The sequence below is a fragment of the Clostridium sp. genome (assembly GCF_051650885.1).
In the GTDB taxonomy this organism is placed as follows: Bacteria; Bacillota; Clostridia; order Clostridiales; family Clostridiaceae; genus Clostridium.
This window is the reverse complement of sequence record NZ_JBOFRG010000215.1, coordinates 1-46537: the sequence shown is the minus strand read 5'-3', so window position 1 is coordinate 46537 and position 46537 is coordinate 1. Positions and strand designations below refer to the sequence as shown.

The 46537-nt window shown below is 29.6% G+C and carries 42 protein-coding genes and 4 tRNA genes; 7 read left to right on the top strand and 39 right to left on the bottom strand.

Annotated features, from left to right (window positions below; translation table 11 throughout):
- The 4 genes from argJ to argF all read left to right on the top strand — a co-directional run.
- Positions 1–793: bifunctional ornithine acetyltransferase/N-acetylglutamate synthase (argJ, locus tag ACRC28_RS10495; protein ID WP_438543399.1), on the top strand; the 793-nt coding region annotated here is incomplete at its 5' end.
- A 15-nt stretch (positions 794–808) separates the two neighbouring features.
- A complete protein-coding gene (argB, locus tag ACRC28_RS10490; RefSeq protein ID WP_438543398.1) occupies positions 809–1666 on the top strand; it encodes an acetylglutamate kinase in 858 nt (285 codons plus the stop codon).
- A 14-nt stretch (positions 1667–1680) separates the two neighbouring features.
- Positions 1681–2835, top strand: a complete 1155-nt coding sequence (locus tag ACRC28_RS10485; protein WP_438543397.1) for an aspartate aminotransferase family protein — start codon at positions 1681–1683, stop codon at positions 2833–2835.
- A 19-nt stretch (positions 2836–2854) separates the two neighbouring features.
- Complete coding sequence (argF, locus tag ACRC28_RS10480; protein ID WP_438543396.1) at positions 2855–3778, top strand: ornithine carbamoyltransferase; 924 nt, start codon at positions 2855–2857, stop codon at positions 3776–3778.
- 48 nt (positions 3779–3826) lie between these two features.
- On the opposite strand, the gene ACRC28_RS10475 is transcribed toward argF, so the two are convergent.
- Positions 3827–5233 (bottom strand): MDR family MFS transporter, encoded by a 1407-nt coding sequence (locus ACRC28_RS10475; protein ID WP_438543395.1) that lies wholly within the window; start codon positions 5231–5233, stop codon positions 3827–3829.
- A gap of 263 nt (positions 5234–5496) precedes the next feature.
- On the opposite strand from ACRC28_RS10475, the gene ACRC28_RS10470 reads away from it, so the two are divergent.
- Positions 5497–6390 carry a TetR/AcrR family transcriptional regulator gene (locus tag ACRC28_RS10470; protein WP_438543394.1) on the top strand — a complete coding sequence of 298 codons (894 nt, stop codon included), beginning with the start codon at positions 5497–5499 and terminating at the stop codon, positions 6388–6390.
- A 32-nt stretch (positions 6391–6422) separates the two neighbouring features.
- On the opposite strand, the gene ACRC28_RS10465 is transcribed toward ACRC28_RS10470, so the two are convergent.
- Entirely contained in the window at positions 6423–7460 is a 1038-nt protein-coding gene (locus ACRC28_RS10465; protein ID WP_438543393.1) for a nucleoid-associated protein, read from the bottom strand.
- A 130-nt stretch (positions 7461–7590) separates the two neighbouring features.
- Here ACRC28_RS10465 and ACRC28_RS10460 point away from each other — a divergent pair, with 130 nt between their 5' ends.
- Entirely contained in the window at positions 7591–8139 is a 549-nt protein-coding gene (locus tag ACRC28_RS10460; protein WP_438543392.1) for a class IV adenylate cyclase, read from the top strand.
- A 62-nt stretch (positions 8140–8201) separates the two neighbouring features.
- Here ACRC28_RS10460 and ACRC28_RS10455 read toward each other — a convergent pair whose 3' ends face one another.
- The 15 genes from ACRC28_RS10455 to ACRC28_RS10385 all read right to left on the bottom strand — a co-directional run bounded on the left by ACRC28_RS10455 (position 8202) and on the right by ACRC28_RS10385 (position 25470).
- Positions 8202–8507 (bottom strand): PTS lactose/cellobiose transporter subunit IIA, encoded by a 306-nt coding sequence (locus ACRC28_RS10455; protein ID WP_438543391.1) that lies wholly within the window; start codon positions 8505–8507, stop codon positions 8202–8204.
- Positions 8508–8584: 77 nt separating this feature from the next.
- On the bottom strand, positions 8585–8887 hold the full coding sequence (locus ACRC28_RS10450; RefSeq protein WP_438543390.1) for a PTS sugar transporter subunit IIB: 303 nt from the start codon (positions 8885–8887) through the stop codon (positions 8585–8587).
- A 216-nt stretch (positions 8888–9103) separates the two neighbouring features.
- Positions 9104–11812: a sigma 54-interacting transcriptional regulator gene (locus ACRC28_RS10445; RefSeq protein WP_438543389.1), complete on the bottom strand. Its 2709-nt coding sequence runs from the start codon at positions 11810–11812 to the stop codon at positions 9104–9106.
- 205 nt (positions 11813–12017) lie between these two features.
- Entirely contained in the window at positions 12018–12851 is an 834-nt protein-coding gene (locus tag ACRC28_RS10440; RefSeq protein WP_438543388.1) for a prephenate dehydrogenase, read from the bottom strand.
- 26 nt (positions 12852–12877) lie between these two features.
- Complete coding sequence (gene aroF, locus ACRC28_RS10435) at positions 12878–13897, bottom strand: 3-deoxy-7-phosphoheptulonate synthase (RefSeq protein WP_438543387.1); 1020 nt, start codon at positions 13895–13897, stop codon at positions 12878–12880.
- A gap of 21 nt (positions 13898–13918) precedes the next feature.
- Positions 13919–14338 carry a type II 3-dehydroquinate dehydratase gene (aroQ, locus tag ACRC28_RS10430; RefSeq protein WP_438543386.1) on the bottom strand — a complete coding sequence of 140 codons (420 nt, stop codon included), beginning with the start codon at positions 14336–14338 and terminating at the stop codon, positions 13919–13921.
- Between the two features lie 6 nt (positions 14339–14344).
- Positions 14345–14857 carry a shikimate kinase gene (locus ACRC28_RS10425; protein WP_438543385.1) on the bottom strand — a complete coding sequence of 171 codons (513 nt, stop codon included), beginning with the start codon at positions 14855–14857 and terminating at the stop codon, positions 14345–14347.
- A gap of 9 nt (positions 14858–14866) precedes the next feature.
- Entirely contained in the window at positions 14867–15676 is an 810-nt protein-coding gene (gene aroE / locus ACRC28_RS10420) for a shikimate dehydrogenase (protein WP_438543384.1), read from the bottom strand.
- A 13-nt stretch (positions 15677–15689) separates the two neighbouring features.
- On the bottom strand, positions 15690–16820 hold the full coding sequence (pheA, locus tag ACRC28_RS10415; RefSeq protein ID WP_438543383.1) for a prephenate dehydratase: 1131 nt from the start codon (positions 16818–16820) through the stop codon (positions 15690–15692).
- Between the two features lie 2 nt (positions 16821–16822).
- A complete protein-coding gene (gene aroC / locus ACRC28_RS10410; protein WP_438543382.1) occupies positions 16823–17902 on the bottom strand; it encodes a chorismate synthase in 1080 nt (359 codons plus the stop codon).
- Complete coding sequence (gene aroA, locus ACRC28_RS10405) at positions 17880–19178, bottom strand: 3-phosphoshikimate 1-carboxyvinyltransferase (RefSeq protein ID WP_438543381.1); 1299 nt, start codon at positions 19176–19178, stop codon at positions 17880–17882. The genes aroC and aroA overlap by 23 nt, the downstream gene beginning before the upstream one ends.
- A 15-nt stretch (positions 19179–19193) precedes the next feature.
- On the bottom strand, positions 19194–20246 hold the full coding sequence (aroB, locus tag ACRC28_RS10400) for a 3-dehydroquinate synthase (protein WP_438543380.1): 1053 nt from the start codon (positions 20244–20246) through the stop codon (positions 19194–19196).
- Positions 20247–20340: 94 nt separating this feature from the next.
- Positions 20341–21354: a 3-deoxy-7-phosphoheptulonate synthase gene (aroF, locus tag ACRC28_RS10395; RefSeq protein ID WP_438543379.1), complete on the bottom strand. Its 1014-nt coding sequence runs from the start codon at positions 21352–21354 to the stop codon at positions 20341–20343.
- A gap of 399 nt (positions 21355–21753) precedes the next feature.
- Complete coding sequence (cls, locus tag ACRC28_RS10390) at positions 21754–23184, bottom strand: cardiolipin synthase (protein ID WP_438543378.1); 1431 nt, start codon at positions 23182–23184, stop codon at positions 21754–21756.
- Between the two features lie 165 nt (positions 23185–23349).
- Positions 23350–25470 carry a DNRLRE domain-containing protein gene (locus ACRC28_RS10385; protein ID WP_438543377.1) on the bottom strand — a complete coding sequence of 707 codons (2121 nt, stop codon included), beginning with the start codon at positions 25468–25470 and terminating at the stop codon, positions 23350–23352.
- A gap of 311 nt (positions 25471–25781) precedes the next feature.
- On the opposite strand from ACRC28_RS10385, the gene ACRC28_RS10380 reads away from it, so the two are divergent.
- Positions 25782–27368: an outer membrane protein assembly factor BamB family protein gene (locus ACRC28_RS10380; RefSeq protein WP_438543376.1), complete on the top strand. Its 1587-nt coding sequence runs from the start codon at positions 25782–25784 to the stop codon at positions 27366–27368.
- 37 nt (positions 27369–27405) lie between these two features.
- Here the strand turns inward: ACRC28_RS10380 and ACRC28_RS10375 are convergent, their stop codons facing one another.
- From ACRC28_RS10375 to ACRC28_RS10270, 22 genes are all read right to left on the bottom strand, one after another.
- On the bottom strand, positions 27406–27555 hold the full coding sequence (locus ACRC28_RS10375) for a zinc-ribbon domain-containing protein (RefSeq protein WP_438543375.1): 150 nt from the start codon (positions 27553–27555) through the stop codon (positions 27406–27408).
- A gap of 178 nt (positions 27556–27733) precedes the next feature.
- The gene (trpA, locus tag ACRC28_RS10370; protein ID WP_438543374.1) at positions 27734–28513 is read right to left on the bottom strand and encodes a tryptophan synthase subunit alpha; all 780 of its coding nucleotides are present in this window, start codon (positions 28511–28513) and stop codon (positions 27734–27736) included.
- Positions 28506–29678, bottom strand: coding sequence for a tryptophan synthase subunit beta (gene trpB / locus ACRC28_RS10365; RefSeq protein WP_438543373.1), 1173 nt, complete (start codon positions 29676–29678; stop codon positions 28506–28508). Before trpB ends, trpA begins: the two co-directional genes overlap by 8 nt.
- A 3-nt stretch (positions 29679–29681) precedes the next feature.
- Positions 29682–30281: a phosphoribosylanthranilate isomerase gene (locus ACRC28_RS10360; protein ID WP_438543372.1), complete on the bottom strand. Its 600-nt coding sequence runs from the start codon at positions 30279–30281 to the stop codon at positions 29682–29684.
- A gap of 1 nt (position 30282) precedes the next feature.
- Positions 30283–31023: an indole-3-glycerol phosphate synthase TrpC gene (gene trpC, locus ACRC28_RS10355; protein WP_438543371.1), complete on the bottom strand. Its 741-nt coding sequence runs from the start codon at positions 31021–31023 to the stop codon at positions 30283–30285.
- Between the two features lie 2 nt (positions 31024–31025).
- Positions 31026–32045: an anthranilate phosphoribosyltransferase gene (gene trpD / locus ACRC28_RS10350; RefSeq protein WP_438543370.1), complete on the bottom strand. Its 1020-nt coding sequence runs from the start codon at positions 32043–32045 to the stop codon at positions 31026–31028.
- The gene (locus ACRC28_RS10345; protein ID WP_438543369.1) at positions 32032–32613 is read right to left on the bottom strand and encodes an anthranilate synthase component II; all 582 of its coding nucleotides are present in this window, start codon (positions 32611–32613) and stop codon (positions 32032–32034) included. The genes trpD and ACRC28_RS10345 overlap by 14 nt, the downstream gene beginning before the upstream one ends.
- Complete coding sequence (locus ACRC28_RS10340) at positions 32610–34013, bottom strand: anthranilate synthase component I family protein (RefSeq protein WP_438543368.1); 1404 nt, start codon at positions 34011–34013, stop codon at positions 32610–32612. The genes ACRC28_RS10345 and ACRC28_RS10340 overlap by 4 nt, the downstream gene beginning before the upstream one ends.
- Before the next feature lie 468 nt (positions 34014–34481).
- On the bottom strand, positions 34482–35387 hold the full coding sequence (locus ACRC28_RS10335) for a DMT family transporter (RefSeq protein WP_438543367.1): 906 nt from the start codon (positions 35385–35387) through the stop codon (positions 34482–34484).
- Between the two features lie 136 nt (positions 35388–35523).
- Positions 35524–37791, bottom strand: coding sequence for an ABC transporter permease (locus ACRC28_RS10330; RefSeq protein WP_438543366.1), 2268 nt, complete (start codon positions 37789–37791; stop codon positions 35524–35526).
- A gap of 12 nt (positions 37792–37803) precedes the next feature.
- A complete protein-coding gene (locus ACRC28_RS10325; RefSeq protein WP_438543365.1) occupies positions 37804–38469 on the bottom strand; it encodes an ABC transporter ATP-binding protein in 666 nt (221 codons plus the stop codon).
- A gap of 108 nt (positions 38470–38577) precedes the next feature.
- Positions 38578–39822, bottom strand: coding sequence for a sensor histidine kinase (locus tag ACRC28_RS10320; RefSeq protein WP_438543364.1), 1245 nt, complete (start codon positions 39820–39822; stop codon positions 38578–38580).
- Complete coding sequence (locus tag ACRC28_RS10315; protein ID WP_438543363.1) at positions 39819–40508, bottom strand: response regulator transcription factor; 690 nt, start codon at positions 40506–40508, stop codon at positions 39819–39821. The genes ACRC28_RS10320 and ACRC28_RS10315 overlap by 4 nt, the downstream gene beginning before the upstream one ends.
- 11 nt (positions 40509–40519) lie before the next feature.
- Positions 40520–42190, bottom strand: coding sequence for a MutS-related protein (locus ACRC28_RS10310; protein ID WP_438543362.1), 1671 nt, complete (start codon positions 42188–42190; stop codon positions 40520–40522).
- Between the two features lie 281 nt (positions 42191–42471).
- Positions 42472–43014: an NADH peroxidase gene (locus ACRC28_RS10305; protein WP_438543361.1), complete on the bottom strand. Its 543-nt coding sequence runs from the start codon at positions 43012–43014 to the stop codon at positions 42472–42474.
- 407 nt (positions 43015–43421) lie between these two features.
- On the bottom strand, positions 43422–43964 hold the full coding sequence (locus ACRC28_RS10300) for an NADH peroxidase (RefSeq protein WP_438543360.1): 543 nt from the start codon (positions 43962–43964) through the stop codon (positions 43422–43424).
- 182 nt (positions 43965–44146) lie between these two features.
- Positions 44147–44557 (bottom strand): PH domain-containing protein, encoded by a 411-nt coding sequence (locus ACRC28_RS10295; protein WP_438543359.1) that lies wholly within the window; start codon positions 44555–44557, stop codon positions 44147–44149.
- Between the two features lie 22 nt (positions 44558–44579).
- Positions 44580–45986 (bottom strand): basic amino acid/polyamine antiporter, encoded by a 1407-nt coding sequence (locus ACRC28_RS10290; protein ID WP_438543358.1) that lies wholly within the window; start codon positions 45984–45986, stop codon positions 44580–44582.
- A gap of 165 nt (positions 45987–46151) precedes the next feature.
- Positions 46152–46227 (bottom strand) — tRNA-Lys (locus ACRC28_RS10285).
- Between the two features lie 7 nt (positions 46228–46234).
- Positions 46235–46309 (bottom strand) — tRNA-Gln (locus tag ACRC28_RS10280).
- A 7-nt stretch (positions 46310–46316) separates the two neighbouring features.
- Positions 46317–46392, bottom strand: a tRNA-His gene (locus ACRC28_RS10275).
- A 7-nt stretch (positions 46393–46399) separates the two neighbouring features.
- A tRNA-Arg gene (locus ACRC28_RS10270) sits at positions 46400–46476 on the bottom strand.
- Between the last annotated feature and the right edge of the window lie 61 nt (positions 46477–46537).

The following is a 46537-nucleotide window of genomic DNA, read 5'->3' as shown; positions in this document are numbered from 1 at the left end:
AGATGCAGCTACTGCTATTATGACTACTGATACAAAATTAAAAGAATGTGCTATTTCCTTTACTCTTTCTGATAACACTACTTGTTCTATTGGATGTATCTCAAAGGGTTCTGGAATGATTGAACCTAATATGGGAACTATGCTTTCTTTTATAACTACTGATATAAATATTTCTCATAAACTTCTAAAAAAAGCTTTAAAAGAAAGTACTGATGTTTCTTATAATCGTGTTTCTGTAGATGGTGATACTAGCACTAATGATATGGTTATAATTTTAGCTAATGGTTTAAGTAAAAATAAAGAAATCATTGAAGAAGATAAAGATTATAAAATATTTTTATCTGCCTTAAATAAGCTAAACTTGCTTCAAGCTAAAAGAATTGCTAGTGATGGCGAAGGTGCTACAAAGCTTATAGAATGTACTGTAAATTCTGCCCCTTCTACTACTGATGCTGTAACCTTTTCTAAAAGTGTTATAAATTCAAGCCTTGTAAAAACTGCTATGTTTGGTAGCGATGCTAACTTTGGTAGGGTTCTTTGTGCTCTTGGATATGCTGGAATTTACTTTAATCCTGATAAATTAAATTTATCTTTTAAAAGTTCTGTTGGAGAAATTTCAGTTTTTGAAAAAGGTGTTTCTCTAGCTTTCGATGAAGTGAAAGCTAAAGAAATTTTAAGTAGTGATGTTATAGAAATTATTATTGATATGCATAATGGTGATTATTCTACCACATGTTTTGGCTGTGATTTAAGCTATGATTATGTAAAAATCAATGGTGATTATAGGTCTTAAGGAGGTGTATTAACTTTGTTTGATTCTGATTATAAAGCAGAAATTTTAGTTAGAGCACTTCCTTATATTCAAGAATATAGCGGAAAAACTATTGTTGTAAAGTATGGTGGAAATGCAATGATAAGTGAAGAACTTCGTGAAACTGTCATCAATGATATTATTTTAATGAAATGTGTAGGCTTTAATATTGTTGTGGTTCATGGAGGTGGCCCTTATATTTCATCATTCTTAGAAAAATTAAATATAAAATCGAAATTTATAGATGGTCTTAGGTTCACTGACTCTGAAACTATAAACATAGTTCAAATGGTTTTAGGTGGAAGCGTTAATAAAGATTTGGTTTCTCTTTTATTAAAATTTGGTGGAAAAGCCATTGGTCTTTGTGGTATGGATGGTGGATTAATTAAGGCAAAAAAATTACAATCTTCCACGGATTTAGGCTTTGTTGGTGAAATCACTTCTATTGATACAGAAATCTTATCTATGAGTTTAAAATCTGGATATATTCCTGTTGTAGGTAGTGTTGGAATTGATGAATCTGCAAACCATATATATAACATTAATGCTGATACTTGTGCATCAAAAATCGCTTCTGCACTTAAAGCTGAAAAGCTAATTTTACTTACTGATGTTCCTGGTGTTTTAGTGAACCCAAAGGATTCTAGCACTCTTATTTCAAAACTTAGACTTCATGAAATTCCAAAGCTTTATAGTGATAAAATCATTAAAGGTGGAATGATTCCTAAGATTGAATGTTGTGTTGAAGCTATTCGTATGGGTGTAAAAAAAGCCCATATATTAGATGGAAGAATAAAACACTCTTTGTTGCTTGAAATTTTTTCTGATGATGGAATTGGAACTATGATTTATTAATAGGAGGTTTTTTTATGGATAATTTTTTAATGAATACCTATGCACCCTTAGATAAAATCTTCGTAAAAGGAAAGGATTCTTTTCTTTATGATGAAGATGGAAATGAGTATATTGATTTTACAAGTGGTATTGGAGTAAATTCTATTGGTTATGGTGATGAAGCTTATGTTAATGCTATATCTACTCAAGCTTCTCTTCTTCCTCATATCTCTAATATCTTTTTAAATAAACCTGCATTAGCTTTAGCAGAAGATTTAGTAATAAAAGCTAATATGAGTAAAGTATTTTTTTCAAACTCTGGTGCTGAAGCTAATGAATGTGCAATTAAACTAGCTCGTAAATATAGCTTTGAAAAATATAAAACAAAAACTCGTGGGACTATAATTACTCTTTATTCTTCTTTCCACGGAAGAACCCTAACAACTTTAAAAGCGACAGGACAAGAAAAGTTTCATAATTACTTCTATCCTTTTCCTAATGGTTTTAAATATGTTAAGGCAAATTCTATAAAAGACTTGTTAGAAAACTTAACTTCTGATGTATGTGCTATTATGATGGAAACAATCCAAGGCGAAGGTGGTGTTCATCCTTTAGATGAAGATTACTTAAAGGAAGTTTTTAAAATTTGTGCTGAAAAGGATATTTTAACTATATTTGATGAGGTTCAATGCGGAATCTATAGAACAGGAACTCTATTCTCATATGAGCATTTCAATCTTAATCCAAATATAGTTACTACTGCTAAAGGATTAGGAGGTGGACTTCCTATTGGTGCAACTTTATGTGATGAAAAGCTAAAGGATGTATTTAAACCATCTGACCATGGATCAACCTTTGGTGGAAACCCTGTTTCTTGTGCTGGAAGTTTAATTGTTTTAGATAAACTTTATAACTCCACTACATCTATAAAAGAAAATAGTGAATTAATATTTTCTAAACTTAACTCTATAAATAATGGTATAATTCATGAAGTACGTGGAAGAGGCCTAATAATTGGAATCGAAATTAAGGATTCTAGTTCTAAACTTCAAAAGCTTCTTTTAGATAAAGGCTTAGTAGTTTTAACAGCAGGACCAAACGTTATAAGACTTTTACCTCCACTTACTATAAAAAAGGTTGTTTTAGAAAAAGGACTTGATATCCTTATTAACACCTTAAAAAATAATTAAATATAAGGGGGCTTTATATATGAAAAAAGATTTACTTAAAATGAATGATTTATCTAAAGAAGAAATTTTAGATATTTTAAATTTAGCAGACCAATTAAAATATGAGCAAAAACATGGAATACCTCATGAACATCTAAAAGGAAAATCTCTTGGAATGATTTTTGAAAAAGCATCAACTAGAACTCGTGTATCCTTTGAGGTTGGTATGTATCAACTTGGAGGACATCCACTATTTTTAAGCAGCTCTGACTTACAAATTGGTCGTGGTGAACCTATTTGTGATACTTCTAGAGTTTTATCTAGATATCTTGATGGGATTATGATTAGAACTTTTGAACAAAAAGAAGTCGAGACTTTAGCTAAATATTCTTCTATTCCTATTATAAATGGTCTTACTGATGATGAGCATCCATGTCAGGTTTTAGCTGATTTAATGACTATTCGTGAATATAAAAATTCTTTTGAAGGCTTAAAGGTTTGCTACATTGGTGATGGAAATAATATGGCGAATTCTCTTATGGTTGGCTGTCTTAAAGTAGGAATGAATTTTTCTATTGCTTCGCCTAAAGATTATACTTTAAGAGAAGATTATATATCCCTTGGAAAGAAAATTTCTGAAAGTAATAATACTACTTTCAATTTAACTCTAAGTCCAACAGATGCAATAAAAAATGCTGATGTAGTTATAACTGATGTATGGGCAAGTATGGGACAAGAGTCCGAAAGCAAAAAAAGAATTAAAGATTTTGAAGGCTTTTGCTTAAATAATACTCTTATGTCTTTAGCTAAAAAAGATGCAATAGTTCTTCACTGTCTTCCTGCACATAGAGAAGAGGAAATTTCTTCTGAAGTTTTTGAAGCACATACAAATTCAATTTTTGATGAAGCTGAAAATAGACTACATGCTCAAAAAGCTGTTTTAGTTAGTCTTTTAAAAAAATAATCACATAAGAAAAGCATGGAACACAAAAGTTTCCATGCTTTATTTTCATTATGCCACTACTGGCTTTTCTTTTTTCTTTACTACTACTATTGCAATAATTAATCCAATTACTCCAAGAACGCCTGCCCAGAAGAATGATGTATTCATTCCATGAATAGTTGCATCTAATGGATTTTTAAGTCCTGATGAAGAAGCTGACTTTGTCATTACTGTAATTAATATTGATGTTCCTATAGCTCCAGCGATTTGTCTCATTGTATTATTTGCAGCATTTCCATGTGCATAATATTTTCTCTCTAATGTATTTAATCCTGAAGTTGTAAGTGGCATTAAGAACATTGACATTCCAAGTAATCTTACTGCATACATTCCTGTAATATACCAAATATGAGTTGTTGTAGTTAAGAATGAAAATGCAAAAGTTCCACCTGTAAATAATATAAGTCCTATTATTGCTAATAATCTTGGGCCTATTTTATCAAATAATTTACCTGTAATAGGATTCATTACTCCCATTACTATAGCACCCGGCATTAATGCAAGCCCTGCATCAAATGCTGAATATCCTCTACCATTTTGTAAATACATTGGTATTATAAGCTCTGATGAAATAAGTCCTGCATATACTATCATTACTATTATAGTTGAAAAAGTAAATGTCTTGCTTTTGAACACTCTTAAGTCAAGCATTGGTTTTTCCATTGTAAGCTGTCTCCACACAAATATTGCAATTCCAACTACACCTATTATAAGTGGAATATAAACTTGTCTGCTGCTCCATGAATCATTTCCTGCATTACTAAATCCTAATAGTAATCCTCCAAAACCTAGTATACAAGTTATTGCTGATATAATATCTAACTTTACCTTTTTGTTGTCTGTAACATTTTTTAATAAGAATATTGCAAGAACAAAATCTATTATTGCAAAAGGTAATGTTACATAGAATAAATCTCTCCATGGGTAACTATTTATTATCCATCCTGAAAGTGTTGGCCCTATTGCTGGAGCGAATGCTATAACAAGTCCTACCACTCCCATTGCTAATCCTCTTTTTTCTATTGGGAAAATTATAAGGAATACTGTTTGCATAAGTGGCATTAATACCCCTGCACCTGCTGCTTGTAAAAGTCTTGCTATTAAAAGAGTATCAAATGTTGTAGCAGTTGCTCCTATAACTGTTCCGATTGTAAAAAGTCCCATTGCCATTAAATATAAAGTTTTAGTTTTAAACTTATCAATTAAAAATGCTGTAAATGGGATCATAACTCCAAGTACTAACATATATCCTGTACTTAGCCATTGTGCTGTTGAAACACTAATATGTAATTCTTTCATAATATCTGGTATTGCTACATTCATAAACGTACTATTTAAAAATGCTATGAATGCTCCTAGTAGCATTACTGCAGATATAAGTATACTATTATACTGTTTTTTTGCTCCTTGTTCCATAAAATCACCTTATCCTTTGTTCTCCTTTGAAAACTCTTTAGTTTTATAAAAAACTTTTCAGTTCTTAATTAAAATTATATTTCTAAAACCCTTTATAGTCAATGAATGATATGTTAACAATGTTTTATATCTTATTTTGCACATTTTATATTTCTTCTATTCCTACTTTGTTTGACTTTAATTTTATAAGATACTATAATTGAAAATAATTATTAACCTATCTCTAGGTAATACTTACACTCAATTGAAAAGAAGGTTATTTTATGGAAAAACTACATGATAAAAAAATAGATATAATTAATGCCTCTATACATCTTTTTTCTGAAAAGGGATTTTCTCAAATATCAGTTCAAGACATTGCTACATTTTGCAATATCTCTAAAGCTACAATTTACAAAATCTTCAAATCTAAGGAAGATATCTTGATAAGTATAATTAAATATGTAAATAAACAAACTTTCATTGCTATTGAAAATGTTGATTTAGAACTAAATAAGGATGGTTCTTTAACTCTTGAAAAAAAATTAACCATCTTCTTTGAGCATCTTTATAAAAAAAGAAATTTTTCTATAATGATTTATGAAAATCAAAATCTTTTAAAGAACCCTAAATTTGAATCTATTATATTAGAAAATAGAAGCTTTATTATTAAATGGTATAAAAAGCTTTTACTAGATGCTTTTGGCCCTGCTATAAAGCCAATTCTTCTAGATATAGTTTTTGCAACAATGGGAATAATTAAAGAATTTAATTATATTTTTATAGTCCGAGAAACTATTGCAATAAATTTCAATGATATTTCAAAATTTTTAGTAAAGGCAATAAAAGCGCTTATCGACTGTCATATTGATGATACGCCTTTAGTTCCTTCTGATCTTTTTGAATCCTTTGATGAAGAACTTACCTTTGATCGTACATTACTGTTTGAGGAATGGCAAAAAGCTTTAAAGAAAATTGAAAATAAGCTTGAAATTGTTACAGACCCTTGTTTAAAAAAAGATATTTTAGAAGCTACTATAGAGCTTACTAATGAAATACAAAAACCTGCTCCAAGAAGATTCCTTATTGACTCACTATTTTTATATCTTTCAAAAAATATTGATATTGAGCATGAAATTTTACTTTTAAAAAGTCTATATATTAAATTAGGCATATAAAAAAATTAAGAGGATACACCCTCTTAATTTTTTTACTTTTCTATGTAATTAGTTACAAATTTTATTGTCATATTAACTGTTCCATCACCATTTCTTGTTACTTCAAACTTCCCTTTGTCTAAGTAATCTTCCTCTTCTAAATAAAGGTCAATTTTATTGTCAATCTTAAGCCTTACTCTCTTAAGCTTCTTTTCAGCCCAAGTCTTATCTATCTCGACTTCCTCTATTCCTTGCTCTTTAAATATGCCACTAAACTTTTGTACTGCCTCTTTATCTTCTTTAAACACTTCTTGTGAAAATTCATCTATTCTAATTACTTCTTCATCCCTTAATTTTCTTTTTACTGCATCACGAATTTCCATTGCTTTTAAAGGCTCTTCACTAAAATTTTGTCTAGTCCACTCCTCTGTAGCATTTACAAAGTTTTTTGTCATATCTCTTTCATTGTCTATAACTGAGCATCCCAAGAAATTATTTATAAAATAATTTGCTCCATATTCTTCATTATTTTTTCCTTTTTTCTGTTTATCTAAAACCATAAGATTATAAGCTTCACCTTCTCTTATAGGCTTAATAAATGCTGCTTTTTGAATTTTTTGCGAGCTACCTGGAAGTCCTGCAGACTGTGGCACTATTTCTATTCCTATTTTTTCTTCAACAAACTCTACTTGATGTGTAAAATTCTTTACATAATCCATCTTAAGTATCCCTATCATAGGTCCTTTATCTGTAACTATTGATGCAATTATTAAATCACATGACGGAATATTTGTATTTCCATTCATTATAGCAAACATCTGCATTGCAAGTTCTTTAGATAAATTAATTAAATTATGGTCTATTCCATTTAAATAATCCTGACATACTTCTTTTACTATACTTCTCTCAGGATTAAATACTGCATATTTAAGCTCTTCATCTTTTAAGCATTTCTCTATATGTTTAAAAACAAATTTATATATATCCTCTGTTAAATCTAGTGCATATTCATTTAATATAGGTTCACTTCCTGCTGTATCTAAAATATGTATAATTGCTTCATTTACATTTACTTCACTAATATATTCCATAAAAATTTCTACCTCCAAATCATCTATTCTATATTTTATCATATCTTTGAGTTTAATTATTCTTTTTTTACCCTAATTATACTTTCTGCTATAATTAAATTAATATTAAACATACTAAAGGAGTTACATTATGGCTAAAGAATTAGAAACTAGAATTATAGATATAAATGTTAGCGAATTAAGAAATAAACTTTCCCTTCTTAATGCTAAAAAGGTGAAAGTAGAAAATCAAATAAACGACCTTTATGATTTTGAAGATAGCAGACTACTAAATGAAAAAGGTTATGCTAGAATTAGAACTGTTTTTGATGAATTAAATAAAAAAGAAGTTATTTTTATGACTACAAAAAAACTTTTATCACAAGGCAAGTTTAAAGTTATGGAAGAAAATGAAGTTATAGTTGATAATAAAGTAATGGCTGAAGGAATTTTTAAAGCTCTTGGTTTAAAATTAACACAAAGCATAAAAAAATATAGAGAAAGTTATGCTTTAGAAGGTGGCTTAGTTGAAATTGATATAAATGATACGGCTTTTTGTCCTTTTCCTTATATTGAAATTGAAACAGATTCTGAAGAAAATCTTGAAAAAATAGTTTCTTTATTAGGTTATTCTATGAATGATACTACTTCTGATACTATTTATAATCTTATATCTAAATTTAATAATAAAATGAAATAAAAAAGAGAGGTTGCCCTCTCTTTTTTATGATTTATATACTTACCTATTATTTATCTAATAGTTTATTTTTTTAATAATTCTTCTCTAATGTCAATGATTTCAGCTGCAATATCTTTTAATGTCATTGTAGTCATTAAGTGATCTTGTGCATGTACTAATAATAATGAAACTTCAGTTTTGTTTCCTGCTGCTTCACCTTGTATTAATTTAGTTTGTGAGTGGTGAGCTTCTGTTAATTGAGCAGTAGCTTTCCCTAATAATTCTCTAGCTTCATTTACATTTCCATCTTTTGCTGCTTGCATAGCTTCCATAGCGTAACTTCTAGCTTCTCCACTATACATGATTAAATTCATAATTATTTCTTCCATATCCTCTACCTCTTTTCAAAATCATTTATTTATTACATTTTAAAAGTGGAGTCATTAGGCTCCACTTAATTTAAAGACTAACCTATTAATTGTAGTGCTCTGTCTAAAACTTTAGCACCATTCATAGTTCCGTAAGCTACAGTATCGATTACTTCGATTGGTAATTCTGCTGGAGCTTCTTTTTTGAATTTTGATAATAAGAATCTAACTTGAGGTCCTAATAATAGTACATCAACTTCTCCTAATTTTTTGTGTGCATCTGCTTCTGCTAATGCTTCGATATGACACTCGATACCCTTATCCTTTGCTGCTGCTTCCATTTTTGTAACTAAAAGACTTGTTGACATACCTGCTGAACATACTAATAATATATTTTTCATTTTTATTTCCTCCTCGTTTAAGAATTAAACATTTAATTCTTATATCTTTCTTTTGTATATCTATATACATAAGCAACTTCCATGCCAAGTTTTAAAATATTCATTTTTTAATATTAAACCCTCTCTCAACCTAGCAAATTAGCCATTTATCAATTATATATGCAAATAAGGTAGAGTGTAATTTTCCATTTACACACTACCTTATTTTAAACACACTTACATTTTATTATTCAAAATCATTCGAACAACATATGCAATCTCATTATCTCCAACATTAATTTCATATTCTAGCTCAATTCTTTTAAATGCTCCCTTTACAAGAATAAATTCCTTGCTATGGGCATCTCTATATTCATTTAATCCTACAAATGGAGTTTCCTTTCCATTTTTCTTAAGCTTATCTACAAGAAAACAAATATGCATTAAAATTCCTAGTTTAACATCTGAATATATTTTTGTTCCTAGATTACCTTCTATTTGAACTAAACAACTCTTTATCTCTTCAACTAATCTATATGAATCAATTTCTGAAAGTTGTGATTTTAAAGTTTCCCCAATATGGTCATACTGTATTTCTTCACTTACTAATGAGTTTAATCTAGCCATACCCTCTTCTGTAAATACTTCAACTGCTGAAATAAAAGGTATTCCTTCTACATACATATTTACAGCTCCAACTACAGATATTATTGTATAATCTTTCTTTAATTCTTCAATATTACTAAAGAACCTATCCTTGTCTAAAATATCTATTGGAATAATTCTTACTCTATCTTTTATATATATCTTTTCTTCAATTACATCTCTAAGTCTTTCTGCCGAACCTTCTCCTGTAAAGCAAGTGGTTACAATTGCTAATTCTTTTCTTATTCCCTTTACACTATCTTCATAAGAATAAACCTGTATATTTCTACAAGACCTGTATATAGAATCTATATCTCTTCCACATAAAGCCTTTCTTCCAACATCAATAGCTGTTAATGTACTAACCATATCTATAGTTCTGATATCTACACCAATCTCTTCTTTTAAGATTCCTCCAAAATTAACTAGTGAACCCATATCAGCTAAGATTATTACCCCTTTTCCTTTATCAATATCTCTAATTTTCAGTTTTACTCTTTCAAGCATCTCTTCTGCTTTCATTGTAAGTGGCATATCTAATGCTTCTATATAATCTTCCCCAATTAAAGTATTTGCAACCTCTGCCATACTTGTTGCCGTTGAATTTCCATGCATTATTATAAGTACTCCAACAGTTTTTTCTAAATCCTTATTGCCTTCATGTACATTTGAGTTTAAGAACATAGTTATATAACCTATTTCATCTAAAGTAACATCTATTAAAAATGCATCTTCTACCATCTTTGCGATGTCCATTGCTATCATAAATTCATCTTTAAACTTTGATTTTATATAATTTAATTTAGGATGATAAATTCTATTTCCATTTTTTATTCTTTCTATACTTCCTTGCATATGAAGTGCTAGTCCATAATAAATCTTTTCATCATACTCTCTATCTAACTTTTCACTTGCATACTCAAGTCCTTTTTCTACTATATCAAGAACTTTTTCATCTGCAATTTTTAATATTTCAGCTTTTCTAAAACTACTCTTAAATGTATTCATATACTTGTTAAAATACGAATCTATATCCACATTTAAAATATCTTTGATATGCTCTTCATCTAAACCTTCTTTTTTTAATGAGTCTACCTTTTCTTCTATTATGTTATAAAAGTACTCAATATCATTTTTTCTTACTGCTTCTTCTAAAGCATATGCTTTTGTATTTTTTTCTTTATATGAAAAGGAAATAACATCACTTAAATTCTTAAATAACTCATCAATCTCACTTCTATGGTCTTTAAGCTTCATAATTCCACGTTTTACATTGTTCTGTAAATCCTGTTGCTCTATTATAATTACATTTTTGCTTTTTGACTTAAAGTTTAAGAATGCCTTTGCACAAGACAGTTGAATATCACTTTTAAGTTGTCCTATATTATTAGTACAGTCATAAAGTAAAAAAGATATTAATGCATTCTTATCAAAGTAAATTTCATTTGAAAGTCTAAGAGATTCATTTTTTATAAATTCTTCTAATAATTTATATCTTTCTTTTAAAGTTCTTTCCTTTAAAGGTGGAAGTGTTATTGTCATAGGAATTCTTCTTGTAAAAGTCTTTAAAAGATATGATTTAGGCTCTTCCGTTGTTGCTGCAATTATTTGAACCTTTACACTTATTTCTTTTTCGCTTTCTCCAAGAGGTCTAAAGCTTCCTTTATCTATAAATGTAAATAACATTTCCTGTCCTTGTGGGGATAATCTGTGTATCTCATCTAAAAATATAATTCCACCATCTGCTTGCTTTAAAAGTCCATCTCTATCTTTATCAGCCCCAGTAAATGCACCCTTTTTAACTCCAAATATTTGTGAAATAAGAAGCTGTGGATTCTCTGAATAATCTGCACAGTTAAATCTTACAAAAGGCGAGTCTTCATTTAATGTTTTAGATTCTTTTGCGAATCCATACATAGCCTCAGCAAACATTGATTTCCCTACCCCGGTTTCTCCAAGTATTAATGTATGAAGTCCATTTGGTGGATAAAAGATAGCTGCCTTTGCTTGTTGTATAGGTACTTGAAGAGATTCTTCTGCTCCTACTAATGAATCTAAACAGTTTTTTTCTAAATCAACACTAACTTCTTCTTCATCTTTTTCCATAATTACTTCTTTATATAAAACAGGTCTTCCTTCTATTTTAGTTACTCTATTTTCTTTAAATAAATCATTTAAATATCTGCTTATAGTTGCTCTATCTAGATTCATAGCCTTACTAAGCTCAATTGCTGATATTCCACGTTTTTCTTCACCACTTAATTTTATCAGCCCTTCTAACACTTGGTCTATTCTCTTCATATTCCGCCTCCATACTATAATTCTCTCTGTAATCTATTTATAATTATACACTATTTTACACACTTTATTTAACATATATACTCTATTTTATACTCTTTTCATAAATTTATTTTTTATTTTCCTTATGTAATCTTTCACATTTATCTAATTCTATATAAAAAAATAGCCAGAAATTAAATTCTAGCTATTTCTAAATTATTTTATTCTATAACTTCTCTCTTCTAATAGATGATTTTTTGAAAATTTCCATTAATTTTTCTTTATCCTCATCCACTATTGCTTTTTTTATTGAACAAAGTTCACTCTCAAAATTTATTATAGAATCTAAAAGATTTTTCTTATTTCCTAAAAAAAGTTCACTCCAAAGCTCTTCATTTATATTTGCAATTCTAGTTAAATCTCTATAACTATCTCCTATAAATGCTCCTGTATCACGATTTTCTTCATCACTGTTTATAAGTGCTACTGCAAGTGCATGAGGAAGCTGACTTGTAAATGCAATCATCTTATCATGATAGCTTGGTGTTATTCTTTTTATTTTTTTAAACCCTAATTTTATTACTAAACTTTCTATCTTTTCTATATTCTCTTCTTTATTAATATCAATTGGAGTGATTATATAATTTGCACCCTTAAAAACTTCATGAGATGAAAAGTCTATTCCTCTTTTTTCTCTTCCAGCCATTGGGTGCCCAAAAACAAAATCTACCCTCTTTGGTAATACCTTAAGAATATCCTCTATAAATAATTCTTTAATTCCCGTAACATCAGTTATTATACTGCCTTCCTTAAACTTATTTTTATTTTCTAAAATAAAGTTTAGTACAAGCTTTGGATAAATACAAAGGATTATAATATCACATTCTTCTATTATATTTTTTCCATCTGTATATCCTTCTTTTATAATTCCTAATTCTTTTGCCTTTTCTAAAGTATCTAAAGATTTGTCAATTCCATATACATCTTTAAGACCGCACTCTTTAAACCCTTTTGCAAATGCTGCTCCTATAACCCCGAGTCCCACAATTAAAATTTTCATTTTCTACCCCTTTATTTTATGAAAAATTATAATATTATTTCTTTACCTTCAAACTCTGCACACGCTCTTATTTTTTCCATTAATGTTTTAAAGTTTTCTGGCTTTATTGATTGTTGTCCATCACTTAAAGCATTTTCTGGATCATTATGAACTTCTATCATAAGTCCATCAGCTCCTGCCATTATTGCTGCTTTTGCAAGTGGTTCTACTAAGTACCAGTATCCTGCTGCGTGACTTGGGTCAACTATAATTGGTAAGTGTGTAAGTCTTTTTGCAACTGGAATTGCACTTAAATCTAATGTATTTCTAGTGTAAGTTTCAAATGTTCTTATTCCTCTCTCACAAAGAATTACATTTTCATTTCCACCAGCCATAATATATTCAGCTGACATTATCCATTCTTCAATAGTTGCTGATAATCCTCTCTTTAAAAGAATAGGTTTATTTGTTTTACCTAATTGCTTTAAAAGGTCAAAGTTTTGCATATTTCTTGCTCCAACTTGAATTACATCAACATTATCTACAAATTGGTCTATATAGTCTGTAGACATTATTTCTGTAACTATAGGAAGCCCTGTTACAGCTTTTGCTTTCTTTAGAAGCTCTAACCCTTCAAGTTCTAATCCTTGGAAGCTATATGGTGATGTTCTTGGTTTAAATGCTCCACCTCTTAAGAAATTTCCACCATATTTTTTTATATCTTTTGCAATTTCTATAATTTGTTCTTCACTTTCAACAGAACAAGGACCTGCCATTATTCCTAGGTTTCCACCACCTATTTTTCTACCTAAAACATCAACAATTGTGTCTTCTGGCTTAAATAATCTATTTGCTTTTTTAAATGGTTGTTGTACCTTTAATACTTTTTCAACTCCATCTATTCTTAAAAGTTTATTTGAATCTAACTTTTCACAACTTCCTACAACTCCTAATATTAAATAATTTTCCCCAGTTGATTCATGCACCTCTAAACCATTATTTCTTATACAATTTTTCACTTTATCTATATTTTCTTTTTTACTTTTTGGATTCATTACTACTATCATCTTATTTTTCCTCCTAGTTTTCTATATTTCTAATGCCTTTAACCCTAATACATACCCTCTTTTACCAAATCCAGATATTTGTCCTATACAAGCACTTGCTGTTACAGACTTACTTCTAAATTCTTCTCTACTATGTATATTTGATATATGCACTTCTACAGTTCTTATATTTACAGCTTTTATAGCATCATGTATAGCATAACTATAGTGTGTATATGCCCCTGGATTTATTATTATCCCATCAAACTTCTCATAAAAAGCTTCATGAATTTTATCAATTATAGCACCTTCGCTGTTACTTTGAAAAAACTCTAATTCATGATTTTTTCCTTCTTCTCTTAAAAGTTTTTCTATTTCACCTAAGCTTTCTTCACCATAAATATTTTTTTCTCTTATCCCTAACATATTTAAATTAGGACCATTTATAACCATTATTTTCATACTATCTTACTCCTTAATTTTCCCTTTAAGCTCTCTCTTTATAGTATCAATAGTATCTCTTATAAAGCCCTCATTAACTACTTCTATATCACAAGCCTCTAGGTACTTATCTATTCTCTCATTATATAAACTATATAGTTTTTCTGCACCACCATTTAATAAAGGTCTCGACTCTACATCTATGTCTTGAATTATTTTTTCAATTGGTCTATTTATAAAAATTACTAGACCTTCTTTCATAAGAGCTATATTTTCTTTTCTTTTTATAACTCCTCCACCTGTAGATACAAGAACCCTCTTTTTTTCTAAAAGTCTCTTGCAAGCCTCGGTTTCTAAATCTCTAAACTTTTCTTCAGATTGGTCAAAAATTTCTTTTATACTTCTATCTGACATTTCTTCTATATAGTCATCCATATCAAAAAAATTATATTTTAATTCCTTTGCAAGTACTTTTCCCATAGTTGTCTTTCCGCAACCTGGCATACCTATCAAAAAAATCTTTTCACATCTTTTACACATTACTTCTCCTTATTTAAGCTCTTTCTTTAAAAGATTATATACATTATTAAATTCATTTTTTTCTATTTCAATCTCTTCCCATATTTCATCTGCTTTTAAGCCCTGTGCTACAAGCATCATTAAGCCTCCACAAACTTTCTTTCCATTCCTTTTCCCATACTCTATAAATCGCGTTTCTATTGGATTATATATTAAATCTACTACACACTGAAAATTTTTAATCACTTCTTCTGAAACTGGACTTTTACCATCATTTGGATACATTCCAACTGGAGTTGTATTTATAATAACATATCCTTCTATTTCATTTAACTCATTATAATCTATAAGTTTAATTTTTTTATTTTCTAAGCTTTTATCCTTTTTATCTCTTGAAACTAAATATATCTCTTCTGCTTTTTCATCTAATAAATATTGAAGAACTGCCTTGCTTGCACCACCTGTTCCAAGAACTACTGCTTTCTTATCTTCTACATTTATCTCTTTATCTAAAAGCATATATTTAAATCCATAATAGTCTGTATTATATCCAATTAACTTTCCATCTTTATTTAAAATAGTATTTATAGCTCCAATTTCTTTTGCTTCAACTGAAACATCATCTAGAAAGTTAAATACTTCTTTTTTATATGGAATAGTTACATTAACACCTTTTATATCTAAAATTTTCATCCATTTTCCTAAATCTTTAATATCTTCTTTAGGAATTTGAAATAATTTATATGAGCCTTCTATATTAAATTTAGTAAATATATACTCATGTATTTTAGGGGACAATGAATGCCCTAGTCTTTCACCTACTAATCCGTAATAATTCATTTTTCTCTCCTAATTAAATTCCTTTTTTATACCAACCTAACACTTTAAAATATTCACTACTTCCTTTTATTCCATCTAATGCTCTTAAAACTATTTCATTTTCTAAGCTACCTTCAAAATCAACATAAAGGAAATACTTCCAATTACCATGTTTAGTTGGTCTTGATTCTATTCTTAACATATTTATATTATGCTCTGAAAAGCTTTCTAAAAGACTACAAAGAGTTCCTGCCTTGTCTTCTAATGAAAATACTACACTTATCTTATTTGCACCCTCTTCTTTTAAAAGCTCTTTTGAAATAACTATAAACCTTGTATGATTATCATTTGAATCATTTATATCTTTTTCTATAATAGATAATCCATAAAGCTCTGCTGCTCGCTTGCTTCCTATTGCACCTTTACTTTCATCTTTTAAATCAGCTACAAGCTTTGCACTTGTTGCTGTATTATGAAATGGTATTAACTTTAAATGATCATACTTTTTCAAGAATTTTGAGCTTTGTGCAAAACCTTGACTATGAGAATATACTTCATCAATATCTTCTATTGTAGCTTCTTTAATTCCCATAAGACACTGTTCTATCTTTATGCTAACTTCACCTACAATGTGAAAATCATATTTTACTAAAAGGTCATGTACTTCTGAAATTCCTCCTGTTGATGAATTTTCAACTGGAATTATTCCATAATCTATCTCTCCCTCTTCTATTCCTTTAAAAACATCTTCAAATTCTTCATAATTTTTAGAGTAATTTTCTTCTCCAAAGTATTTTAAAAGAGCTTCTTCTGCAAATGAGCCTCTAACCCCTTGGAAGCCTATCTTGCTTTCCTTTGTTATCACTCTTTTTTTAACCTCTTCAATAGTCTTGTTTTCTTCAAGTTTTCTTCTTTGTAATTCACGGCTAACACCCATCATACTGTTAAAAAACTTTTCTAATTCTTTTTCGTAATCTTTATTTTCTAACCTATTTATATTTTTTTCTATAACTTTTTCTTCTCTTCCTTTATGGAATATAGGTAAGTTATTTTTTTTCTTATAGTTTGCAACACCTAATACTACATCCATTCTTTTTTCAAAAAGTCTTGTAATTTCTTTATCTATTTCATCAATTTCTTTTCTATACGCCTCTAATTCATTCATTTTTAAACCTCTTTCATTAAATCTAGAATTCCTATAGCTGCCATACTCTCTATTACTGCAACTGCCCTTTGTACTATACAAGGGTCATGTCTTCCTTCTACAACTAATTCTTCATTTTCTTTTGTATTTATATTTATAGTATCCTGCTTCTTTATTATTGATGCTGTTGGCTTTATAGCTACTCTAAATATAATTGGCATTCCATTGCTTATTCCACCTAAAACTCCACCATTATTATTTGTTTTAGTTTTTACTATTTCACCATCATAATACATGCTATCATTAGCTTCTGAGCCTAGCATTCTACTTATGTTAAATCCTTCTCCAAATTCAACACCTTTTACTGCTGGCACTGAAAATAAAAGACTTGAAAGTGTACTTTCTATTGAATTGAAGAATGGATCTCCAACCCCCGGCTTTACCCCTAAAATAGCACATTCAATTATTCCACCAATAGAATCACCATTATTCTTTGCTTCTAATATCTTTTCTCTCATTTTTTCATCTATATTTTCTTTTAATGTAGGAAGCTCTTTTTCTTGTAGCTTCTCCATCATATTTCCATCTATATTTATGGGGTTAAAGCTATCATCTTCAACATTTCCAATACTTTTTATATGGCTTACTATTTTAATATTCTTTTCTTCTAGTATTTGTCTACAAATAGAGCCTGCAAAAACTATTGGTGCAGTTATTCTTCCTGAAAAATGACCTCCACCTCTATAATCATTAAATCCATTATATCTTTCATTTCCAGTATAATCTGCATGACCTGGTCTCATTAAATCTTTAAGCTTTCCATAATCTTTTGATCTGTTATCTTTGTTTCTTATGATTCCACAAAGAGGTGTTCCTGTTAATCTCCCTTCAAAAAATCCACTTAAGATTTCCACATTATCTCCTTCTTTTCTCGCTGTTGATAATTTACTTTTCCCTGGTGCACGTCTTTCCATATGGAAATTTATTTTTTCTAAATCTAAAGGAAAACCTGATGGAAGTCCATCAATTGTAATTCCAATTCCAACTCCGTGTGATTCTCCAAATATAGATACCTTTAAATTATTCCCCCATATTCCACTCATCAAACTTTCCTCCTAACTTTTTAAAATCTTCAAAGAAATGTGGATAAGATTTTGAAACACATTCATAATCTCTTAGAACTATTGGGTTTTTACATCTTGTTCCTGCAATAGCTAGCATCATTGCTATTCTATGGTCTTTATGACTCCATACCGAAACTCCACCTTTAAATTCTTTTATCCCTTTTATTATCAATCCATCATGGAGCTCTTCAATATCTCCACCTAGCTTTGAAAGCTCTATCTTTATAGCTTTTAATCTATCACATTCTTTTATTCTAAGTCTTTCACCATTTATTATTCTTGTTTCACCTTCTGCAAGACATGCTACCACTGATAAAATAGGAATTACATCAGGACATCCCTTTGCATCAATGACAGTTCCTTTAAGTCCCATGCTTTTTCCACCAATAGCATTTTCAACTCTTTTAAATTTAACTCCCATTCTTTGGAGAATTCCAATAGTTTCCATATCACCTTGAAGTGAATTTTCTTTTAAGTCTAATGAAATAACCTTATTTCCAATTGCATCTGCACACAAGAAAAATGCTCCTTGAGAATAATCACCTTCTACTCTATAATCTCTTCCTTTATATTCTGAATTTCCTTTAATAATAAATTCCTTATAGCCATTATTTATAATTTCTACTCCAAATGACTTCATAGCATCTATAGTTAAATCTATATATCCCTTTGATTGAAGCTCTCCATCAATAACTATTTTAGAATCTCCATTTAATAATGGTAATACAAACATAAGCCCTGTTATAAATTGAGAACTTACATCACCTCTTATCTTAAATGTATCATTTTTAAGGTTTCCTCGTACCTTTAAATCTAATTCCCCTTCTTTATATGAATACTCTATATTCTGTCTTTCAAATATTTCATAGTAAATTTCTAAAGGTCTCTTTCCTAAATTTCCTCTTCCAACAAAATTATTTTCCCCATTAAATAATAAGCTTATAGGAACTAAAAATCTTAATGTTGAACCTGATTCATTACAATCAATTTTTCTTTTTTCTAATTCCTTATTTTTATTTTCTTTTGAAAATATTCCTTCTATCTCTAAGCATCTATGCTTTCTTACTATAGTAGCACCAAAGCTTTCCATTCCCTCTATTGTTGCTATGATATCATCAGAAAAATCTATATTTTCTATTACACTTTTCCCACTACTTAAACTTGCACATATAACTGCTCTATGTGCCATACTCTTTGAAGGTGGTATATTTACTTCTCCCTCTAAATCACTTTTTATAATCCTATAATTCCCCAAAGCTTTCACCTTTCCTTATTTAAAAAATTCTACATTCGTATCATAAATTTCTGCATTTCCCATTTCTCTAACTAAGATTACTTTTAGTATTTTCCCCATATTTTTCTTATCTAATGCTATTGTTTCTAATATTTCACTTTTAATATTTTCATCCATTTCATAAGGTAATTTATATTTTATTAAAAGCTCTTTTATTTCTTCAGAGTATATATTTTTTGTAAGCTTTTTTTCTTCTGTAATTTTTAAAATATTATACATACCTATTGCAACACACTCTCCATGAGTATATCTTCCATAATTATAAAAGGTTTCAACTGCATGCCCTATTGTATGCCCAAAGTTTAATATCATTCTTTCCCCTAAATCTTTCTCATCTCTTTCTACAATAATTCTTTTTATATTGCAACATGTATATATAATATACTCTATATCTTTTACTAGCTCTTCCTTATCTTTATATTCTACTAGTTTATTATAAAGCTCTTCATCTTTTATTAATCCATACTTTATAACTTCTCCAAGACCATCTATAAGAAATTTCTCTTCTAAAGTTTCTAATACATTTGGGTCTATAATTACTTTTTTAGGTTGATAAAAGCTTCCTATAAGATTTTTCCCTCTTTCTAAGTCAACTGCAACCTTTCCACCAACGCTACTATCTACTTGAGATAAAAGTGTTGTTGGTACTTGAATAAATGGGACTCCTCTTAAAAAGGTTGAGGCTACAAATCCACCTAAGTCACCAATAACTCCCCCACCTAATGTAATTATTAAATCTTTTCTTGTTAATTTAAAATCTAAAAGTCTATTGTAAATAAGCGGAAGAGTATTAAATCCTTTAGTTTTTTCACCAGGCTCTAGAGAAATATAATCTACTTCAAATCCATCTTCTTTTAAAGAATTTCGAACTTTATCACCATAATATCTTTCTACATTATCATCAGTAATTATAAATATTTTATTTCCATTAAATATTTCTTTAACTTCCTTTGATATATTCTCAATTAATCCTTTTTCAATCACTATCTCATATGAATTTTCACCTAAGTCTACAAATAGTTTTTTCATACTCTTCCACCTTTCCAATTTGATTTCTATTATTTAATAATACTTAATCTCATTTATCAATTTTACAACCTTTTTCTCTCTTTAACAAATTTTCTTACAGTTCTCTTCCAACAGCCTTTGCAATTGGTCTTAATTCTTCTAATAATTTACCATATACATCTGGTTTTATAGATTGTTGTCCATCACATAAAGCATTTGCTGGGTCATTGTGAACCTCTATAATAAGTCCATCTGCACCTATTGCAATTGCTGCTTTTGATAATGGTTCTACCATCCACCATTTTCCTGCTGCATGACTTGGGTCTATAACTATAGGAAGATGACTTAATTTCTTTATTGCAGGAACTATACTTAAATCTAATGTATTTCTTGTGTAAGTTTCAAAAGTCCTTATTCCTCTTTCACAAAGAATTACATTTTCATTTCCACCTGCCATTATATATTCTGCACTCATTAAAAGCTCTTCTATTGTTGAAGATAACCCTCTCTTTAATAAAATTGGCTTTCTTGTTTTTCCTAGTTCTTTTAAAAGGTCAAAGTTTTGCATATTTCTTGCCCCAACTTGAATTATATCTACATCTGCATCAAATTTTTCCACATCATATGGTGACATTATTTCTGTAACTATTGGTAATCCAGTATTTTCTCTTGCTTTCTTCAAAAGCTCTAGTCCTTCATATGCAAGCCCTTGGAAGCTATATGGTGATGTTCTTGGTTTAAATGCTCCTCCTCTTAAGAATCCTGCCCCTAAGCTCTTTACATCTCTTGCTATTCCTGTAATTTGCTCTTCTGTTTCAACTGAGCATGGCCCTGCAATTAATGCAATTTTCTTTCCACCAATTTTTTGCCCATTTACATCTATAATAGATGGCTCAGGGTGGAACATTTTATTTGCTTTCTTAAAAGGCTCTTGAACATGCATTACTCTCTCTACATTTCTATTTGCTTCTATTTGCGTTGGGTCTATTCTACTTGTATCTCCAACTAAACCTAATATAGTTAAATCTGCCCCCACTACCTGATTTACAGACACCCCTTTTTTTTCAATAGCCTCTGTAAGTGCTAACCTTTCCTTTTCACTTGTATTTTGTTTTAAAATTACTATCATTAATTTTGCCCCCTTTTAATAAAAAAAAGCCCATCTATTTTTGATGAGCTTTAAATTTGCATTTACTTATGCCTATTAGAATTTAATGGATTTCTAAAAATTAAACTTACATACTCATAACTATAGAACTATTCTTTTTTTCATACACAAAATAACCAGCGCTAAAATAAAAGCCCCAGAATATAAAGTAAAAAAAGCTATAAAATTTATTGTTTAGTTCTAAAGTTTCCTTTCTCATTTTAATTCCTCCATTTCCATTTAATTCCTTTTTTGTTTTTTATTAAGTTTATCACAAGGATTAGTCTTTGTCATTATTTTCCTTGTATTTTTATCATATTAGTATAATTATACTCAATTTTATAACACTTCAATTTTATTAAAGCTTTTCTTTAAGTGATTTTATAATATTGGTGATAGTAATCTTGTAATTGATTCTAAAACTTTTAATGTTGTTCCTCTTTCATTATATTCTTCTTTTGTTATTTCTCTTGAATCTTCTAAATCTTTTTCAAAGCTTTTATAAACTTCCATTGAAATCTTTTCATTATATATAAAGGAATTCACCTCAAAATTCAGGCTAAAGCTTCGTATGTCCATATTAGCTGTTCCAATACTTGAAACTACATTATCAACTACTAATACCTTTGCATGTACAAAACCTTTTTCATAGTAAAATACTCTCGCCCCAGCCTCTAATAATTCTCCTATATATGAACTCGCTGCCCATGCCATAAATTTATGGTCTGGCTTTCCTGGAATAATTATTTTAACATCCACCCCTGATAATGCTGCTATTCTTAAACTTTCTATCATAGTATCATCTGGTACAAAATATGGTGTCGTTAAAGAAATACTCTTCTTTGCATTTGTTATCATTTTTACATATGCATTCTTTATATATTCCTCATTATGATCAGGTCCACTTGTAACTATTTGAATTCCTACATCACCTTTAGTTAAATCACCTTCATATACAAATTTATCTAATTCAGTTATTTCCTTTCCACTTGCATAACACCAATCTAAAACAAATCTTTCATTTAAATCATTAACTGCATTCCCTCTTATCCTTATATGGGTGTCTCTCCAGTTTCCAATTTTCTCATCACGCCCTAAGTATTCATCACCTACATTAAATCCACCTACATATCCGTATTCACCATCTATAACTACAATTTTTCTATGATTTCTATAGTTTACACGGGTATTTATATGTGGTAATATTCCTGGAAAAAATACTGCAAACTCTCCTCCAAGTTCTAAATATCTCTTTAGCTTCTTTTTAGTCATGCTTCGTGATCCCATAGCATCCACTAGAAATCTTACTTCTACACCTTCTTCTAATTTTTTTTCTAATGCTTCTATTATTTCAGCTCCAATTTTATCTTTTCTAAATATATAGTATTGAATATTAATATATTTTTTGGCATTTTTTATATCTTCCAATAAAGATGTAAACTTACCTTCTCCTGTATCAAAAACCTTTACTTCATTTTTACTGGTATATTTTGAATCACAATTATTAAAATTCATTCTTATTAAATCTCTATTGTTACAATTATGCTTCTTTAAATCAAGTATGTCATAGTTCTGTTCCTTCAAAACATTCTTCTTATATTTATCTATTATCAATTTTTCCTTAAATAACTTTTGCCTACTAAAATTTTGACCAAGTAGCACATATATTATAAATCCAATACCCGGTAATATAATAAATATTAAAAGCCATGCCCATGTTGTAGTTGGATTTTTTCTTTCTATAAATATTAATGATATTGAAAATATAATATTTAAAAAAATAATTAATAGTGTTAACCAAAAAAAGTGCATTTCTCTTCTCCTTTTCGCTATTGCTTTCTTATTATACATTATACACATTTATTTCTTTTTATAATACCAAAATTTCTTTTTCTTTCTTTAAAATAACCTAAAAAAATCATGTAGAGAACATTCTCTACATGATTTTTTATCATAAACTTATTTTAACTTTAAATTCTATGATAATTTAACTACAGTTACTCTAGTTAAACAATATTTCAAACTACATCTAGCTGAATTTATTAATTCTACTTCTACTTTATCGCAATCTACTACACTTACTATAGCTGAACTTGCAAGATTTACTAAACAACCATTTCTATTTATTTCTGCAGCCGCTATTCCTACTGGATTACCTTCTGCTAATAATCTAATTTCTGCTAAAGCTCCACTTTCACCTAATGCTGAAGTTGAGAAATTAATTAGATATGATCCTCTTTCTACTAATTCTATTGTACATGAACCTTCTCTATGATAAATAGATGTTCCATTTAAAACAAGATTACTTCCTAAACTAATAGCCGATTGTCCTGCTATTGTTTGACATGAATCTGAACAAATATAAGCATGTTCTACACTTGTACATTTTCCACAATCTCCTTTTGGTCCTCTTGGTCCCTCTTGTCCTCTTGGCCCTTCTGGTCCTTTTGGTCCCTTTGGTCCTTCTGGCCCTTCTGGTCCTTCTGGTCCTTCTGCTCCTATTGGTCCTTCTGGTCCTCTTGGTCCTTGTGGTCCTGTTGGTCCTTCTGGTCCTTGTGCCCCAACTTCTCCAGCTGGTCCTTGATCACCTTTTGGTCCTTGTGGTCCTACTGCTCCATCAGCTCCTGTTGCTCCAGTTGGTCCTTTTGGTCCTTGTGGTCCTTCCGATCCTTTTGGTCCTGTTGGTCCTGCTGCTCCTTCTGGTCCTGCTTCACCTTGTGGTCCTACTTGTCCCATAGGTCCTTGTGGTCCTGTTGGTCCTTTTGGCCCGTCTGCACCTGTTGCACCTTTATCTCCTTTTGGTCCTTTTGGTCCTGCTGGTCCCTCTGGTCCCTCTGGTCCTTGTTCACCTTCTGGTCCTGCTGGTCCTGCTGGTCCTTCAGGTCCTTGTGGTCCTGCTACACCTGCTGGTCCTGCTGGTCCTTCTATACCTGCTGGCCCTGCTGGTCCTTGCGGTCCTTGTATTCCTTCTGGTCCTTCTGGTCCCACTGGTCCTTGTGGTCCTGCTACACCTGCTGGTCCTCTTGCACCCTCTGGTCCTTGTGGTCCTGCTGCTCCTGCTGGTCCTGCTAATCCTTGTATTCCTGCTGGTCCTGCTGGTCCTCTTTCACCTTCGATACCTTGTACACCTTGTACACCTTGTGGTCCAACTTGTCCTGGAACTCCTCTTGGTCCTTCTGGTCCTCTTGGTCCCTCTGGTCCTGCTGGTCCTTCTGGTCCTTCTTCTCCAATTGGCCCTTGATCACCTTTTGGTCCCATTGGTCCTATAGGTCCTTGTGGTCCTTCCGGTCCTACTGCACCTTTATCTCCTTTTGGTCCTTGGCTTCCTTTTGGTCCTTGTTCTCCAACTGCACCTTTATCTCCTTTTGGTCCTGTTGGTCCTTTATCTCCTTTTGGTCCTGTTGGCCCTGTTGGTCCTTCTGGCCCTTCTGGTCCTGGACATCCTTTTGGTCCTTGAATTCCTTGAGTTCCCATTGGCCCTTGTAGCCCTTGTGGTCCTACTGAACCCTCTGGTCCTCTTGGTCCCTCTGGTCCTCTTGGTCCTTTACAACTATCATTACATCCACATGAACTTTCATCTTCGCAAACAAATTTGATTGATGGTCCATTAGTTTCTCCTGAGGCTGCTAGTAAAATTTCACCACTTGCACTATCTGAAATAGTTATTGTAATTCCATTATTAGCAATTGTTCCTTTTATCCAACTTTCTACTAATTCATTTATTTTTACTGAAATATATTTTCCTACACAATCTTTTGTAAGTATTATATTCTTTCTAAATGAAGTAGTTTTTGGTGCTGTAGTATAAGTTACTGTACTTTGATTAAAAGATGTGTTATTGCTAGCTATATCTATGCTAACACTTTTACAATTCCCATTAATTTTTTTTACAAATAACTTTAACTCTGCTTCAACAATTTTACATCCACATACATAATCTGGTAATTCAAATTTTATTAAAGTGTTTGCTATTCTATCATTGCAATTGCACTCATCATATTTACCTACAAGTAAAAATAATTCATTACCGAAATTATCATTTGGATAGTTTGATGAAACAAAAGTATCACAATTTGTGTAAATATTTTTGCTAATCAAAACGCCACCGCCTTTTTTATAATTCAATATATATTTATAATGCTAATATATTTACAAACTACTTAAATGGCTACAAATTATTTTAATCACCATATATTTATATTTTCTACCTCACCTTTTCCTTTATATCTCTACTATTTTCCTTTTGATAGATTTATATATATTTTTTGTATATATGTAGAAATAGATTTTCTTTTATTGTTTTTTAAGATTTTTTAGTTTAATTTGCTTTTATTTCTCCCACTCATTTTTACATTTTTCTCCTTATGTATGATTTATAATTTATTCATATCAATTTTATAGGAGGATTAATGAAAAAAAATTTTATTTTTAGCCTAATTATTTGTACATTATCTCTATCACTAGTGTCTTGTGGTTCCAATCCAGTTACCACTCCTGATACTTCTAATGATATAGATACTTCTGATTCTAATCTAAATAAAGAGGAAGATTCTAAACCTCTCTCAAAAATAAATGTTAAATATCTTGATAATAAAAAATTATCCTATTCAAATATCAATCCATTAAAAGATGATTCTAATATTATCTTTGATAAGGAATATTCTGATATTGAAGGTGTTTTAACTTTTAGAGGTAATAATTATAGAACTTCCCCCTCTTTCGGTGTAAGTTCTATCGATAAAAAAGAATTAGATACATTGTGGACTTTCAAAACTTCTTCTAGCTCTTGGGGCGGTGGTGCTGGATGGACTGGTCAAACATCTTTAGTAAAGTGGCCTGAAGATATAAAAGAAAAAATGAATCTTACCCACTCTTTTAAAAATAAAAAAGATGGAGTTGAAGTTATTTATGCTTCCTTAGATGGAAATATATATTTTCTTGATTTAGAAACTGGCGAAAAGACTCGTCCTAAAATTAATATTGGAAATCCCATAAAAGGTAGCTTAAGTATAGACCCTCGTGGACTACCATTACTTTATGTTGGAGAGGGTATAAATGAAGGCAATCCTCTTAGCTTTAATATTTATAGTTTAATTGATGGAAAAAAGCTTTATGAAATTAAAGGAAATGATAAGGATGCTACACGTGCATGGGGTGCTTTTGATTCTTCCCCACTTATCGATAAAGATACAGATACAGTTTTTGCACCTGGTGAAAATGGACTTATATATAAATTAAAACTTAATTCTAAATATGATAAAGAAAAAAATATTGTTTCTGTTAATCCTAAAGTTAGCAAATATAAATATAATCTTGGTTCTAAACCTGGTATAGAAAGTTCAATGGCTGCCTATGCTAATTTAGGTTATGTAGCTGATAATAATGGTTTTGTACAATGTATTGACCTTAATAATATGAAACCTGTCTGGTTTAAAGATTTATCCGATGATACTGACGCAACACTTACTCTTGACATTGAAAATGATACACCATTTATTTATGCAGGAAATGAGGTAGATAAGCAAGGTGCTGTTGGATATTGTAAAATAAAGAAACTTAATGGCTTAAATGGGGATATTTCCTGGGAAAAATCTTTTAAGTGTGAATCACTCTTAGGTTCTTCTCCTGTAAATGGTGGAATGCTTTCAACACCTGCTGTTTTAAAGGATACTGTTGTTTTTTCACTTTCTAGATATGATGGATTTAATAGCGGTGTTCTTCTTTCTTTAGATAAAAAAACTGGAGATATAGTTTGGGAGAAAAAATTAGACAATTACGCTTGGTCATCACCAACAAACTTTAAAAATTCAAATGGAGATGAGTTTTTAGTTCAAGGAGATTCTGTTGGAAATTTATTTTTAATAGATGGTAAAACAGGAGAAACTTTAGATACTCTTTCTCTTGATGCAAATATTGAAGCTTCACCAGCTATCTTTAATGATACCCTTGTTGTGGCTTCACGAAATGGAACTATTTATGGTATTAATATAAAATAATATGCAAAAAGGAGGCTAAAATTAGCCTCCCTTTTAATTATCTGTTTCTTTGTTGCTTTCTAGCTCTTCTACAGTCAGGACATCTTACTGGCTCATTTTCAAACCCTTTTTCTTTGTAAAATGCTTGCTCTCCCTCAGTGAAAACAAACTCCTTACCGCAATCTTTACATACTATTGTTTTATCCATAAAAAAACTCCTCCTTATTTAAAGACTTGATTAAAACTTATAAATTCTCGAAAATAAGGAGAACCTTATAATTTACCACATCTTTAATTTAAATATATTTCACTTTCACTTTAACAGATAAAATTTATTTTTTCAATATATTTCTCTAAATTTTCAGAAAATTAAAAAATTTATATTTTTATAAAACGCCTCTTATCTCTTTCATAAAAGCTTTAATACTATTATATCCACCATCTTCTTTTTTTATTCTTTTTACAATGGCACTTCCAATAATTATTCCATCAACTTTATCTTTAACTTTTAATACAGTTTCTTTATTAGAAATACCAAAGCCTAGTAACCTTGGAATATCTGTTTTTTCTTTTATTCCATTTAAATAATCATCTATTTCTAAATCTATATTTTTTCTTTCTCCTGTAATTCCATTTACTGATACGCAGTAAATAAATCCACTACTATTTTTTACAATCCTTTTTATTCTTTCTTCTGATGTTCTAGCTACTAATGGAATTAAATCTATCTCCAGTTCTCTGCATTTTTCTAATATTTCTTTTCTTTCTTCTAAAGGTAAATCTGGAATTATAATCCCATCTCCTGAAACCGCCTTAAGCTTTTCTAAAAACTTTTCTATTCCATAACTATATACAACATTAAAATATGTCATAACTACTATAGGAATCTTTACTGACTTTCTGCTTTCTTCTATTATATAAAAAATATCTTCTACCTTTGCTCCATTTTTTATGGCTTGAAGATAGCTCTTTTCAATAACTTCTCCATCTGCTAAAGGGTCACTATATGGAACACCAAGCTCTAATATATCTGCTCCCTCATCTTCTAATATCTTAATAAGTTTTATGCTCTCTTCCTTATTTGGATATGATGCTGTTATAAATGGTACTAATGCTTTTCTATTTTCTAATTTTAACTCTTTAAACTTCCCCTCTATCCTACTCATAATTTTTCTCCATATATTCATTTATAGTTTCCATATCTTTATCTCCTCTTCCTGAGAGATTTACAACTACAATATCTTCTTTATCTAAATTTCCTTTTAATTTCTCCAAATATGCTAATCCATGAGCTGATTCAATAGCAGGAATTATTCCTTCTATCTTTGTAAGCTTAATCAAGCTTTCCATTGCTTCATCATCATTTATAGTTACATATTTAGCCCTATCTATACTTTTTAAATATGCATGTTCTGGTCCTACTGCTGGATAATCAAGCCCTGCTGAAATAGAATACACATCTTTTATTTTTCCGTCATCTTCTCTCATTACATAAGTAAACATCCCATGTAAGACCCCTTTTTTCCCCTCTGCAAAAGCTGATGCATGCTTTCCTGTTTCTACTCCAAGCCCTCCTGCTTCAACACCAATTAACTCTACCTTTTCTTCTATAAATGAGTAGAATAACCCCATGGAATTACTTCCTCCACCAACTGGTGCTAAAACTATATTAGGTAACCTTTTTTCTGCTTTTAAAATTTGTATCTTTGCTTCTTCACCTATAACTTTTTGAAAATCACGTACCATTTTAGGATAAGGATGTGGTCCTACAACAGAGCCTATTATATAAAAGCACTCATTAACATTAGATACCCAATATCTTATAGCTTCATTTACTGCTTCTTTTAAAGTTCTATTTCCTGACATTACAGGAACTACTTTTGCTCCTAAAAGCTCCATCTTTTTAACATTTAAATTTTGTCTTCTTATATCTTCCTCTCCCATGAAAATAGTACATTCCATATTAAACTTTGCACATACTGTTGCTGTTGCAACTCCATGTTGTCCTGCACCTGTTTCTGCAATAATCTTCTTTTTCCCCATTCTTTTTGCTAAAAGAACTTGTCCAATTGCGTTATTTATTTTATGAGCTCCTGTATGGTTTAAATCCTCTCTTTTTAAATAAACCTTAAATCCAACATCTTCACTTAAATTTTCCGCATAATAAAGTGGTGTTGGTCTTCCTACATACTCTTTTAAATAATATTTATACTCTTCTTTAAATTTTTCATCATCTATATATTTTTCATAAGCTTCCTCAAGTTCTATTAACGCATTCATTAAAGTTTCAGGAACATACTGCCCTCCAAACCTGTTAAAATTCCCCTTCATACCTTACTCTCCTTTTAATTCTTTTAAAAATTCTCTTACCTTTTTTTCATCCTTTACTCTCATATTTCCTACAATCTTTTCTACTCCTGTTGATAAATCTAAACCTCTAATATTTTTATCCCTTGGAATATCTTTTAACCTTTCTTTGGATATCCCTCCTGCTAAAATAAATTCTCTATTTATTTTATTTAATAAACTATAATCAAAAGCTTCTCCACTTCCAGGACTTCTTCCATCTATAATTATTTTATATTCATTAAACTCTTCTATTTTATGGACATCATCTATAGATAAAGCTTTTATTATTTTCTTTATCTTTATTCTTTCTTTAAGCATTTCTATAAATTCAATGTCTTCATTTCCATGAAGTTGTATCCACTCTATTCCTGTTTCTTTATACACCTTTTCTATAAATTCTATAGAATTGTTTCTAAACACTCCAACACTTTCACCTTTTCTTACTTTTCTACAAAGCTTTCTTCCATCCTCTATACTTATCCTTCTCTTGCTTTCACAAAATACAAATCCTAAATAATCAACCTCTAATTTGTTTAAAAAGCTAATTTCATCCTCTAAAGTAATCCCACATATTTTTACTTTCATTTTATCCTCTATACTTTTTTCTAAACTTCTTAAATTCATTTTTGAAATATTCATTTTCTAAATTTCTCATAAATAATTCTCCAACTAAAACTCCATCTACACCCATATCACTTAAGTGTTCTATATCACAAATTCCACCAACACCACTTTCTGATATAACAACCTTCCCTTTTGGAATTCTTTTTAAAAGCTTCTCTGTTGTTTTTAAATTAACCTTAAAGGTATCTAAATTTCTATTATTTATTCCTATTATCTCAGCATCAGAATCAAGGGCACATTTAAGCTCCTCTTCATTATGAATTTCTACTACCACATCAAGTCCTATTCCTTTTGCAATGCTACAAAACTTCGGAAGTTTCTTTCCTAAAACTGCTCCTATTAAAAGTATTGCATCTGCACCAATAACCTTACTTTCATATATTTGATATTTATCAATTATAAAATCCTTTCTTAATACTGGAGTATCTGTTTTTTCTTTTATTTTTCTTAAATGTTCATTTGAACCTTCAAAAAATTTCTCTTCTGTTAAAACTGATAAACAATCAACTGAAATTTCATTATAAAAATCTAATATACTATCTACATTAAACTTTTCTAATATTACTCCCTTTGATGGTGACGCTTTTTTAAACTCTCCAATTATAGAAATTCCATCCTTTAATATAGCCTCTTTAAACTTCCCACCCTTTTTTATCTCTTCTAATGATTTTTCTTTTTCACTTATAATTTTATCTAAATACATTTTTACTCCTCCTTATTTGTTATATAAACTAACTCTTTATACTTTTCTAAAGCTTTTTTAGAATCTAACATTTCTCTTGCTATCTGTACTCCCTCTTCTAAAGAATTTGCCTTATTACCTATATATATTGATGCTCCACTGTTTAAAATTACAACATCTCTCTTTGGACCTTTCTTTCCTTCTAATATTTCTAAAATAAGCTTTGCATTAAACTCTGCATCATTTCCCTTTAAATTTTCTAAACTAGCTCTTTCTATATTAAAATCCTCAGGTTTTATTTTATATTCTAATATCTCTCCATCCTTAAGTTCACAAATATTAGTTTCATCACTAATACTTATTTCATCTAAACCATCCTCACTATGAACTATCATAGCCTTTTTAAGCCCTAAACTTTTAAGAACTTCACAAGCAGTTCTCATTAGGCTTTTATCATAAATCCCAAGCAGTTGTCCACTTAAGTTAGCTGGATTTACAAGAGGTCCTATAAGGTTAAATATAGTTCTTGTTTTAAGCTCTCTTCTTTCCTCTGCTACTGACTTCATAGCCCCATGATAATAAGGTGCAAATAAAAAGCTCATTCCATTTTCTTTTATAATCTTCTCACTTTTTTCTTTACTTAAATCTACTCTTATATTTAACTTTTCTAAAACATCTGCACTACCACACATACTAGAAACGCTTCTATTCCCATGCTTTGCAATCTTCACTCCTGCACTTGCTGAAACTATAGATGCTGCTGTTGAAATATTAAAGGTATTAAGCCCATCTCCTCCTGTTCCACAAGTATCTATTAAGAATTCATTCTCTACATTTATCTTTATCATTCTCTTTCTAAGAGCTTGTACAACACCTAAAATTTCTTCTACTGTTTCCCCCTTCATCTTAAGACCAATTAAAAATCCACCAATCTGTGTTTTAGTGCATTTTCCCTCTATTATTTCTCCAAGTATTTCTTCTATTTCTTCTTTTCTTAGATTTTCTTCTTTAGTTAACTTTTTTATTCCATCACATATATTCATTGCACACCTCTTTTATAAAATTTTCTATTATTCTCATACCCTTTTCTGTTCCTATAGATTCTGGATGAAACTGAAGACCATAAAGCTTTTCCTCTTTATGCTTTATAGCCATAATTTCTTTAGTATCTAAAGATTCTCCTATTATTTCTAACTCTAATGGGAAATTTACCTTATCTATTATTAATGAATGATATCTCATAACTTTTATTCGCCTTCTTACTCCATCAAAAATATCTTTTCCCTTTATTTGAATTTCACTAATCTTTCCATGTTTTATCTCTTTTGCATAAACAATATTCCCCTTAAATGCATAACCTATTGCTTGATGCCCTAAACATATTCCAAGTATGGGAATCTCTTTGTAAAACCTTTTTATTACGTCTACAATTATTCCTGCATTTTCTGGTCTTCCTGGTCCTGGAGATATTATTATTCCTGAAGGATTCATTTTTTTAATTTCTTCTATAGTTACCTTATCATTTCTCTTTACTGCTACTTCTGCCATTTCTCCTACATATTGATATAGGTTGTAGGTAAAGGAATCATAATTATCTATTATTAAAATCATCTTAATACCTCCTTTAATATTCCAAGCTTATTTTGTATTTCCTCATACTCTTTTTCTGGAACTGAATCATATACTATTCCTGCTCCTGCTTGAATATTTGCTATTCCATTCTTTAAGACTATTGTCCTTATAGCTATGCTCATATCCACGTTATTACTATAAGAAAAATATCCAACTGCTCCTGAATAAATTCCTCTCTTAACCTCTTCAAGCTCTTCTATAATTTCCATTGCACGTATTTTGGGTGCACCAGATACAGTTCCTGCTGGAATACAACTTTCTAAAGCATGGAAAGAATCCTTATCTTTTTTTAAATTCCCTCTAACTCTTGAAGTAATATGCATAACATGAGAAAACTTTTCTATTTTCATAAATTGGTCTAGATTTACTGATGAAAACTCACTAATCTTACCTATATCATTTCTTCCAAGGTCTACAAGCATTAAATGCTCTGCCCTCTCTTTTTCATCATTTAAAAGCTCTTTTTCTAGCTTTACATCCTCTTCTAAAGTTTTCCCTCTTTTCCTTGTACCTGCTATTGGATTAGTTCTAACAACTCCATTTTTAACTGAAACAAGACTTTCTGGTGATGCACCTATAATTGAAAAATCCTTATACTTTATTAAAAACATATATGGTGATGGGTTTTCTTCTCTAAGTCTTCTATACAGTTCAAAATCTTCTTTCTCTGTTTTAACCTTTGTTCTAATAGATAAAACAACTTGAAATATATCTCCCTCTTCAATATATTTTTTTGCCTTTTTAACCATTTCTAGAAACTTTTCTTTTTTAGTTTCTTCAACTTCTATTAATTCCTTCTTTTCAAAATCATCATCTATATCTAAAATATTTTTTGAAATTCTTTTCTTTATATTTTTAAAACTTTCCCTTTGAACTTTTAAAATCTCATCATACCCACGCTTTTCTTCTTTATCTATATTAGTTATAAAGCTTATTCTATGTGTAAAAGCATCATAGCAAATATATTCATCATAAAAAGAAAATCTATAATTTTCTGTTTCTACTGTATCCTTATTTTTAAAGCATAATCTTTCTTCATACTTTTCCGTAATATCATAAGCTAAATATCCTATAGCTCCTCCCTTAAAAGGGAAAGGATTTGTTTTCTCTAAAAACCCTGTACTTAACTCCTGTCTAAGCTTTTCCATCTGATTAAGTTCATTACCCACTAATAAATATTTAGCTTTTTCTCCAATAAAAGAATATCTTCCAAAATGCTCATTTCTGCTTCCACTTTCAAAAATAAACTTATTTTCACCCTCTAACCCCTTATAAATATTTATAGGTGTTAAATCATCACCTCTAAATGTACTAATAAGAGAAAAATTTTTTTCCCTTTCCTTACATTTTAAAAACTCGCCTTCAGTTAAATTAACCATCTTTTAAACACCTCTCCTTTTTCTTAAATTCTCTAAAACAAAAAGCCACCTCACCCCTAAAAATGGGATGAAGTGACTTCCTATGCCACCCATTTATGTAATTTAGATAAATAAAAAACCTTATTCTAATTTAGAATAAAGTGTATATTTCCCCTGTACATTTAAAATATTACAGATACGGAAAATGCTTTTAAACACTTCGATATCCTGTCATTTTAACGGTAGACATCCCGTAAAGCCCTACTTTTAAAATTTCAAGCTTTCCTCGTAAAAGACCCATTCATTAAAGCTTTCATTATCTAGTTCTCACCATTTCTAGACTCTCTTTAAACTTCCACTAAAATTACTCCCTCTTTATTTTAGAGTTTTTATTTACTAATTTTTATATATTATATTTTATATTCATTTTATTGTCAAATGTTTCCAATTTAAAATAAACCTTGAGCTAAAAACTCAAAGTTTATCTTTCTATGTACTACTAAATTGTAAATTTGTGTTTTCTAACACCTCTGGCTTTTCTCTCGATAAAATTATTACAGCTACAACAATCAATAACATTCCTAATATAGTATCTACGCCTATGGACTCTCCAAAAAATATAAAGCTTGCTATTATCCCTACAATAGGTTCAAAAGTTCCTAATATAGATGAATTAGATGCTCCTATATCTTTTATTGCTATTTGTAAAAATACTAAAGATATTACTGTAGATACTACTGCAATTCCAAGATAAGAAACTCCTATATGTACATTAATTTTAGTTATAAGTTGTCCTCGTATAGCTCCTATAATTAAAGTAATAATTCCTGCAAAAAGAGAGCAATAAAAGGTTGTTACCATTCCATTTAACATTTTTATTTTTTCTCTTCCCATTCCAAAAACTGTTGCTCCATAAACAATTCCTGATAAAAGAGCTAAGAAGATTCCTCTTATATCTACTCCACCTTTTTCTGATGCGGATAAAAGAAATACTCCAATTATTGATATTACTAATGCAATTGTTTTTCTTTTAGTAAACTTTTCTTTTACAAATAAAAATCCAAATATACAAACACATAAAGGATAAATAAAATGAAGTCCTGTTGCAAGTCCTACTCCAACATACTCATAAGACTCAAAAAGAGTTTGTGTAGTTAAAGTATATCCTATGGCTCCCATTATAAATAAAATTCCAAGCTGTTCCTTAGTTATCTTTAAAGACTTTCCACTTATCTTTATAACTATAAATAAAATTATTGCTGCTAATAAAAATCTTGCAACTAAAACTGTTGTTGGGTTTGACCCTGCATCATATCCTACCTTTGCGAATATCCCAAGAAATCCAAAACAGATAGATGCTAAGATTGCAAATGTTAATCCTACTGCACTTTTCAAAAAACTCACTCCTAAATATAATCTCCACTTTTGTATTATAGACACTTTATCCTTTTATTCAATGTATAAAATTTAAACTTTCACAATAAATAAAAATTCAGATGAAATTTTAACATCCATCTGAATTTTTTTCTTTTTAATCTTCAATTTTTATTTGTTCTACTATTGAGTCTTTAACTATTTTATTTATTCCTACTGTTGTTATTACTTTTAATACAAGAAGAATTACTCCAATACACAATATAGTTTCTATAAATGGGAAGCTATATACTGCAAAGGTTGCACCCATAGCATTCATAAATATTTTTACTGATATAAATGCTAGAATATTTCCTAAGACTACTCCTATAATTAAAGCGACTCTCATTTTTAAGATTCCTTCTCTTTGAACTAATTTTTTGATTTGAGTATCTGTTACTCCAACACCTCTTAACATTCCAAATTCTCTTCTTCTAAAAAGAATTTCTGATAATGTTGAATTAATAAATCCCATTAAACCAATTATAGCCACTACTCCAATAATTGAATATCCTAAAAGCTCATAGCTTCTTTTTTCTTCTTTTAACTGGATTAAGGTATCTTCAAAGTTTTCTACCTTATCTATATTTTTATATTTCCCTGTAATTTTTTCTATTTTTTCTGCTACCATTTTACTTTCTTTTTCACTTGTTTTCACTAAAATTTTTCCATAATCCTTTGTGTTTTCAAAAACTTTTGAATCATTATAAATATATATTCCTTCTGCATATACTCCTTTTACTACTGGCTCACTTAATATAGCCGTTACAGTAACTTCAGTTTCTTTTCCTTCTTTATCTTTTACTATTATCTTTTCTCCTAATGCATAAGGACTTGTATTATGACTCATATATACTAATGCTTCTTTTCCCTCTTTAAAGCTTTCTTTATTAATTTCTCCAAGTACTATTTTATCTTCTGCTTTTTTTAATATTTCATCAGTTATTCCTAAATATGCTTTTCTAGCCACACCTTCAGTTTTTTCACCTATAATCTTTAAAGAAACTACATTATCTTCTGCCTCTTCTAGCTTTTTAATTATCTCTTCATCTATATAGTCTCCATTTAGAATTCCTTCAAAGCTTAAATTCACTTGTACATTTTCTATAAAAGTATCCTGAACCATCTTTTTAATGCTCATACTTTTAAATATAGTTGCAGCAACTATAAATAATGTAATTGATAAAGTCATTGATATAATAGTTATTCTATTTATCTTTTTATTCTTTTTTATATTTCCTTTTGCAAGTTTATCTATAAAATCTTTTCCTTTTATTTCTTTCTTTAATTTACTTCCTTCTATTCCTGTAAACTTACTTGCTTCTATTGGTGATAATTTTGATATTTTAAATGCTGGTAATAATACTGAAATTAAGACAGTTATTAAAGAAACTACTATTACAAATATAAATACTATTGGATTTAATATAAATCTTAGATCTTCTTCAAATTTTATTCCAAGCATTGTAGCTTTTGCACCAATCATTCCAAGTATGGCTCCAAGAGGAATACCAATTACTGATAAAAATAATGCTTCATATAAAACTATTTTTCTAACTTGTTTTCCTGTTACACCTACTGTTAATAGTAGTCCTACTGCTTTTACTCTTTCTACAAGCATTATATTAAAAATGTTATATATTATAAATATTCCTGAGATAACTACAAGTAATCCAATTAAAATATAAGGTATCACTTCTGAACCACTCATATCTTTAGATACCATTCCCTCATTTATAAAAATATCTTCTACATCTCCATTTATTAATAACCTTATACTTTCAAAATCCTCTTCATAAGACTCTGCTTTTATAAGCTTTATTAATCCTTCTTTTTTTCCACCAAGCTCTTTAGCTAAATTTTCATTTACAAAGACTCTATAAAAATTATTGTCACTTACTGTATATTTTTTATTTTCTACAATTCCAACTATTTTTAACTCTTTATCTAAAAAAGTTATCTTATCTCCAATCTTTTTATTAAACTTTTTTTCATATAAATTATCAATTACACATTCATTATTTTCTGGATTTATTTTTCCACTCTTTAATTCTAAGTCATAATACCCTTGTGCAATATTATCATAATAAGCATACTCTATATCACTTTCACTATTACTTTCCATATAAGCAAGTATTCTAGTTCCAAGGCTTTCTACATTATTATGAGCTTTTATCTTTTCTACCTCTTCTTCATTATCTATAATTGCTGCCCCATAAAAGCCACCATCATATGCCTTGGAAAAATTTCTACTCATTAAATTATAGCTATAAGCATAAATTCCTACTGCCATTAAAAATGCTGTTACTAAAACTATTGTTAAAATACTTATTATATTTTTCTTTTTTCTCGATTTTATATACCTAAGTGCAACCCTTTTTTCCATAGTCCTTTCCTCCTATTCAAATATCTTTCCATCTTCAATTCTTAAACTTCTATCTCCTTGATGTGCAATTTCATCATTGTGAGTTATTAGTACAATTGTTTGATTATATTTCTTTGAACAAGATTTTAAAAGGCTCATAACCTCTTCTGTATTTTTGCTATCTAAATTCCCTGTTGGTTCATCTGCTAAAACTATTGATGGTCTTGTAACTAACGCCCTTGCAATAGCCACTCTTTGTTGTTGCCCTCCTGATAATTGATTTGGATACTTATCTTTCTTTATCCATATACCAAGAGATTCCATTATTTCTTTTACAAACTTTTCGTCCTGCTTTTTCCCATCTGCATTTATAGGTAACACTACATTTTCATAAACAGTTAAAACTGGTACTAAGTTAAAACCTTGAAATATAAACCCTATATTCCTTCTTCTAAAAATACTAAGCTCATCCTTTTTTAAAGTTTGAATATCACGTCCATCTATAATAATTTTTCCACTAGTTGCATAATCAAGTCCTCCTAATAAATGAAGTAATGTTGATTTTCCTGAGCCTGATGTTCCTACAATAGTGACAAATTCTCCTCTTTCTATGCTTACATTTATATTATTTACTGCAACTACCTTTGTTTCTCCCTCTCCATAACTTTTTACTAAGTTAATTCCCTCTAATACTTTCATTCTCAAATTCTCCCTACATCTTTTATTTTAAGTTTTCTATATTTTTATTCTAGCCACTTAAAATAACAGAAAAATAACAGCTAAAATAACAGTTTTGTTATTTTAGCCTTAATCTATTAAATGTTTATATAAAGTTATAGTAAAAGTGCTTCCCTTTCCCACTTCACTTTTCACTTTTATATTTCCATTATGATCTTCAATTATTTTTTTACTTAAATATAAACCAATTCCAGAGCCCTCTTCATTTCTAATTTCTTCACTATAGCTTCTATAAAATCTTTTAAATATCTTATCTTTATCTTCTTTCTTTATTCCAAAACCTCTATCCTTTATTATTATTTTAATTTTAGAAGCTTCTATTTCTAAAGAAATATCTATCTCCTTATTTTCTAAACTATACTTAATACTATTATCTAAAATATTTATAATAGCTTCACCAAGCCATTTTTTATCATGCCTTAAATTACCTTCATCAAACTTTAAAATATTTATGGTAATGTTTTTTTCTAAAGCTTTTCCATGAACCCCATTTATACTATTTAAAAGTGTTTCACTTATACTACTTTCTTTTTTATTTAAATTTATAGACTTAGATTCAAGGGTTGATAATTTTATAAGACCTGTTGTTATCCATTCCATTCTATCTATATTTTCATTGTTTTCTCTTAAAAACTCATTTTTCTCAGAATCATCTACATATCCTTCTAAAATAAGCTCATTATTCATCTTTATTCCTGCAATTGGCGTCTTTAGTTGATGAGATAATTCACTTAATAACTCTCTTATTCTATCTCTTTCTTCTTTTAACTTTTCTTTTCCTATATTCAATCTTAAAACTACTGTATTTATATTATGGTAACAAAGACCTATGTCCCCTTCTTCTGTTTCACTTAGAGGTTCCATAGCTTTTCCTTCTACAACTTTTTCTAAAGCTACATTTATCTTTTTTAACTTTTTTAAATCTCTATAATATAAAACCCATATAGAGGAAACTACTATTAAGCTTATTAAAATTAAAACACCTAAAGTTACATCTTTTATTTTTACAAAGGTTTTTCCAATCCACTTATTTTGAATATCCATTCCTTCAAAATAGCCATAATTATTTAAACGTTCTAACCCTTTATATACATTCTCTTTAGAAATATCTTCACTTAACACCTTTTTTATTATTTCATCCATATTAGAACCACTTTCATCCATAGCACCAATACAATTTGCATATTTTATAAGTTCTTCTGTTTGATACTCCTTAAGCTTATAATTAATAAAAATATATCCAATTGTTATTACCGTTACTATAATAACAAAACTAATTAATATCCATCTATCAAACTTCTTTTCTTTTCTCATAGCTTATTACATCCAAAAGACCAAAGATAACCAAGACCTCTAATATTCTTTATATACTCTGGATTTTTAGGATTACTCTCTATCTTTTCTCTAAGCCTTTTTATATTTACAGGAACTACATTTTTATCTACAAACTCTACTTCATCACTCCAGACATTATCTAATATCTGTTCTCTACTTAAAACTCTTTTTCCATTTATCATTAAATATCTAAGAAGTAAAAACTCCTTTTTACTTAAATAAACTTCCTCATCATTTTTCATAACCTTCATTAACTCTTCATCTATAACAATTTCATTTGAAATAAACTTTCTAGATACCTCTTCTTTTCTGCTTCTTCTTAAAATTGCATTTATTCTAGAAATTAAAACTTTAATACTAAAGGGCTTTGTCATATAATCATCTGCTCCCATATCTAGCCCATTACTAATATCTAAATCTGAATTTTGTGCTGTTAAAAAAATTATAGGAATATCCGATACACGCCTTAAATCCATGCAAAACTCAAACCCACTCTTATCAGGTAAATTAACATCTAAAACTATTAAATCAACCTTCGCTGAAATTAACACTTCCTCAGCATCCTTAATATAATTAACCCCACTTACATCAAATCCTTCCTTTCTTAAAGCAAAGCTTATTCCCTTATTCAAAGAAATATCATCCTCAACCAATAAAACTCTCATAACTTCCCCTTTTATATCTCTTTCCAACTACTATTTTTTATAAAATACTCTACATTACCATTTGCTCTATCTACTATATCTTCCTCATAACCCATAAACTCTAATATTTTTATAGCATTCTTTGTTTTTGATGCTCCCTCTTTTAACTTGTAATCAAATTTTATCTTATTATCTTCAATCTTTTCTTCGAAGCTATAATTTTTAAAACTATTTTTTAATATATAAGTTAATTCAATATCATGTGTTGCTCCAAAACAAATACAGTTTTTCATATTTCCAAGCTTATTTAAAATCTCTGACGAAGCTGCTATTCTTTCTAGAGTGTTTGTCCCTCTTAAAACCTCATCAATAAAACATATAAAATTCTCATCTTTGAATTCTAATATTCTTTTTATAGACTTTATTTCTGCCATATAATAACTATCATTTGACATAATGCTATCACTTAAAGCCATAGAACTAAAAACTCTTAAAGTTGGAATTTTAAATTTGCTTGCACAAGCTATATTAAAACTTTGAGCTAAAACTACATTTAATCCTATACTTCTTAAAAAAGTACTTTTTCCTGATGCATTAGAGCCTGTAATTAAAACTCCATTACTTCCTGCAAAGCCATTTTTTACTGGATTTTTTATTAAGGGATTATATATATCTTCAAACTCTATCTTCTTTTCTTCAGCAAATTCTGGTATACAATACTGATCTAAAGTTTCTGTAAATGAAGCTACTCCAATTAATGCATCAAGTTCTCCAATAAAATCATAAATCTCTTTAATCCTCTCACCTTCTCTTAAAACCACTTCTTCAATATCACCATAATTAACTACATTTTTTAAAGTTAACATAGCTACATACTCTGAAAAAATATCCATATCATTTCCCATATTCACTTCTTTGCTTCCAGTATTCTTTCTCTTTAAGCAAATCGTTTTTTCTATAGCACTTTGGACTTCTTTATAATATTTATTTACTTCTTTTATATTTTTAGAATAGATTTTTTTAGCATTCAGTACCATATTGATTAAATACACATAATCTTGCATTCTATATTCTAACTTTTTCTCAACTCTCATATGAATAATGACATTAGCTGTAATATTTAAAATAATTAATAAAATAAATATTGGACTAAAAAAAGATAATGCTATTAAAGGAATAGGTAAATATCTTAAAATTTTAAATAATTTAAAATTCATCTTGTATGTTTTATTTTCTTTCATAAAATAATCTGAAAGTCTTGCTGAATTTTTTCTTCCAAGACATTTAAGTTCTAAAGAAATATCTTCTCTTATTTCTTTATTTTCTTTAAAAAACTGAATTAAAGCTTTTCTCTTATCTAAATTTCTTTTATCAAACTCTAAACTCCTAAGTGATTTATATAAATACTCACTTCCTATACTTGTATTAGTATTTGCCATAAGCTTAAATATTTCATTCATATTAAAATCATTCCAAGTTATATTATCTAAATAGAAACCTTCTTCTTTTGAATTCAAAAAATAACTATCTGTATCATCCCCATGATTAACATAGTCATCCTTCATATGTTTTCTCGTTCCATAAAGATTTCTTATATTTTCTAAACATCTCTTCTTAAATTTATATTTAGTAAAGCTTCCAGCTATCATCATTGCTACTACAATAATAATCACATATACGCCATAAATAAAAATACCATCCATACCCTCACCTCTTTTTCAAATTATATCATACAAACCTTTTTTTTGGTAATTAACTGTTTGTAAATAGATTTTAACTAATATATATTTGAACATAAAAAAAAGAACCTAAAGGGGTTAGGTTCTTTCTATATTTGGATGAATGTTTATAGTAATTTTTAAATGGACAATTTAATCACTTTCGAGAGTTACCTCTAGTTTAGATTAAATTTTTAAGTATTTATACTTTTATTTGGGTATTTTAAACATATTTCTATCGTCTTAAAATACCCAAGCTTTATTTTCTATGCGAAGTATCTATCTAAAAGACCTTTGAAAGCTCTTCCGTGTCTAGCTTCATCTTTACACATTTCATGAACTGTGTCATGGATTGCATCTAAGTTTAATTGTTTAGCTAATGTAGCTAAATCTTTTTTACCTTGACATGCACCAAACTCAGCATCAACTCTTGCTTGTAAGTTAGCTTTAGTATCAGCTACTACAACTTCACCTAAAAGTTCAGCAAATTTAGCAGCGTGCTCAGCTTCTTCAAAAGCTATTCTAGTATAAGCTTCTGCAACTTCTGGATGTCCTTCTCTATCTGCTTGTCTAGCCATAGCTAAGTACATTCCAACTTCAGTACATTCTCCCATAAAGTTAGCTCTTAATCCTTCAATTACTCTTTCGTCAACACCTTGTGCTACTCCAATTCTATGTTCATCAGCCCAAGCCATTTCACCAACTTGCTCTTTGAATTTATCAGCTCCAACACCACAAACTGGACATTTTTCTGGTGCAACTTCTCCTTCATGAATGTATCCACATACTGTACAAATAAATTTTTTCATTTTAAAATCCTCCTCTTATTACAAAACACACTTTTTTATTCTCTATATAAAAATTCCTAAAGCTTTTAAAACCTATTTTCATAAACCTTAAAAGCCTTAACTTTATCTTTTGTTTTAATCTATACTTATTTTATAATAATAATTATTAATTGTAAATACCTTTTTTAAAATAATTTTTATTAATTGAATTTTATTTTTTACCTTTAATTAAAAACTCCAATTTCACATTCTTAACTAGCCTTCTTTTACGATAAAATTTGTCACAGACAAATTTTGAGTACCCCACTAGAATCGCTTGCGATTCCCCTAACTCTTAACTCTAACCTCTTAATTCTTAACTTAAAAAAAGTACCTATGAAATACTCCTACATTTCATAGATACTCTTATATTTAAACCTTATTAAATTCTATGCAAAATATCTGTCTAAAAGGCCTTTGAATGCTCTTCCGTGTCTAGCTTCATCTTTACACATTTCGTGAACTGTGTCATGAATTGCATCTAAGTTTAATTGTTTAGCAAGTGTTGCTAAGTCTTTTTTACCTTGACATGCACCAAATTCAGCATCAACTCTTGCTTGTAAGTTTGCTTTTGTATCAGCAACTACAACTTCACCTAACATTTCAGCAAATTTAGCAGCGTGCTCAGCTTCTTCGAAAGCTATTCTTTTGTAAGCTTCTCCAACTTCTGGATGTCCTTCTCTATCTGCTTGTCTTGACATTGCTAAGTACATTCCAACTTCTGTACATTCTCCCATGAAGTTAGCTCTTAATCCTTCGATTACTTTTTCGTCAACACCTTGTGCTACACCTATTCTGTGTTCATCAGCCCAAGCCATTTCACCAGCTTGCTCTACAAATTTATCTTTTCCAGCTTTACATACTGGACATACTTCTGGAGCTTCAGCACCTTCAAATACATATCCACATACTGTACACATAAATCTTTTCATTCTAAATCCCTCATTTCATTTTTATTATTTATTACTCTTTTATTTTAACACTATTCCTCTACCAAACTTTCCTTTTTTGGAACAATTAACTATTTATTTACAATAAAATAATCCCTCTATGGAAATAATCTAACCTTGATTATCTACCATAAAGGGACTTTATCTACTAATCTATATATTCTTTAAATGCATAAATAATGTTCTTTTATTTGATTTATTATTCTCTTTGCTTCATTTGCTTGTGCTTTTGGAACTTTAAAAGCAATTGGTGCTGAATAGGGTATCCCATTTGCAGTTACTACTGTATTTCCGTCAACACCTATTTTTATATCTACATCTAAATCAAAACTTCCAGCTGTTTCAAAGCTAACACTTTTTATATTTTTTCTTGGAAAAAATTTAGTCTCAACCTTTTTTCCTGTTACCCCTTGTACATCAATCATATAAACGCCTAAATTAGTCAATACAATTGAATCTCTAATAAATTGATAAGAAGCTATAATTGATTCATTAGGTAATAAAAAATCATCTAACCTACTTAAATCTGCTCCCCCTGCTGTTCCTTTTCCAGTAATCTTATCATAAAACCCCATAAAAAAATCCCCCTTTTTTTATCTAAAAAATGAAACTACAAATTCCTAATACTATGAATATTAAGCATAATACCATTTCCCACTTTTTGTCAAATACCTTATCTTTATTTTCGATGGATTTTATAATTAAAAATATTATTCCTAATCCATACAATCCAAAACATAAAAATAAATTCTGCATTCCAGCTGTTGTTATCATATAAACTGAATAAATAACTCCACCTAAAGCATATACCATATTCCCATATTTCTTATCTTTTATAGATATTTTTAAAAGAAAACCTGCTGATAATAAGTATGGTATTAAGATCATTGTAGTAGCAGTATTAGTAACCTGTACAAATGCATTCTGTGACCTCATAGATATTATATACGCAATTTCCATTATTATTCCATTAAATATTAAAGCATTAACAGCTGCATTATTTTTATTTACCTTTCCTAAAAATTTAGGAAACATTTTATCCTTAGATACCATCATTGGAGTTTCTACTGTTAAAATTGTCCATGATACCCATGCACCTAATATAGAAATTACTACTCCTATATTAATCATTATTTCAGCCCATGTTCCATTAGTATACTTTAATATACCTCCAAGTGCTGGTGTCTGAACATTTATTAGTTGTTCTTGGGTCATAATTCCAAAGCTTAACATTACAATAAGGACATAACATATAAGAACAAATACATATCCTATTATTGTTGCTTTCCCTACATCTTTTGAATTTTTTGCTCTTCCTGAAATAACTACTGCACCTTCAACACCTACAAACACCCATAAGGTTTGAAGCATTGCATTTTTAACCTGTGTGCCAACCCCACCTAAATGAGTCGCACCTGATGCATTAAGTGCTTTTGACCAAACATCACTTGTAAATATGTTCATTTTAAAAGCAATTATTAATAAGATAATTGCAAGTCCTATAGGTACAATCTTAGCAACTGTTGCAACACTATTTATAAGATTTGCTGTTTTCATTCCTTGTGCTATAAATGCAATAACACCCCAAATTAAAATACTACTTATTATAAATCCTGGCAATGAATCTACTCCACCTATTTGAGGGAAAAATGTTGTTAATGCATTTACTAATAAAATTGCAAATGATACATTTCCAATTAAATTACTAAGCCAATATCCCCATGCAGAACTGAATCCCATATATGTACCAAATCCATTTTTAGCATAATAATAAATTCCCCCCGTTATATCTGCTCTTTCATTTGAAAGTAGTTGAAACACTTTTGCAATAAAAAACACTCCTACACCAGTTATAATCCATGCAATAATACTAGCGCCTACACCAGCGCTACTTGCCATTCCTTGTGGTAAATTAAAGACTCCACTTCCAATCATTGATCCAACTACAATCATAATTAATCCTATTAAACCAACCTTCTGTGAATTAATTCCATTATCCTCCACTTAAATACCTCCTTTATATGCATCTTTGCATATTTTATCTTTTGAATAAATGATCCTTCAATTTTTCTCATATATTACTAAAAAAATTTATAACGTTCCTTTTTATTTTTATCATCTATTTTTTATTTATTCACTTAAAAAAAAAGCTATGCATATGCATAGCTTTGGTGGCTCACCGGGGAATCGAACCCCGGACACCATGATTAAAAGTCATGTGCTCTACCGACTGAGCTAGTGAACCATATTGTTGGCAGGGATAGCAGGATTCGAACCTACGAGTGCTACAGTCAAAGTGTAGTGCCTTACCGCTTGGCGATATCCCTAAAACAATGGGGTGGACGATGGGACTCGAACCCACGACAACCAGAACCACAATCTGGCGCTCTACCAACTGAACTACGTCCACCAAAGTTTGGTGCGTCTTAAGAGATTCGAACTCCTGGCCCACGCCTTAGAAGGGCGTTGCTCTATCCAGCTGAGCTAAAGACGCATATGGAGCGGGTAGTGAGAATCGAACTCACCTTTCCAGCTTGGAAGGCTGGAGTATTACC

What these genes read in the sequence shown, in the direction of transcription:
- ACRC28_RS10345 (WP_438543369.1), bottom strand. Translation starts at nt 32,613, where the DNA reads ATGATTTTAATAATAGATAATTATGATTCCTTTACCTACAACCTATAT.
- ACRC28_RS10305 (WP_438543361.1), bottom strand. Translation starts at nt 43,014, where the DNA reads ATGAAAAAATTTATTTGTACAGTATGTGGATACATTCATGAAGGAGAA.
- ACRC28_RS10460 (WP_438543392.1), top strand. Translation starts at nt 7,591, where the DNA reads ATGGCTAAAGAATTAGAAACTAGAATTATAGATATAAATGTTAGCGAA.
- ACRC28_RS10360 (WP_438543372.1), bottom strand. Translation starts at nt 30,281, where the DNA reads ATGAAAGTAAAAATATGTGGGATTACTTTAGAGGATGAAATTAGCTTT.
- cls (WP_438543378.1), bottom strand. Translation starts at nt 23,184, where the DNA reads ATGCACTTTTTTTGGTTAACACTATTAATTATTTTTTTAAATATTATA.
- ACRC28_RS10375 (WP_438543375.1), bottom strand. Translation starts at nt 27,555, where the DNA reads ATGGATAAAACAATAGTATGTAAAGATTGCGGTAAGGAGTTTGTTTTC.
- trpD (WP_438543370.1), bottom strand. Translation starts at nt 32,045, where the DNA reads ATGAATATATGTGATGGAATAAAAAAGTTAACTAAAGAAGAAAATCTA.
- ACRC28_RS10295 (WP_438543359.1), bottom strand. Translation starts at nt 44,557, where the DNA reads ATGGGGTTTTATGATAAGATTACTGGAAAAGGAACAGCAGGGGGAGCA.
- ACRC28_RS10465 (WP_438543393.1), bottom strand. Translation starts at nt 7,460, where the DNA reads ATGGAATATATTAGTGAAGTAAATGTAAATGAAGCAATTATACATATT.
- trpB (WP_438543373.1), bottom strand. Translation starts at nt 29,678, where the DNA reads ATGAAGGGGAATTTTAACAGGTTTGGAGGGCAGTATGTTCCTGAAACT.
- ACRC28_RS10425 (WP_438543385.1), bottom strand. Translation starts at nt 14,857, where the DNA reads ATGTGTAAAAGATGTGAAAAGATTTTTTTGATAGGTATGCCAGGTTGC.
- pheA (WP_438543383.1), bottom strand. Translation starts at nt 16,820, where the DNA reads ATGAATGAATTAGAGGCGTATAGAAAAGAAATTGATGAAATAGATAAA.
- ACRC28_RS10440 (WP_438543388.1), bottom strand. Translation starts at nt 12,851, where the DNA reads ATGAAAATTTTAATTGTGGGACTCGGGGTTATAGGAGCAGCATTTGCA.
- ACRC28_RS10455 (WP_438543391.1), bottom strand. Translation starts at nt 8,507, where the DNA reads ATGGAAGAAATAATTATGAATTTAATCATGTATAGTGGAGAAGCTAGA.
- aroB (WP_438543380.1), bottom strand. Translation starts at nt 20,246, where the DNA reads ATGAAAAAACTATTTGTAGACTTAGGTGAAAATTCATATGAGATAGTG.
- ACRC28_RS10315 (WP_438543363.1), bottom strand. Translation starts at nt 40,508, where the DNA reads ATGAGAGTTTTATTGGTTGAGGATGATATTTCTTTGAATAAGGGAATA.
- trpC (WP_438543371.1), bottom strand. Translation starts at nt 31,023, where the DNA reads ATGTATTTAGATAAAATTATAAGTGAAAAAGAAAAATCATTAGAAGAG.
- ACRC28_RS10485 (WP_438543397.1), top strand. Translation starts at nt 1,681, where the DNA reads ATGGATAATTTTTTAATGAATACCTATGCACCCTTAGATAAAATCTTC.
- aroC (WP_438543382.1), bottom strand. Translation starts at nt 17,902, where the DNA reads ATGAGTGGAATATGGGGGAATAATTTAAAGGTATCTATATTTGGAGAA.
- aroQ (WP_438543386.1), bottom strand. Translation starts at nt 14,338, where the DNA reads ATGAAAATAATGGTTATAAATGGTCCTAATTTAAATATGTTAGGGATA.
- aroF (WP_438543379.1), bottom strand. Translation starts at nt 21,354, where the DNA reads ATGATAGTAATTTTAAAACAAAATACAAGTGAAAAGGAAAGGTTAGCA.
- ACRC28_RS10300 (WP_438543360.1), bottom strand. Translation starts at nt 43,964, where the DNA reads ATGAAAAGATTTATGTGTACAGTATGTGGATATGTATTTGAAGGTGCT.
- aroE (WP_438543384.1), bottom strand. Translation starts at nt 15,676, where the DNA reads ATGAATTATTACGGATTAGTAGGTGAAAGACTAGGGCATTCATTGTCC.
- argF (WP_438543396.1), top strand. Translation starts at nt 2,855, where the DNA reads ATGAAAAAAGATTTACTTAAAATGAATGATTTATCTAAAGAAGAAATT.
- ACRC28_RS10450 (WP_438543390.1), bottom strand. Translation starts at nt 8,887, where the DNA reads ATGAAAAATATATTATTAGTATGTTCAGCAGGTATGTCAACAAGTCTT.
- ACRC28_RS10320 (WP_438543364.1), bottom strand. Translation starts at nt 39,822, where the DNA reads ATGAGAAAAGAAAAGAAGTTTGATAGATGGATATTAATTAGTTTTGTT.
- ACRC28_RS10330 (WP_438543366.1), bottom strand. Translation starts at nt 37,791, where the DNA reads ATGGAAAAAAGGGTTGCACTTAGGTATATAAAATCGAGAAAAAAGAAA.
- trpA (WP_438543374.1), bottom strand. Translation starts at nt 28,513, where the DNA reads ATGAGTAGGATAGAGGGGAAGTTTAAAGAGTTAAAATTAGAAAATAGA.
- ACRC28_RS10310 (WP_438543362.1), bottom strand. Translation starts at nt 42,190, where the DNA reads ATGGATGGTATTTTTATTTATGGCGTATATGTGATTATTATTGTAGTA.
- ACRC28_RS10340 (WP_438543368.1), bottom strand. Translation starts at nt 34,013, where the DNA reads ATGGTTAATTTAACTGAAGGCGAGTTTTTAAAATGTAAGGAAAGGGAA.
- ACRC28_RS10475 (WP_438543395.1), bottom strand. Translation starts at nt 5,233, where the DNA reads ATGGAACAAGGAGCAAAAAAACAGTATAATAGTATACTTATATCTGCA.
- ACRC28_RS10445 (WP_438543389.1), bottom strand. Translation starts at nt 11,812, where the DNA reads ATGAAGAGAATAGACCAAGTGTTAGAAGGGCTGATAAAATTAAGTGGT.
- ACRC28_RS10470 (WP_438543394.1), top strand. Translation starts at nt 5,497, where the DNA reads ATGGAAAAACTACATGATAAAAAAATAGATATAATTAATGCCTCTATA.
- ACRC28_RS10325 (WP_438543365.1), bottom strand. Translation starts at nt 38,469, where the DNA reads ATGAAAGTATTAGAGGGAATTAACTTAGTAAAAAGTTATGGAGAGGGA.
- aroF (WP_438543387.1), bottom strand. Translation starts at nt 13,897, where the DNA reads ATGATAGTAGTAATGAATCCAAAAAGTAAAAAAGAAAATATAGATAAA.
- ACRC28_RS10380 (WP_438543376.1), top strand. Translation starts at nt 25,782, where the DNA reads ATGAAAAAAAATTTTATTTTTAGCCTAATTATTTGTACATTATCTCTA.